Source organism: Cognatiyoonia sediminum (genome assembly GCF_900129845.1).
GTDB lineage: Bacteria > Pseudomonadota > Alphaproteobacteria > Rhodobacterales > Rhodobacteraceae > Cognatiyoonia > Cognatiyoonia sediminum.
Genome location: NZ_FQXB01000006.1, coordinates 57,672 through 112,660, shown reverse-complemented (window position 1 = coordinate 112,660; position 54,989 = coordinate 57,672). Strand labels below are relative to the sequence as shown.

The 54,989-nt window shown below is 56.0% G+C and carries 63 protein-coding genes (2 of these 63 cut by a window edge); 33 read left to right on the top strand and 30 right to left on the bottom strand.

Features of this window, described 5'->3' with window-relative positions; genetic code table 11:
* The 4 genes in view from BUA85_RS14820 to BUA85_RS14805 are tightly spaced (at most 3 nt apart) and all read right to left on the bottom strand, a layout consistent with a single transcriptional unit that may run on beyond the window.
* A protein-coding gene (locus tag BUA85_RS14820; RefSeq protein WP_072902435.1) for an adenosine deaminase crosses the window boundary here: on the bottom strand, nt 1–489 show its beginning. The gene continues 498 nt to the left of window position 1, outside the view; only the first 489 of its 987 coding nucleotides appear in the window; its start codon is at nt 487–489; its stop codon lies off the left edge, out of view.
* On the bottom strand, nt 486–1,697 hold the full coding sequence (locus tag BUA85_RS14815; protein WP_072902433.1) for a phosphopentomutase: 1,212 nt from the start codon (nt 1,695–1,697) through the stop codon (nt 486–488). The genes BUA85_RS14820 and BUA85_RS14815 overlap by 4 nt, the downstream gene beginning before the upstream one ends.
* Nucleotides 1,697–2,998, bottom strand: a complete 1,302-nt coding sequence (locus BUA85_RS14810; protein ID WP_072902431.1) for a thymidine phosphorylase — start codon at nt 2,996–2,998, stop codon at nt 1,697–1,699. Before BUA85_RS14810 ends, BUA85_RS14815 begins: the two co-directional genes overlap by 1 nt.
* A gap of 3 nt (nt 2,999–3,001) precedes the next feature.
* Nucleotides 3,002–3,394 carry a cytidine deaminase gene (locus BUA85_RS14805; protein WP_072902429.1) on the bottom strand — a complete coding sequence of 131 codons (393 nt, stop codon included), beginning with the start codon at nt 3,392–3,394 and terminating at the stop codon, nt 3,002–3,004.
* Between the two features lie 158 nt (nt 3,395–3,552).
* Between BUA85_RS14805 and BUA85_RS14800 the strand changes: the two genes are divergently transcribed.
* The 4 genes from BUA85_RS14800 to BUA85_RS14785 all read left to right on the top strand — a co-directional run bounded on the left by BUA85_RS14800 (nt 3,553) and on the right by BUA85_RS14785 (nt 9,243).
* Complete coding sequence (locus BUA85_RS14800) at nt 3,553–5,832, top strand: NADP-dependent malic enzyme (RefSeq protein ID WP_072902427.1); 2,280 nt, start codon at nt 3,553–3,555, stop codon at nt 5,830–5,832.
* A gap of 168 nt (nt 5,833–6,000) precedes the next feature.
* Nucleotides 6,001–7,890, top strand: a complete 1,890-nt coding sequence (locus BUA85_RS14795; protein WP_072902548.1) for a propionyl-CoA synthetase — start codon at nt 6,001–6,003, stop codon at nt 7,888–7,890.
* A gap of 2 nt (nt 7,891–7,892) precedes the next feature.
* Nucleotides 7,893–8,672 (top strand): HalD/BesD family halogenase, encoded by a 780-nt coding sequence (locus BUA85_RS14790; protein WP_207548164.1) that lies wholly within the window; start codon nt 7,893–7,895, stop codon nt 8,670–8,672.
* Nucleotides 8,673–8,751: 79 nt separating this feature from the next.
* Entirely contained in the window at nt 8,752–9,243 is a 492-nt protein-coding gene (locus tag BUA85_RS14785; RefSeq protein WP_165611626.1) for a CIA30 family protein, read from the top strand.
* Nucleotides 9,244–9,335: 92 nt separating this feature from the next.
* Here BUA85_RS14785 and BUA85_RS14780 read toward each other — a convergent pair whose 3' ends face one another.
* On the bottom strand, nt 9,336–10,100 hold the full coding sequence (locus BUA85_RS14780) for an NAD kinase (RefSeq protein WP_072902424.1): 765 nt from the start codon (nt 10,098–10,100) through the stop codon (nt 9,336–9,338).
* A gap of 176 nt (nt 10,101–10,276) precedes the next feature.
* Between BUA85_RS14780 and glyA the strand changes: the two genes are divergently transcribed.
* Both glyA and BUA85_RS14770 read left to right on the top strand, forming a co-directional pair.
* The gene (gene glyA, locus BUA85_RS14775; protein ID WP_072902422.1) at nt 10,277–11,572 is read left to right on the top strand and encodes a serine hydroxymethyltransferase; all 1,296 of its coding nucleotides are present in this window, start codon (nt 10,277–10,279) and stop codon (nt 11,570–11,572) included.
* A 67-nt stretch (nt 11,573–11,639) separates the two neighbouring features.
* A complete protein-coding gene (locus tag BUA85_RS14770; RefSeq protein ID WP_072902420.1) occupies nt 11,640–12,506 on the top strand; it encodes a DUF817 domain-containing protein in 867 nt (288 codons plus the stop codon).
* On the opposite strand, the gene BUA85_RS14765 is transcribed toward BUA85_RS14770, so the two are convergent.
* Nucleotides 12,463–12,834 carry a hypothetical protein gene (locus tag BUA85_RS14765; protein ID WP_072902418.1) on the bottom strand — a complete coding sequence of 124 codons (372 nt, stop codon included), beginning with the start codon at nt 12,832–12,834 and terminating at the stop codon, nt 12,463–12,465. The two genes, BUA85_RS14770 and BUA85_RS14765, sit on opposite strands and share 44 nt — an antisense overlap.
* 69 nt (nt 12,835–12,903) lie before the next feature.
* Here BUA85_RS14765 and BUA85_RS14760 point away from each other — a divergent pair, with 69 nt between their 5' ends.
* Entirely contained in the window at nt 12,904–13,656 is a 753-nt protein-coding gene (locus BUA85_RS14760; RefSeq protein WP_072902547.1) for an alpha/beta fold hydrolase, read from the top strand.
* Between the two features lie 192 nt (nt 13,657–13,848).
* Here the strand turns inward: BUA85_RS14760 and BUA85_RS14755 are convergent, their stop codons facing one another.
* From BUA85_RS14755 to BUA85_RS14745, 3 genes are all read right to left on the bottom strand, one after another.
* Entirely contained in the window at nt 13,849–14,046 is a 198-nt protein-coding gene (locus tag BUA85_RS14755; protein ID WP_072902417.1) for a hypothetical protein, read from the bottom strand.
* A gap of 100 nt (nt 14,047–14,146) precedes the next feature.
* Nucleotides 14,147–14,344, bottom strand: coding sequence for a hypothetical protein (locus BUA85_RS14750; RefSeq protein ID WP_072902415.1), 198 nt, complete (start codon nt 14,342–14,344; stop codon nt 14,147–14,149).
* A 109-nt stretch (nt 14,345–14,453) separates the two neighbouring features.
* On the bottom strand, nt 14,454–14,648 hold the full coding sequence (locus BUA85_RS14745; RefSeq protein WP_131802822.1) for a hypothetical protein: 195 nt from the start codon (nt 14,646–14,648) through the stop codon (nt 14,454–14,456).
* Nucleotides 14,649–15,221: 573 nt separating this feature from the next.
* On the opposite strand from BUA85_RS14745, the gene BUA85_RS16625 reads away from it, so the two are divergent.
* Nucleotides 15,222–15,332, top strand: coding sequence for an entericidin, EcnA/B family (locus BUA85_RS16625; RefSeq protein WP_207548163.1), 111 nt, complete (start codon nt 15,222–15,224; stop codon nt 15,330–15,332).
* Nucleotides 15,333–15,335: 3 nt separating this feature from the next.
* On the opposite strand, the gene BUA85_RS14740 is transcribed toward BUA85_RS16625, so the two are convergent.
* Nucleotides 15,336–16,580 (bottom strand): NAD(P)/FAD-dependent oxidoreductase, encoded by a 1,245-nt coding sequence (locus BUA85_RS14740; protein ID WP_072902411.1) that lies wholly within the window; start codon nt 16,578–16,580, stop codon nt 15,336–15,338.
* Between the two features lie 800 nt (nt 16,581–17,380).
* On the opposite strand from BUA85_RS14740, the gene BUA85_RS14730 reads away from it, so the two are divergent.
* Nucleotides 17,381–17,725, top strand: coding sequence for a DoxX family protein (locus BUA85_RS14730; protein WP_072902408.1), 345 nt, complete (start codon nt 17,381–17,383; stop codon nt 17,723–17,725).
* Between the two features lie 23 nt (nt 17,726–17,748).
* On the opposite strand, the gene BUA85_RS14725 is transcribed toward BUA85_RS14730, so the two are convergent.
* From BUA85_RS14725 to lepA, 4 genes are all read right to left on the bottom strand, one after another.
* A complete protein-coding gene (locus tag BUA85_RS14725) occupies nt 17,749–19,086 on the bottom strand; it encodes an MBL fold metallo-hydrolase (protein ID WP_165611625.1) in 1,338 nt (445 codons plus the stop codon).
* Between the two features lie 255 nt (nt 19,087–19,341).
* Nucleotides 19,342–19,776, bottom strand: a complete 435-nt coding sequence (locus BUA85_RS16700; protein ID WP_131802821.1) for a hypothetical protein — start codon at nt 19,774–19,776, stop codon at nt 19,342–19,344.
* Nucleotides 19,758–20,624 carry an AAA family ATPase gene (locus tag BUA85_RS14720; RefSeq protein ID WP_072902405.1) on the bottom strand — a complete coding sequence of 289 codons (867 nt, stop codon included), beginning with the start codon at nt 20,622–20,624 and terminating at the stop codon, nt 19,758–19,760. The genes BUA85_RS16700 and BUA85_RS14720 overlap by 19 nt, the downstream gene beginning before the upstream one ends.
* A 292-nt stretch (nt 20,625–20,916) precedes the next feature.
* A complete protein-coding gene (gene lepA, locus BUA85_RS14715) occupies nt 20,917–22,716 on the bottom strand; it encodes a translation elongation factor 4 (RefSeq protein WP_072902403.1) in 1,800 nt (599 codons plus the stop codon).
* Between the two features lie 246 nt (nt 22,717–22,962).
* Between lepA and BUA85_RS14710 the strand changes: the two genes are divergently transcribed.
* Nucleotides 22,963–23,268: an arginine transporter gene (locus tag BUA85_RS14710; protein WP_072902402.1), complete on the top strand. Its 306-nt coding sequence runs from the start codon at nt 22,963–22,965 to the stop codon at nt 23,266–23,268.
* On the opposite strand, the gene BUA85_RS14705 is transcribed toward BUA85_RS14710, so the two are convergent.
* Complete coding sequence (locus BUA85_RS14705; RefSeq protein ID WP_072902400.1) at nt 23,234–23,656, bottom strand: low molecular weight protein-tyrosine-phosphatase; 423 nt, start codon at nt 23,654–23,656, stop codon at nt 23,234–23,236. The genes BUA85_RS14710 and BUA85_RS14705 overlap by 35 nt on opposite strands.
* Nucleotides 23,656–24,081 carry a hypothetical protein gene (locus BUA85_RS14700; protein ID WP_072902398.1) on the bottom strand — a complete coding sequence of 142 codons (426 nt, stop codon included), beginning with the start codon at nt 24,079–24,081 and terminating at the stop codon, nt 23,656–23,658. Before BUA85_RS14700 ends, BUA85_RS14705 begins: the two co-directional genes overlap by 1 nt.
* Nucleotides 24,082–24,152: 71 nt before the next feature.
* Here BUA85_RS14700 and BUA85_RS14695 point away from each other — a divergent pair, with 71 nt between their 5' ends.
* The 5 genes from BUA85_RS14695 (at nt 24,153) to BUA85_RS14675 (ending at nt 29,564) form a co-directional block, all read left to right on the top strand.
* A complete protein-coding gene (locus BUA85_RS14695; protein ID WP_072902397.1) occupies nt 24,153–24,845 on the top strand; it encodes an NAD-dependent deacylase in 693 nt (230 codons plus the stop codon).
* Between the two features lie 206 nt (nt 24,846–25,051).
* Nucleotides 25,052–26,029 (top strand): methylmalonyl Co-A mutase-associated GTPase MeaB, encoded by a 978-nt coding sequence (gene meaB / locus BUA85_RS14690; RefSeq protein ID WP_072902395.1) that lies wholly within the window; start codon nt 25,052–25,054, stop codon nt 26,027–26,029.
* A gap of 184 nt (nt 26,030–26,213) precedes the next feature.
* Entirely contained in the window at nt 26,214–26,498 is a 285-nt protein-coding gene (gene rpmB, locus BUA85_RS14685; RefSeq protein WP_072902546.1) for a 50S ribosomal protein L28, read from the top strand.
* 132 nt (nt 26,499–26,630) lie between these two features.
* A complete protein-coding gene (hrpB, locus tag BUA85_RS14680; RefSeq protein WP_072902393.1) occupies nt 26,631–29,021 on the top strand; it encodes an ATP-dependent helicase HrpB in 2,391 nt (796 codons plus the stop codon).
* A 93-nt stretch (nt 29,022–29,114) separates the two neighbouring features.
* Nucleotides 29,115–29,564, top strand: coding sequence for an NUDIX hydrolase (locus BUA85_RS14675; RefSeq protein ID WP_072902545.1), 450 nt, complete (start codon nt 29,115–29,117; stop codon nt 29,562–29,564).
* A gap of 231 nt (nt 29,565–29,795) precedes the next feature.
* Here the strand turns inward: BUA85_RS14675 and argF are convergent, their stop codons facing one another.
* The 3 genes from argF to BUA85_RS14655 all read right to left on the bottom strand — a co-directional run bounded on the left by argF (nt 29,796) and on the right by BUA85_RS14655 (nt 33,454).
* The gene (gene argF / locus BUA85_RS14670) at nt 29,796–30,701 is read right to left on the bottom strand and encodes an ornithine carbamoyltransferase (protein WP_072902391.1); all 906 of its coding nucleotides are present in this window, start codon (nt 30,699–30,701) and stop codon (nt 29,796–29,798) included.
* Nucleotides 30,702–30,747: 46 nt separating this feature from the next.
* Entirely contained in the window at nt 30,748–31,911 is a 1,164-nt protein-coding gene (locus tag BUA85_RS14665; RefSeq protein WP_072902390.1) for an aspartate aminotransferase family protein, read from the bottom strand.
* 742 nt (nt 31,912–32,653) lie between these two features.
* Entirely contained in the window at nt 32,654–33,454 is an 801-nt protein-coding gene (locus BUA85_RS14655) for an ABC transporter permease (RefSeq protein ID WP_072902386.1), read from the bottom strand.
* Between the two features lie 128 nt (nt 33,455–33,582).
* Here BUA85_RS14655 and BUA85_RS14650 point away from each other — a divergent pair, with 128 nt between their 5' ends.
* From BUA85_RS14650 to BUA85_RS14630, 5 genes are all read left to right on the top strand, one after another.
* On the top strand, nt 33,583–34,176 hold the full coding sequence (locus BUA85_RS14650) for a GcrA family cell cycle regulator (RefSeq protein WP_072902384.1): 594 nt from the start codon (nt 33,583–33,585) through the stop codon (nt 34,174–34,176).
* Between the two features lie 71 nt (nt 34,177–34,247).
* A complete protein-coding gene (gene rimO / locus BUA85_RS14645) occupies nt 34,248–35,648 on the top strand; it encodes a 30S ribosomal protein S12 methylthiotransferase RimO (protein WP_072902382.1) in 1,401 nt (466 codons plus the stop codon).
* Nucleotides 35,649–35,712: 64 nt separating this feature from the next.
* Nucleotides 35,713–35,988, top strand: a complete 276-nt coding sequence (locus BUA85_RS14640) for a hypothetical protein (RefSeq protein ID WP_072902380.1) — start codon at nt 35,713–35,715, stop codon at nt 35,986–35,988.
* Nucleotides 35,989–36,009: 21 nt separating this feature from the next.
* Nucleotides 36,010–36,795 (top strand): hypothetical protein, encoded by a 786-nt coding sequence (locus tag BUA85_RS14635; RefSeq protein WP_072902379.1) that lies wholly within the window; start codon nt 36,010–36,012, stop codon nt 36,793–36,795.
* A 63-nt stretch (nt 36,796–36,858) separates the two neighbouring features.
* Nucleotides 36,859–37,245, top strand: coding sequence for a thiol-disulfide oxidoreductase DCC family protein (locus BUA85_RS14630; protein ID WP_072902377.1), 387 nt, complete (start codon nt 36,859–36,861; stop codon nt 37,243–37,245).
* 31 nt (nt 37,246–37,276) lie between these two features.
* Here the strand turns inward: BUA85_RS14630 and BUA85_RS14625 are convergent, their stop codons facing one another.
* The 3 genes from BUA85_RS14625 to BUA85_RS14615 all read right to left on the bottom strand — a co-directional run bounded on the left by BUA85_RS14625 (nt 37,277) and on the right by BUA85_RS14615 (nt 38,638).
* A complete protein-coding gene (locus BUA85_RS14625; protein ID WP_072902375.1) occupies nt 37,277–37,627 on the bottom strand; it encodes a YigZ family protein in 351 nt (116 codons plus the stop codon).
* Between the two features lie 45 nt (nt 37,628–37,672).
* Complete coding sequence (locus tag BUA85_RS14620; protein ID WP_072902373.1) at nt 37,673–38,203, bottom strand: tetratricopeptide repeat protein; 531 nt, start codon at nt 38,201–38,203, stop codon at nt 37,673–37,675.
* A 63-nt stretch (nt 38,204–38,266) separates the two neighbouring features.
* Nucleotides 38,267–38,638 carry a diacylglycerol kinase gene (locus BUA85_RS14615; RefSeq protein ID WP_072902372.1) on the bottom strand — a complete coding sequence of 124 codons (372 nt, stop codon included), beginning with the start codon at nt 38,636–38,638 and terminating at the stop codon, nt 38,267–38,269.
* Between the two features lie 108 nt (nt 38,639–38,746).
* Between BUA85_RS14615 and trhA the strand changes: the two genes are divergently transcribed.
* A complete protein-coding gene (gene trhA, locus BUA85_RS14610; protein WP_072902370.1) occupies nt 38,747–39,409 on the top strand; it encodes a PAQR family membrane homeostasis protein TrhA in 663 nt (220 codons plus the stop codon).
* A gap of 164 nt (nt 39,410–39,573) precedes the next feature.
* Complete coding sequence (locus tag BUA85_RS14605; RefSeq protein ID WP_072902543.1) at nt 39,574–39,870, top strand: CBU_0592 family membrane protein; 297 nt, start codon at nt 39,574–39,576, stop codon at nt 39,868–39,870.
* Here BUA85_RS14605 and BUA85_RS14600 read toward each other — a convergent pair.
* Nucleotides 39,867–40,610 (bottom strand): M48 family metallopeptidase, encoded by a 744-nt coding sequence (locus BUA85_RS14600; protein ID WP_242649077.1) that lies wholly within the window; start codon nt 40,608–40,610, stop codon nt 39,867–39,869. The two genes, BUA85_RS14605 and BUA85_RS14600, sit on opposite strands and share 4 nt — an antisense overlap.
* Before the next feature lie 102 nt (nt 40,611–40,712).
* On the opposite strand from BUA85_RS14600, the gene BUA85_RS14595 reads away from it, so the two are divergent.
* The 3 genes from BUA85_RS14595 to BUA85_RS14585 are packed head-to-tail and all read left to right on the top strand — an operon-like array spanning nt 40,713 to nt 43,047.
* Nucleotides 40,713–40,958 (top strand): hypothetical protein, encoded by a 246-nt coding sequence (locus BUA85_RS14595; RefSeq protein ID WP_072902368.1) that lies wholly within the window; start codon nt 40,713–40,715, stop codon nt 40,956–40,958.
* On the top strand, nt 40,955–42,067 hold the full coding sequence (locus BUA85_RS14590) for a class II histone deacetylase (RefSeq protein WP_072902366.1): 1,113 nt from the start codon (nt 40,955–40,957) through the stop codon (nt 42,065–42,067). Before BUA85_RS14595 ends, BUA85_RS14590 begins: the two co-directional genes overlap by 4 nt.
* On the top strand, nt 42,067–43,047 hold the full coding sequence (locus BUA85_RS14585; RefSeq protein ID WP_072902364.1) for an arginase family protein: 981 nt from the start codon (nt 42,067–42,069) through the stop codon (nt 43,045–43,047). Before BUA85_RS14590 ends, BUA85_RS14585 begins: the two co-directional genes overlap by 1 nt.
* A 223-nt stretch (nt 43,048–43,270) precedes the next feature.
* Here the strand turns inward: BUA85_RS14585 and arsH are convergent, their stop codons facing one another.
* On the bottom strand, nt 43,271–44,002 hold the full coding sequence (gene arsH, locus BUA85_RS14580; RefSeq protein ID WP_072902362.1) for an arsenical resistance protein ArsH: 732 nt from the start codon (nt 44,000–44,002) through the stop codon (nt 43,271–43,273).
* The gene (locus BUA85_RS14575) at nt 43,986–44,441 is read right to left on the bottom strand and encodes a hypothetical protein (RefSeq protein WP_072902361.1); all 456 of its coding nucleotides are present in this window, start codon (nt 44,439–44,441) and stop codon (nt 43,986–43,988) included. Before BUA85_RS14575 ends, arsH begins: the two co-directional genes overlap by 17 nt.
* A 243-nt stretch (nt 44,442–44,684) precedes the next feature.
* On the opposite strand from BUA85_RS14575, the gene BUA85_RS14570 reads away from it, so the two are divergent.
* Nucleotides 44,685–45,263 (top strand): thymidine kinase, encoded by a 579-nt coding sequence (locus BUA85_RS14570; protein WP_072902359.1) that lies wholly within the window; start codon nt 44,685–44,687, stop codon nt 45,261–45,263.
* Here the strand turns inward: BUA85_RS14570 and BUA85_RS14565 are convergent.
* From BUA85_RS14565 to BUA85_RS14550, 4 genes are all read right to left on the bottom strand, one after another.
* A complete protein-coding gene (locus BUA85_RS14565; RefSeq protein ID WP_242649076.1) occupies nt 45,260–46,207 on the bottom strand; it encodes a 2-hydroxyacid dehydrogenase in 948 nt (315 codons plus the stop codon). The two genes, BUA85_RS14570 and BUA85_RS14565, sit on opposite strands and share 4 nt — an antisense overlap.
* Nucleotides 46,204–46,545, bottom strand: a complete 342-nt coding sequence (locus tag BUA85_RS14560; protein WP_072902355.1) for a tRNA-binding protein — start codon at nt 46,543–46,545, stop codon at nt 46,204–46,206. The genes BUA85_RS14565 and BUA85_RS14560 overlap by 4 nt, the downstream gene beginning before the upstream one ends.
* Entirely contained in the window at nt 46,535–47,347 is an 813-nt protein-coding gene (gene proC / locus BUA85_RS14555; protein ID WP_072902353.1) for a pyrroline-5-carboxylate reductase, read from the bottom strand. The genes BUA85_RS14560 and proC overlap by 11 nt, the downstream gene beginning before the upstream one ends.
* Nucleotides 47,348–47,431: 84 nt before the next feature.
* Nucleotides 47,432–47,935, bottom strand: a complete 504-nt coding sequence (locus BUA85_RS14550; protein ID WP_072902350.1) for a type III secretion system chaperone family protein — start codon at nt 47,933–47,935, stop codon at nt 47,432–47,434.
* A gap of 261 nt (nt 47,936–48,196) precedes the next feature.
* Between BUA85_RS14550 and BUA85_RS14545 the strand changes: the two genes are divergently transcribed.
* Together BUA85_RS14545 and BUA85_RS14540 are read left to right on the top strand one after the other, a co-directional pair.
* Nucleotides 48,197–49,231, top strand: a complete 1,035-nt coding sequence (locus tag BUA85_RS14545) for a M42 family metallopeptidase (protein WP_072902348.1) — start codon at nt 48,197–48,199, stop codon at nt 49,229–49,231.
* Between the two features lie 42 nt (nt 49,232–49,273).
* Nucleotides 49,274–50,428 carry an MFS transporter gene (locus tag BUA85_RS14540; protein ID WP_072902342.1) on the top strand — a complete coding sequence of 385 codons (1,155 nt, stop codon included), beginning with the start codon at nt 49,274–49,276 and terminating at the stop codon, nt 50,426–50,428.
* Here the strand turns inward: BUA85_RS14540 and BUA85_RS14535 are convergent.
* Nucleotides 50,415–50,660: an accessory factor UbiK family protein gene (locus BUA85_RS14535; protein WP_072902539.1), complete on the bottom strand. Its 246-nt coding sequence runs from the start codon at nt 50,658–50,660 to the stop codon at nt 50,415–50,417. The genes BUA85_RS14540 and BUA85_RS14535 overlap by 14 nt on opposite strands.
* A 106-nt stretch (nt 50,661–50,766) precedes the next feature.
* Between BUA85_RS14535 and lgt the strand changes: the two genes are divergently transcribed.
* From lgt to BUA85_RS14510, 5 genes are all read left to right on the top strand, one after another.
* Nucleotides 50,767–51,657: a prolipoprotein diacylglyceryl transferase gene (gene lgt / locus BUA85_RS14530; RefSeq protein WP_072902341.1), complete on the top strand. Its 891-nt coding sequence runs from the start codon at nt 50,767–50,769 to the stop codon at nt 51,655–51,657.
* On the top strand, nt 51,654–52,709 hold the full coding sequence (locus tag BUA85_RS14525) for a class I SAM-dependent methyltransferase (protein WP_072902339.1): 1,056 nt from the start codon (nt 51,654–51,656) through the stop codon (nt 52,707–52,709). Before lgt ends, BUA85_RS14525 begins: the two co-directional genes overlap by 4 nt.
* A complete protein-coding gene (pgeF, locus tag BUA85_RS14520) occupies nt 52,706–53,461 on the top strand; it encodes a peptidoglycan editing factor PgeF (protein WP_072902337.1) in 756 nt (251 codons plus the stop codon). Before BUA85_RS14525 ends, pgeF begins: the two co-directional genes overlap by 4 nt.
* Before the next feature lie 275 nt (nt 53,462–53,736).
* Nucleotides 53,737–53,925 carry a hypothetical protein gene (locus BUA85_RS14515; protein WP_072902335.1) on the top strand — a complete coding sequence of 63 codons (189 nt, stop codon included), beginning with the start codon at nt 53,737–53,739 and terminating at the stop codon, nt 53,923–53,925.
* Nucleotides 53,926–54,229: 304 nt separating this feature from the next.
* Nucleotides 54,230–54,989: the 5' portion of a Hint domain-containing protein gene (locus BUA85_RS14510; protein ID WP_072902334.1), read on the top strand. The gene runs 38 nt beyond the window's last position; the window shows 760 of its 798 coding nt (coding positions 1–760); its start codon is at nt 54,230–54,232; its stop codon lies off the right edge, out of view.

Below are 54,989 nucleotides of genomic sequence, written 5' to 3'. Positions count from 1 at the left end.
CATGCCAAAACCAACAAGATAGTCGCCCGCCGTTTCCACAGCACAAAGCGCGGCAGGTTTAGCCTTCTCCGGCCCCAAATGCCGCAAGCAGGTGACGATGGTGCGATGCGTAATGCTAAAACTGCGCTCCGCCTCTTCAGATGCCTCCTTCATCGCCGCAAAAAACTCTTTCCAAGCAGCAACGTCCGCCCCACCACAAAAATCTGGTGATACAAACGTCTCACAGTAAATCACCCCGTGCTTGGCGGTCTCTTCCAACGCCGCCAACGTCAACCGCCGGAAATCTTCGGGCGTCTGCAACGGCAAACAGGCCGCATCATAGACGGTCAGAAAATGATCGAAATCGTGGAACACATAGTTCCCTTGGTCATCAAAGATCTTACTGATGTCGATCTTCTTCTCCGCCGCTAGTCCACGGATAAAGCTAGGAGGGGCTGCTGCCTCATGATGCAAATGCAGCTCAATCTTCTTCATCTTCTGAAAGCTCACAACCCACTCCTTCCCTCACCGGAATATGCCACGTCCAAATGCGCCGCCACCGTTGCCGCCACATCGGCGAAACCCATCTGGCCCAACTCTCGCGCACCGATCCCAGCCGCAATTACCGGCACCCGTTCTCTCGTATGATCCGTGCCAACCCACGTCGGGTCGTTCCCATGATCCGCCGTGATGATCAAGAGGTCGCCCTCACGCAAACGCTCCAGAACGCGACCGATCTCGCCATCAAACCATTCAAGGTGCCGCGCATAGCCGCTCACATCACGACGATGACCATAAAGGCTGTCAAACTCCACAAAATTGGCGAACACCAAGCCGCCCTCCGGCGCTGTCTCCACCGCGTCATGAAGATCGACCATCAATTGCGTATCCGAACCTTTCGAAACGGCATCAATCCCGCGCATGGAGAATATATCCCCAATCTTTCCAATAGCTTGCACGTGTCGACCTGCCGTTTGCACCTGCTCTAAAAGCGTCGGAGCCGGAGGCGCGATTGCATAGTCCTTTCGATTCTGCGTTCGTGTGAACCCCGCTTCCGCGTCACCCATAAACGGCCGCGCAATCACGCGCCCCACTTTCATGTCATGCAACAAGGGTGCCACGTCTGCGCAAAGCTTGAGCAATCGGTCTAATCCAAAATGCTCTTCATGCGCCGCAATCTGCAAAACAGAGTCCGCCGACGTATAACAAATCGGCCAGCCCGAGCGCAGATGCTCTGCTCCTTCGCGCTCAATAATCTCGGTTCCCGACGCATGGCAATCCGCCAAAATCCCGTCAGTCCCAGCCGCCTCACACAAAGCCCGCGTCACCTCTTCGGGAAAGGCTGGCTTTTGATCGGGAAACGTGTGCCACTCCCAAGGTACTGGTACCCCCGCCAATTCCCAATGCCCCGTTGGCGTGTCCTTCCCGCGAGAGGTCTCCGTCGCCGCTCCCCAAGCTCCTCTCACCTTGGCCGAAAAACTCAAATCCCGTCGGTCTGAGGCGAGCGCCAAGGCTTCAGCAAGGCCCAAACCGCACATATGCGGCAAATGAAGCGGTCCCGTCCGGCCCTCCTCCGCACGCCCCGCCTCACAAGCCTCGGCAATATGGCCAAGCGTACTCGCGCCCGTGTCCGGCACACCGTCATTAAAAAACGCGTCTGCGTCAGGTGCGCCGCCAATGCCGACGCTGTCCATCACAACCAGAAACGCGCGCGGCACTATCCGACCTCCGCAACGATCAGCGGACCAACAAAAGGCGCATCGCCAATGGAAACCGCTGCCAATACTTCCTGCGCCGCCCGCTCTGCTGCATCCTCATCTGCCGCATGGATCGTCGCCAGCGGCTGGCCCGCTTCGACTTTGGCACCCAGCGCAACCAAATCCGACAGCCCAACCGCCGGATCAATGCGGTCCGTTTCCACCTTGCGCCCGCCGCCCAAACCAACAACCGATAGGCCCAACGCCTCGCCATCAATCGCCGCCACATGTCCAGCCATTGGCGAAAGCACATCGCCCACAACCGGCGCTTTCGGCAAATGAGTCCGCCAATCTTCAACCATGTCAGGTGGGCCGCCGAGCGCTGACACCATGTTGGCAAAGACCTTCAGTGCTGACCCATCCTTCAAGGCGTCTTCTAACTTGATCTTCGCCAAGGCCCGCTCCCAACCGGCCTGCTCCAACAGATTCGCGCCAAGCGCCACAGACAGTTCAACCAACCGCGGCGCAGCTTCGGCATTCCCACTCAACACATCCATACAGACCGAAACCTCCAAAGCATTGCCCAACGAGGGCGCCAAAGGTTGGCTCATATTCGTAACAAGCGCCTTGGTCTTGCACCCAGCACCTTTTGCGGTCTCGACCAGCGCTTCGGCCAACCCGCGTGCGTCTTCCTCGGATTTCATAAACGCGCCAGACCCCGTTTTGACGTCCAAGATCAGCGCATCCAGCCCCGCCGCCAGCTTCTTTGACAGGATCGAGGCCGTGATCAAATCGATACTGTCCACCGTCGAGGTCACATCCCGCACCCCGTAAAGCCGCTTGTCTGCCGGTGCGATCCGCCCTGTCGCCCCTACAATCGCGCAGCCGACCGTTTCAACAATGGTGCGAAGCCGCTCCTCCGACACATCGGTCGACACCCCTGGAATGGCTTCCAACTTGTCCAACGTCCCGCCCGTGTGCCCCAATCCACGGCCCGAAATCATCGGAACATAGACGCCGCAACAGGCCAGCATCGGCGCGAGCAGCAAGGACACGCAGTCGCCCACACCCCCTGTCGAGTGTTTGTCGATGATCGGCGCACCCAAATCCCAGGACAGCACGTCGCCGCTATCGCGCATCCCTTCGGTCAAAGCCACCCGACCGTCCGAGCCGAGCCCGTTCAAACAAACAGCCATCGCAAAGGCACCGGCCTGTGCGTCCGATATGTGACCAGAGGCCAAACCCTCGGCAAACCAGATCAGCTCATCCCGCTCCGGCGCGTCTCCCCGCCTGACCTTCGAAATAACGGCGCGCGCATCCACCGCTCAGACTTTCGACATATAGTCTTTATCGAACGCACCGGGCAGCAAGGCCCCAACGGTGGTTTCCAAAACCGTCCCGTCTAGCGTCCCGAGCGTCACCTTCGCATCCGCGCCCGCAAATTCCGCAAGCTTTTGTCGACACCCTCCGCACGGGCTCACCGGCTGAGGACTATCAGCAATGACCGCCACAGCCACAACATCCCGCTCCCCCGCAGCAACCATCGCGGCGATAGCCCCTGCCTCGGCGCAAGTTCCTTCGGGATAAGCCACATTCTCAACATTGCAGCCCTTATAGACAGCACCAGATGACGTCTGCACCGCCGCACCAACCTTAAAATTCGAATAGGGGGCGTGGGCATTTTCCCGCACCGCGCGTGCGTCATCCATCAACGTCATGAGAAGTCTCCAAATCTATCCTAGAAGACTACGAGACGACCGCTCAGATGCAAGGGGCAACTTACCTGTAAGAATGTGACTTTCCCCGACTTCCCAATTGCCGTAAGGTAAGCAAAATGAAATTAGTTTAACGTTAAACTAAATTTAGAAAGCCGACTGTGACCCGCTCAAAACCAACCGATCTCCGCGCCGCCGCTCTGTCCTATCACCAGACTCCAAAACCTGGGAAACTCGAAATCAGAGCAACCAAACCCATGGCGAATGGGCGCGATCTATCGCTGGCCTATTCCCCCGGCGTCGCAGAAGCCTGCCTCGAAATCAAAGACGATCCTGCCACAGCGCGTGACTTTACTGCCCGCGGCAACCTCGTGGCCGTCGTCTCCAACGGCAGCGCCGTGCTTGGCCTCGGCAACATCGGCGGCCTCGCATCCAAACCCGTCATGGAAGGCAAAGCGGTTCTTTTTAAGAAATTCGCCAATATCGATTGCTTCGACATCGAGCTAAACGAACCCGATCCAGAAAAGCTGGCCGACATCGTCTGCGCCCTCGAACCCACATTCGGCGCCATCAACCTTGAAGACATCAAAGCGCCTGATTGTTTTATTGTCGAAAAGCTCTGCCGCGAACGTATGAACATCCCCGTGTTCCACGACGATCAACACGGAACGGCAATTGTCGTCAGCGCCGCAGCCACCAATGCCTTGCGTCTGGCCAAAAAGCGCTTTGAAGACATAAAGATCGTCAGCACAGGCGGTGGCGCTGCCGGCATCGCCTGCCTCAACATGCTCCTGAAAATGGGCGTCAAACGCGAAAACGTCTGGCTCGTTGATATCGAAGGCCTCGTCTACGAAGGCCGCGAAGCCGACATGACCCCGCAAAAGGCCTGCTATGCCCAAGGCACCACATACGCAACGCTGGATGAGGTCATTGAAGGCGCGGACCTCTTCCTCGGCCTCTCCGGCCCCGGCGTCCTGACACCTGACATGGTGAAAAAGATGGCAGATAGCCCGATTATCTTCGCCCTCGCCAACCCCAATCCCGAAATTGACCCAGCTGCCGCGAAAGAGGCCAATCCAAAGGCCATCATCGCCACCGGCCGCAGCGATGTGCCCAATCAGGTCAACAACGTGCTTTGCTTCCCCTTTATCTTCCGCGGCGCACTCGACGTGGGCGCAACCGACATCAACGACGCCATGAAAATCGCTTGTGTCGAAGGCATCGCCGCCCTCGCCCGCGAAACCACCTCTGCCGAAGCTGCAGCTGCCTATCGGGGCGAACAACTCACCTTCGGTCCCGACTACCTGATCCCAAAACCCTTTGATCCACGCCTGATGGGCGTCGTCGCCACCGCCGTGGCCAAAGCCGCCATGGAAACCGGCATCGCCACCCGCCCGCTAGAGGATATCGCCGCCTACAAGCAGTCACTCGACGGCTCTGTTTTCAAATCTGCCCTCCTGATGCGCCCTGTCTTCGACGCCGCAAAATCCGCCCGACGCCGCATCGTCTTTGCCGAAGGCGAAAGCGAACGCGTGCTGCGCGCCTCTCAAGCCGTGATCGAAGAAACCACCGATCAACCAATCCTTATCGGCCGCCCTGAGGTCATCGAAACCCGCTGCGAACGCGCAGGGCTCAAAATCCGCCCTGGCGTGGATTTCCAAATCGTAAACCCCGAGAATGACCCCCGCTACCGCGATTACTGGGGCACCTATCATGAGATTATGGCCCGCAAGGGCGTCACCCCCGACCTCGCCAAAGCCATCATGCGCACCAACACCACCGCCATCGGCGCGGTCATGGTCCATCGGGATGAAGCCGACAGCCTGATCTGCGGCACCTTCGGCCAGTACCTCTGGCATCTGAACTACGTCGAGCAAATCCTTGGCACGGAAAAACTCCAGCCCATCGCGGCTCTTTCCATGATGATCCTCGAAGACGGCCCGCTCTTTATCGCTGATACGCAAGTCCACGCCGAACCCATGCCAGAGCAAATCGCCGAAACCGCCATCGGCGCCGCCCGCCACGCTCGGCGCTTCGGCATCACCCCCAATATTGCGCTCTGTTCGCACAGCCAGTTCGGCAATTTGAACTCCGATACCGGCTGCCGCATGCGCGCCGCGATGGCCATCCTCGATAGCACGCCCCGCGACTTTGCCTATGAAGGGGAAATGCATATCGACACCGCCCTCGATCCAGAGCTACGCGCCCGCATCTTCCCCGCAGCCCACCTGCAAGGCCCAGCAAATATTCTGATTTTCGCCAATACAGACGCGGCCTCCGGCGTGCGTAACATCCTGAAAATGAAAGGCGACGCGCTTGAAGTTGGCCCAATCTTGATGGGCATGGGCAACCGCGCCCATGTCGTCACCCCCTCCATCACCGCCCGCGGCCTCCTCAACGTCTCCGCCCTCGCCGGAACCCCGGTCGCGCATTACGGCTAGCTCTTCCTCTTGCCCAAAATACCTCGGAGGTCTGAAGGCAGCGCCTCCAGTCAGCCGCAGGCTGAGCAAAGAAATTTACACCGCCTGCAAATGTCATACATATAAATCTTGCCCCCCTTCACCGACCCGCCTACCAATTGGCTAAGACGTGGAAGGAGGACCATGAAGATGCGCTATCAAGACGTTTATGATCGGGCGGCCAACGATCCTGAAGCCTTCTGGCTCGAACAGGCTGAAACGATCGATTGGGTCAAACCACCCAGCAAAGCGCTCGATGACAGCAACGCGCCCCTCTACCGCTGGTTCACCGATGCCGAGGTCAATACCTGCTACAACGCCGTTGACCGCCACGTTGAAAATGGGCGCGGGGATCAGGCGGCGATCCTCTACGACAGCCCAGTCACCGACACCAAACGCACGATCACCTATGCCCAGCTCAAGGATGATGTCGCCAGCTTGGCTGGCGCCCTTTTGGCGAAAGGCGTGGAAACAGGCGACCGCGTGATCATCTATATGCCGATGGTGCCAGAGGCGGTGACCGCCATGCTCGCCTGCGCGCGCATCGGCGCAATCCACTCCGTTGTCTTCGGCGGCTTTGCGGCCAATGAACTCGCCGTCCGGATCGATGATGCCACCCCAAAGGCCATCATCGCCGGCTCCTGCGGGATCGAGCCGGGCCGCATCGTCGAATACAAACCCCTCCTCGACGGCGCCATCGATCTTGCTAGCCACAAACCCGATTTTTGCGTTATTTTCCAACGGGATGAATGCCGCGCCGACCTCACTGCGCGCGATGTCGATTGGCATGAGGTGCAGAAGGGGGTCGAGCCTGCCCCCTGTATCCCCGTCAAGGGCGACCACCCCGCCTATATCCTCTACACCTCAGGCACCACCGGCCAACCCAAAGGCGTCGTCCGCCCGACAGCCGGCCACCTTGTTGCCCTGAATTGGACGATGAAAAACATCTACCAATGCGATCCCGGCGATGTCTTTTGGGCAGCGTCTGACGTGGGCTGGGTCGTCGGCCACAGCTATATCTGCTACGCGCCTCTGATCCACGGCAACACGACGGTGGTCTTCGAGGGCAAGCCCATCGGCACCCCGGACGCAGGCACCTTCTGGCGCGTCATCGCCGAACACAATGTGCGCAGCTTCTTCACCGCGCCCACCGCCTTCCGCGCCATCAAACGCGAAGACCCGACCGGCGAAGAGATTAAGAAATACGACATCTCCGGCCTCCGCGCGCTCTACCTTGCCGGAGAACGTGCCGACCCCGACACCATTGAATGGGCGCAAAGCACGATGGGCGTTCCAGTCTATGACCACTGGTGGCAAACAGAATCCGGCTTTGCGATGATCGGCAATCCGGCAGGCATCGAACCGCTCCCCGTAAAAATCGGCTCGCCCACCGTCGCCCTCCCCGGCTTTCAAATCGACATCCTCGATGAAGGCGGCAACCCAATGCCTGCGGGCGAGCTTGGCGCGATTGCGATCAAACTGCCCCTCGCCCCCGGCACCTTGCCCACGCTCTGGAACGCAGAAGAGCGCTTCAAGAAAAGCTACCTCACCACCTTCCCCGGTTATTATGAAACCGGCGACGCGGGCTACAAGGATGAAGACGGCTATATCTACATCATGGCCCGCACCGATGACGTCATCAACGTCGCGGGCCACCGCCTCTCGACAGGTGCGATGGAAGAAGTCCTCGCCGGCCATCCCGATGTCGCCGAATGTGCGGTCATCGGCGTGACGGATGAGCTCAAAGGCCAACTGCCAATGGGCTTCCTCTGCACCAACAAGGGTACCGAAACCTCCGACGAGCAGATCAAACAAGACTGCATCAAACTGATGCGCGATAAGATCGGACCAGTCGCAGCCTTCAAACTCGTTACCATCGTCGACCGCCTGCCAAAGACCCGCTCCGGCAAAATCCTCCGCGCCACGATGGTCAAAATCGCCGATAGCGAAGATTATAAGATGCCCGCCACCATCGACGATCCCGCCATCCTTGATGAGATCAAAGACGCATTGATACCAATGGGTTACGCAAAAGGTTAGCAATGCAGCTGAGCGATATTGTCAATCTGAAGGCCCACCCGCTCACCGATCAGAGCTTTATCGCCACTTGCGCCGAGCAGTTGGATCGCGAGGGCGTCCTCGTTCTCCCCAATCTGATCCGAACGGAGGCCTTGATCGCCATGCAGGCAGAGGCCGAAGCGGGTCAGGACAAGGCCTATTTCTGCGCCCAAAACCACTCGATCTACCTCACTCCGCACAATCCAGACTTTCCGGACAGTCATGCCGCCAATCGGCAGGTCGTCTCCTCCAAGGGCTGCATCTGCGATGACATCATCGCGACAGACAGCCCCCTGCGTGCGCTTTATGACGATGCCGATTTTCGCAGTTTCATCAAAGGCACCGTCGGTCAGCCGGAGCTGCATCCGTACGCCGACACGCTCTCCTCCATCAACATCCACTACGCCAAACGGGGGCAAGAGCTGGGCTGGCATTTCGACAATTCCTCTTTCGCGATCACCCTGCTGATCCAGAAACCCGACGCAGGAAGCGCGTTCGAATACATCAAAAACCTGCGCGACGCAGATGCGGGAGAGATGAACTACGAGGGCGTTACCGCCCTGCTCGACGGCCGAACGACGCCCGACGTCCTCTCCATGAACGCAGGCGATCTCGTCTTGTTTCGTGGGCGCAACTCCATCCATCGCGTCTCGCCCAATGAAAGCGATCGCACGCGGATGCTCGCCGTGCTCGCTTACAACTCCGAACCGGGGATCGAGCTGTCTGAAAGCGCCCGCATGACCTTCTACGGCCGCTTGTCGTAACACGCGCTCGCGCTACCTCTCGGGTATGAGATGGATAGCAGCACTCTGGCTCAGCGCCAGCGCAACATGGGCGAACTCTATGATATTAGAGGATTTTACCGACGGTGACGCGGCAGGTTGGTCTTATGTCAGCGACCGTGTGATGGGCGGCGTCTCCGACGGTGGTGCGGCGTTCATGCAAGAGGGTGACACAACCTTTGCCCGTTTGGCGGGCGAGGTCAGCACCGCCAATAACGGCGGTTTTATCCAAATCAGACGGCAGTTAACTGTACCGCTGCCGGACACATCCTCCGGCCTGTCCCTAACCGCACGCGGCAATGGCGAACGCTACTACGTCCACCTCCGCCCCGCCAATTCCCGCAGGCCATGGCAATATTACGCCACAAGTTTTGAAGCCGCACCGGAGTGGGAGACAGTTTCCCTCAACTGGTCCGACTTCAAACCTCAAGGCGGCCTCCCCGCCACCTTCGACCCATCCCAAATCGTCAGCCTCGGCATCGTCGCCTATGGCGCGGATTACACGGCGGAATTGGACGTGAAGCGGGTTGAAGTGATTAGTCCATCTTCCTAACAAGTGTAGCATTCGGACCTCAGGGGTGGGCGTGAAGCGCCCTCCCCTCGGGGGGAGATCCGGGCGCTGCCCGGCAAAGCCGGGCAAAACAGTCAAACAAACTGCTCCCGAATAAGCCGCTCCTCCAACCCATGCCCCGGGTCAAACAAGATCTTATGCGCCACATCCGGCTCTGAGCGGATCTCAACACTCGCCACGTCTCTCACAGATTTCCCATCTGCGTCGGCCATCACAGGACGTTTTTCGGGGTTTCTGACATCAAATCGAACAACAGCCCGTTTTGGCAGCAACGCCCCCCGCCACCGGCGCGGCCGGAACGCCGACATCGCGGTTAGCGCCAAAACATCCGACCCAATCGGCAAAATTGGCCCGTGTGCAGAGTAGTTATAGGCCGTCGATCCAGCAGGCGTCGCCACCAAAGCGCCATCGCACACAAGCTCATCCATCCGCAGTTTGCCATCCACCGTGATCCGCAACTTCGCAGCCTGCGGACCGGCGCGCAAAAGGCTAACCTCATTGATCGCCAAGGCCTCGTGCATGGACCCGTCGACACACAGTGCTGTCATCCGGAGTGGATTGATGATCTCTTCTTCTGCCTCCGCCAGACGTTCTAACAGATCATCTTCGGAATATTCGTTCATCAAGAACCCGACCGTTCCGCGGTTCATCCCATAGACCGCCGCCGGATTATCCTGCGTCGCATGAAGGGTTTGCAGCATAAAACCATCGCCGCCCAAGGCCACGATCACATCAGCATCACGCGGCGCAACATCCCCATAGCGTCCCGCCAGCGCCTTCTGCGCCTTCTGCGCAATAGGCACCTCGCTAGCCACGAATGCAATTTTAGGCGCCGACATATTCCAAAACCCTTCCGCCGTTCTATTTCGTTGTCCAATGAACCAAAAGGAAACACAAGTCGCCAATGTTAGCGATCTCATGTCGGACTCATGATCATCATGGACGTTTTGTCACTTTTTCCTATCGGAAACGTCCTGTATGAGGCGCTAAATTCATGCCTCCGGAAGGATTCCCAATGAACGCCACCGTCAAAGATTCAGGTTTTTTCACCGAAGCCCTCGCCACCCGTGATCCAGAAATCCATGCTGCAATGCAGTCCGAGCTCGGCCGCCAGCGTAAAGAGATCGAGTTGATCGCGTCAGAGAACATCGTCTCCGCTGCTGTTATGGAAGCCCAAGGCGGCGTGATGACGAACAAATACGCCGAAGGTTACCCCGGCCGTCGCTACTATGGCGGATGCCAATACGTCGACATCGCGGAAAACCTCGCCATCGACCGCGCCAAGCAGCTCTTCGGCTGCGAATACGCCAACGTTCAGCCGAACTCCGGCTCCCAAGCAAACCAAGGCGTGTTTCAAGCTCTGCTTCAGCCCGGCGATACGATCCTTGGCATGTCCCTCGACGCAGGCGGACACCTGACACACGGCGCGAAACCAAACCAATCTGGCAAGTGGTTCAAGGCGGTTCAGTACGGTGTGCGTCAACAAGACAGTTTGTTGGATTATGAGCAGGTGCAAGAACTGGCAACTGAGCATCAACCAAAGATGATCATCGCTGGCGGCTCTGCCATCCCGCGCATCATCGACTTTGCCCGCATGCGTGAAATCGCTGACAGCGTCGGCGCTTATCTCCTTGTAGACATGGCACATTTCGCCGGTCTGGTGGCTGCTGGCCTCTACCCTTCCCCGTTCCCGCATGCACATGTGGCAACGACCACAACGCATAAGACATTGCGCGGTCCACGCGGCGGCATGATCGTCACCAACGATGAAGCAATCGCAAAAAAGTGCAACTCTGCGATCTTCCCCGGCATCCAAGGTGGCCCTCTGATGCACGTCATCGCCGGTAAAGCAGTGGCCTTTGGCGAGGCCCTGCGTCCCGAGTTCAGAGTCTATCAAGAGCAGGTCGTGAAGAACGCGCAAGCGCTGGCGGATCAGCTGATGAAAGGCGGCCTCGACATCGTCTCCGGCGGCACCGACAGCCACCTGATGCTCGTCGATCTGCGCCCGAAAGGCGTAAAAGGCAACGCGACCGAGGTTGCTCTGGGCCGCGCCCACATCACCTGCAACAAAAACGGCATCCCGTTTGACCCAGAAAAGCCGATGGTCACTTCCGGCGTTCGCCTTGGCACACCGGCTGGCACCACTCGCGGCTTCACGGAAGTGGAATTCCGCCAAGTGGCTGACTGGATCGTTGAAGTTGTCGACGGCCTCGCCGCCAACGGCGAAGACGGCAACGCCGAGGTCGAGGCAAAGGTCCGCGCTGAAGTAGAAGCGCTTTGCGATAAATTCCCAATCTATCCAAATCTTTAAGCCTCACCACCAAATTCTGCACAATCCCGCCGCGCGCTCTGCACGGCGGGTTTTTTAATGTCGTCTTATGACGGCAGACACCCGCACAATCGAGCAGCACCTGGGTGATAAAGCGCGCTCTGTCCTGCCAGCCCCGGTGGCTGAGCTTACGCTCTTTATCCTCAAACAGGGCTGGGCCTGTCTGTTTGGCATCTGCTTGCTGGCCGCGATCATCGGGACCAAGATGATCTGGGAGCCCCACTGGATCATCGCGCGCTATGATGCGCTGCTTGTGATCGCGGTCAGCCTGCAAGTCGCCATGCTCACCGTCAAGTTGGAGACCTGGAAAGAGGCCCGCGTCATCCTTCTGTTCCATCTGACCGGCACCGCGATGGAGGTGTTCAAAGTGCAAGCCGGATCTTGGTCCTACCCCGAACCCGCGTTCTTCAAAGTCTACGGCGTCCCTTTGTTTTCCGGCTTCATGTACGCCGCCGTTGGAAGCTTCATGGCTCGCGTGATCCGTCTCTTTGATATGCGCTTCACACCCTTCCCGCCGGCTTGGGCTCATTTCGCACTTGCCACTGTGATCTACATCAATTTCTTCGCGCACCACTTCGTACCGGACATGCGATACGTCCTCTTCGCTCTGACAATATTTCTTTATCTCCGCACCCGCATCTGGTTTCGCATCGGTACAAATTGGTATTGGATGACCCTGCCAGTCGCTGCATTTTTCTCAAGTATTTTCTTATGGTTAGCTGAGAACATCGGCACCCGGACCGGCACGTGGCTTTACGCCGGACAATCCGTTCTTGAACCCGTCAACATTGCCAAAATGGGGTCGTGGTATTTGTTGCTCTTTGTCAGCTTTGCAACGGTTACCTTGGTGTTTCGCGATGTGTTGGGCGGCCCTAAACCATCCCTTGCGCCCACATATACCAAACCACCGCAATGAACGTCGCTATCAAAACAAAAGACACTTTGCCCAAAAACACCAACAATCGACCAAAGGCTTCATCCCTTGGATCAATCTTCTCAAGGTGCTCGATTACAATCGCGGCTGATTTGTCGAACTCGCGCTGATCAATCATGCGCGCCAGTTTCGGATGCCCAACCAAATTGCTCGCGTCCAAGACCTTCTTTCCGGCTTTCCGAACCCGACGCGGCAACTTCGGGCCCGCTTTGTAAAGCTGGCGATCTAACGTCCCATCCTTGAAGCGCAGTCGCTCTTCAATCAGTAGGCTAATATACGCCACTTTGTCTTGAATAGAAGGTTCCGCCATGAACCCTCCCCTAACGCTAGCAACCTTTTGGCTCAAGAGGTAAGAGGGGCAAAAGACCAAGAGGCTGCGATGCTCAATAAAATCGTCCATGGGGACCCGACCAATAAGCCGCCGCTCTTGATTGCGCATGGGCTATTTGGCTCTGCGCGCAATTGGGGCGTGATCGCAAAACGGCTGTCAAAAGATCGACAGGTCGTCGCGGTCGATATGCGTAACCACGGTCACAGCCCGTGGTACGACACCCATAGCTACGACGATTTGGCAGAAGATCTTGCGCAAGTCATGGACGCGCCTTTTCACCTCCTCGGTCATTCGATGGGTGGGAAAGCCGCGATGGTCATGGCAAGCCGGTATCCCGAAAAGCTCGTCAGCTTGATCGTCGCGGACATCGCGCCCGTCGCCTATTCCCACACGCAAATGGGCCCGATCGAGGCTATGCGTGCCGTTGATATGTCGAAGGTGAACACCAGAGGCGATGCGAAATCGCAGCTGACAGGCCTCGAACCAGGCGTTCCAGATTTTCTGGTGCAAAGCTTTGATCTTGAAACGAAATCTTGGCGTTTCAACCTGGATGTTCTGGCAGCAGAGATGGACAAAATTATAGGTTTCCCGGATGACGTCGCGCCTTGCGGGGCCCCCACCCTTTTCCTATCCGGCGCAAGTTCCGATTATGTCAGGTCAGAATACCGCGACCTCATCCGGGAAAATTTTACCGCCGCTAAATTCGCGAAGATTCCCCAAGCAGGTCACTGGCTTCATGCGGAGAAGCCTCGTGAATTTGAGGCGGCGGTAGCTGCATTCTTGTCCATGAATACCCCTTAGGGGCTTGCAGTCTTATTATCTTTTGGCAGGCCACCTCTAAAATCACTGAGGAGGGAACTTAAGTGGTGGCCTGCTCTGCGGCCGAAGCCGCGTTAGGGTCGTGAGTGTGAAATCGGTGCCCTAAACTCTTTGCGTTTTTTCAGGAATGCCGGAACCGGAAGGGTCCGAAAACCAACGCGAGATTTCTCTGAACTAGGCGGCGAGCTGCGCTGCTTCAAAAACTGGCTGTGGTTTGCGTTTCGTGCGAAAGACAGCATCGACATGCGTCGGCGTCAAATCTGGCAATGTGTGGATCTTAGTGATCGATGCGCCGTCTTCTTGACGTGTTCTCATTTCGGTCAGAGCGACAAGGCGGCGGTTGCGAGCGATTGCGATGAAGTCTTTAGTCATTGTGGTGTTCTCCGTTCTATTTGATCCCCACCAAGGGACGGATAACGATCCAATAATTACGCGTGTACTTTGATTGTGTGTTGAGTGGTTATTGCGTGTCTTAGGCGACTAGCGCGACAGCAGCAGCTGCTGGCTTAACTGTGCGACGTGTGCGGAACGTTGCATCAACGTGGCGTGTCGTCAGATCTGGCAATGTGTGGATTTTCGCGATTGTTGCGCCGTTACGCTTGCGATTTTCGATCTCGTTCAGTGCGATCAGGCGGCGGTTGCGTGCGATTGCGATAAAGTCTTTAGTCATGTCTTTGTTCTCCGTTCTACATGGCCCCCACCAGTATTTCGGAAACGAACAAATCTTTAATCAGGTACAGCAGTTTGGTTTCAGTTTCGTGGTTCAGTCTTGGCTGGGTTTAGGCTGCCAAGAAGCCTGTAGCTGTGTTCGAGGCGCGCTTTGACGTCTGGAACAGTGCATCGATGTGGCTTTGTGTCAGAGGTGGCAGTCTGCGCAGTTTACGAACATCTTGGCCGTTTGCTTCGCGATGATCCATCTCTTCCAGGGCATCCAGGCGACGTGTCTGGGCAGTCTTGATGAAGTCCTTTGTCATGTCTTTTCTTCCGTTTCCCTTTGGCCCCCGCCACTTTCTGACCTCAGTTTGTCCCATTTTTCTCCGCCGCAAAGCCATGAAGACGGGAACAGTCCATTGCCAATTTCGAACCAATCGAACACATTTTCGCCACAATGGTTATCAGCGTCTTAATTTTAAGGGGTTTCGTTAACCGTGTTTTCGCCACATTCACCAAAAGGTTGTAAAATAAGGCGTCAAAAAGCCTGCAAAAAAATGCCCTATTCGAAAGGACATGTCTATTTAGACAGGTTGCCGAGCGATTTTCCGCCGCCGAATCGGGGGCAATTTGAGAGAATCGGACACCAATTGTGGCAATTGTGGCGGTGGATTTTCGCCGATTGAGGCGTCAAACCACCTGAGATGTCAGAAATGCGGCAAGGCAAAGCCCGCCAGCCACAAATAAGAAGGCATGAGGTAGAAATCGCATTTTGTCCTCCGAAGGTGTTTCAAAGGTTAAACGGCTGGGCCTCAACTTTCCGTCACGTAAATTGCCGCCGAGTTGCCGATTTCTTGAGAACTGGCTAGAACGCCCAAAAAATGATGAGGCACAGCATGCGCATTTTCTTGATCGCAGCATTGGTAACAACGCTAACAGCCTGTGAGACCGTTAAAGGCATCGGTCGCGACATCACGCGCGCAGCAGAAACGGTCGACCGTCTCTAAGGACTAACTGAGGTATCGGGCTGGCAAATAGGCATCCATCTGAATATTGGGCGGCTGCTTATCAATCATCTGCGCCAACAAGCGCCCCGTTTTAGGGCCAGCTGTCAGGCCCACGTGCTGATGGCCAAACCCTGTATAGATCCCACTATTCTCAATCTCGCCGATCAACGGCAGACTATCCGGCGTAGACGGACGGAACCCCATCCATTCTTTAACATTACTATATGTAAGAGTGGGAAACGCCTTCTTGGCGTTTTCTCTGAGAAGGTTCAAAGGCGCGTCACTCGGCCCAGAGGTATGACTGCCCAGTTCCACCATCCCAGCACAACGCAATCCAACATTCATCGGATTGACCCCAAACTTACCTTTCACATGCATCATTGGGTTCTTTGGCATCTCAGACGGGTTCTCGAATACGAGGTGATACCCCCGCTCCGTCTCGAGCTGAACCTTGAGGCCCAACGCCTGCATCAACTCCTTTGACCAGATGCCAGCAGTAACGACCAACCGATTGCAGTCAAAACGACCCTGGTCGGTATCAACATGCGTGACCGCACCGCCCTGGCGCCCAATCCCCTGCACCGTTGCCCGCACAAACGCTCCACCATCTTTCTCAAAGTGCTTGGCCAAAGCTTTCACGTACCTGCCCGGATCCATGACGTGCCCTTGCCCTTCTAAAACAGCCAGACAGCCGATGTCCGGACCAAGGATCGGTTCAGCGTCTCTTACATCTGCCCCTAAAACCATTTGTGGCTCAAACCCGCACCGCCTTTTCAACGCCCACGCATAGGCGTCTTTCTCAAACTCAGCTTGCGATCTGTAGGCATAGCTCAACTTACTATCCCGCACGAAAGACTCCGCCGCCGTTCCCGCAATCAAAGATCTGTGCTGATCCACGGCGTCCAAGAGCAGCGGGGCAACCTGATCGGCGTAAGTCTGCGTCTTGCCATCCGTCGCCTGTGCCAAAAACCGCCCCAGCCACGGAAGCATTTTCGGCAGATACCCCCATTCGACGAACAACGGGCTTTGGGGATTGATCAGATAATTCGGCATATCGCGCCAAAGCCCTGGGGTCGTCACCGGCGTCACCGCCCACTGCGCAATCAGCCCGGCATTCCCAAAAGAGGCCCCTTCGCCCGGAGCATCGCGATCCATGAGGACCACCCGATGCCCAAAACGTTGCAGCCAGATCGCGGTACTCACGCCCACAATCCCTGCGCCAACAACTATGATAGGATGCTTCGCCATGCTGCCACTTCACGTCTTGAACTCAAAGGAGGCAAGCCCGAAAGCGACATGCTCTTACCTTCAGCAAATAGAAATTCGACACATCGAGGCATCAACTTATCCACAATAACCTGTTGATAAGTGATTCGACGTCGGTTAGACGGGGGTTACTGGTGCATTATAGACGCGGTAATTGCATTCCTGACGGCGGGGTTTGGTACATGGAACCGAACCCCGTTTTCATATTCAGGCCTCACAAAAGAGAAAGGTGCCAGGTGCATAGACGCGGTCTGTGCATGGCCGAAGCCCCCTGACACCCTCATTGAATATCGTGCTGTTGCCAGTCCGATCTCCAATAATGCTCAGTTCCCCGAAGGTCCCCTCGCTGCCGCTTTGTCTCTTGCGATCCTCCACGACGATCATCTGGTTTTCCGAAGATCCCCCTATGACCCGCATCGTCCCTAATGAAACCGCCCTAATCTGATGCCTTCAAAGAATGCGTCGTCTTTAGCTTGCTTCCCTGTGGTTTCTGATCCTCGGTTCAGTTGCCCGTCCCGTTTCTCTTCCGCCGCAGAGGGTCTTCTGCGTCCCGCTTGTTTGCTTGCGCTCCCTTGCGATGACTTGAGGTTGGACCAAGACACCCCGACCTGCCAAGAGGGGGGCTGACATTTCTTGTGGGGGAAAATCTGGAGATGCCGGTGGATAAGCTGTGGATTGGTCAAAATTTGCCCAAAAAATCAGCGCTATGAAAAAAAATCACGATTTCTGGATTTAATGGCAGTTTTTCGTCTAACATCGGCAAAAATGGGAAGGGGACAGCTATGAGAATCCTAGATTACTTCGCAATGGCCTTGGTCAGCTTTATTATGTTGGCCGGTGCTTCGCTGAAATTGACGGGCAATGAAGTCGCGCTGCAGAGCTTTATCGACCTCGGTCTGCCCAGCTGGTTCGGGACGTTCATAGGTGTCTGTGAGGCATTGGGCGCCATCGGCCTTTGGCTCCGCCCCACATCGCGCCTCGCCGCCCTCGGCATCGCGATCATCATGTGCGGCGCGATCTATTACCACGTGGTGTTCCCGCCAATCGCAGCAGGTCTGCCCGCGGCGGGGGTTTTGATCGCTTGCTTCTATATCATCGGGCGTAAGGGCACGGGGGTTGTTGGCTAAGGCCCCCAACCGAAACCAAATTATTATTCCTCAAGCTTACGCGCCACGCGGTAAAGGCGTGTAAGGATCATTTTGATCAGATGCACGTTGAACATCGTCGAAAACGCGACCTTGAGCCCAATGTTATTGAGGTTATCCACGCCAAACGTCTTTGTCGCGCGGACAAAGCCGCCGGTTGACCTTTCTTCAAAGCAGCCGTTCACCATCAAAGTGTCGAACCCAAATCCGTTCTTGAACAAAAACTGTAAAGAGGCGGATTGCATCTCCAGATCAGCGGGTTTGTCGGTTTCAACCAACGTTGCGTTCTCAAAATCCACCAAAACCGTCTTGTCGTAATCCAACAACTTCACCGCAATCGGGGCGAAGGCGCGGAAGGGTTTGAAGCGCCGAAAGAACCCCATGATCCACGTGTTGTTCGTCGTTCGAACCCGCCCGACATAGGACACGTAATCTTGCGCCAATTCATCCCATGGAACGCTATCATAGGTCGCGGGTTCGCGGGTCGCCGCATCCTCAAACTGGGCTTGCCAGAAGTTTACCGCATTCTCTTGATCCGCCGCGCTCCAAGCACCGGAAAACCGATCAAACGGCGCCATCACGACGGTTTCGAAAGGCGCATCCTTAAACCGCTCCAAAACCTCTTTGGGATGATTGGCGCCATCGTTCAAACAGCCGTTCATCGCATTGGAGAAATACACATAAGAGGCAAAAGGAATGACTACCCTCGGCGCAAAGGTCTTGGTCTGAAGCGCCACCGCATCCAGTTTCTCTTCCGCCGCTTCTAGCCGCCAGCTGCGGTTTGCCGCCCCGCCCTTCCACGCCGCGTAGGAGAATTGCGTCAACAGAACTTCCACGTCTCCGGTCAACCGCTTGATCTCATCGGCGCGTTGCTGCGTGTTCACTTCGCAATCGTTGAGGTTCAGGATTTTCTCGCCCGCGGTTTCGATAAACAAACCACTGTCGATAAACCCGTCTTTGATGCAGGTCACCGCATAATCGTCCGAGAGCTGCACCGGCGTGTTGAACGGCAATTCGGTCAGATCAAAGCCCTGCGCCTCAAAGAACTTCGCCACCCGCCGATCGCGGGTGTTTTGAAACAGAATTTTGATCCCTTGGATGCGGATCTGCTCTCCAAAGCGTTTGAAAAACAGGACGGAGAAATGGTCAGGATGTTCATGGCTGACCCAGATATGCGTGACCCGTTTGAGGAGCGCTGCGACGACATCATCCTCATGCTCCACTAACAGCCGCCAACCGTCATGAAACGCGGCCCCAGCATACCAAGGATCAGAGAGCAGGTGGACGTCTCCTTGAGAAATAAGAACGGAGGCGTGATTGATAAATTCAATTTCAGATTTCATGCCGTACTCGTGGACCAAACTGCGGCGTTGGGCAAGGGTTGGGTTGGGGGTGTCTTGGCGCATGGAGAAAGTTGCGCAAAAGGGTTTCGCAGCGAAACTTTATTGCTGAATGGTTAAAGGCGGTTGGTTAGAGGGTTGCTGACTAGCCAAAGCACATAAGTCTAAATTTTCCAATTCTAACTCTTTGCCTTCCTACCGGCTTTCGGCTCCAGTTATGCAAGACGACCCAAAACTTTAAGCATACGAGAGGATATCTCAATGTCCCATACTGTCCAGTCTGTTAGCCTCTGGTATGTTATCTTCTCGGATTAGGGCAGACTCGTCAGCTGGATCTTGATAAACTACATGTCGCAAAACCGAACGTAGTTTCGGAGTTGCAATCCGGTATCTCCCAGTCTCCTCGTCAAATTTCAGCAAGCGCGCGTCTCCCGACGCCAGTTTGTTTAACGCTCTAGTAACCTGCACTCTTCGATTTTTTAACGAAACCGGGAAAAGCTCTTTCAGCTTTTCGTTGATATCTGTCGCATAGAAAGTTGTTTTTTCCCATTTAGCTAAAGCGAGAATGATCCTTGACCGTTGATCATTTCTGCGCCGTCCGGGACCCAATAGTTTTTCGATGAATTCGCGGCTTTGCCGACCATTTGTTTCAATCCAATCATGGGCTCCAGCAACTACAATCTTGGGGGACACAACTCCCCCCGTTCTTCGGCAACAAAAGCAATTCTCAAGCACAAATCATGAATATATTGCGGAATTCTATCCGTCAGATAGACAATCTGGCTTAAACAATAGTCAAATGCTTCAATCTCCATTTGAAGGCGTTGCTCAAACCCCTGCCTAAATAAGATTTTTGCCTGGTCGCGGGTAAGGCGTGAAACCTCAGAGATTTCTGTGACGCGGTTTGAAATAGTTTGGTACCTGTTTTCTTCTGTAAGGATGCCTTTTATGTCATGCGGCACACCAACAAAACAAATCTGAACATTTTCTTTACACAATGAAACATCGTCCAGAGAAAGAACCAGTGAGCGCAGGTACGTAACGATGTCATCGTTCATAATTGCATGTTCAAGGTTCTCAAATACAACTATAGCACGGCGTCTTTTCGCTGCCGAACGGAGTTTTTTGCAAAGCTTCTCAAAGGCCGATAGCTGAGCCTTTCGCAGCGTTCTACTGCCACTTTTCTTTCGACCAACATCGTATGGCATTACGCCTTTTTCTGTGAGCTCGGATCTTTCATGTTCAACCCACTCTTGATCTTGTTCAATTACTTCAAGGATCAATAACTCGACGTCATCCGGAGTCTTACAATTATTAAGGTCTAAGGTAGCATAGTCGACTCCTTCGTTGTCGAAGGTCTTTTTGTAAAGCCACGACTTGCCGCAACCACTATCTCCGTAAACAATTAAATGGTAGCCGCTGCGCAAAGCGTATTTGAGTTCACGTTCATATTCAGGCCGGTCAACATACATCGACTTATTGACGGTCGCAGATCTCGGCGTGAACACGTCTTCAGGCCGAACATCTCTAAAAAACTCCATATTGTTGATTTACTCCTAACTAAATGCCTTAAAACTACACAAGAAACGAAGCAGAGCAAGATTTTCCCCAACAAATTGGGATATATAAGCTGACTGTCAGCAGCAGTTACCTGTTTCGAATAATTGAGATATCCTACTAAGTTATCGTTCGGATTTTCATCAAATAAGGGCCACAATAGACTGTACCGGAACTTATAATCTATTCGGCATCAACCGAGTGCCGCTCTCGGCACATTTGCTGCGCAAAAATGCCTGACGCGCACTGCTTTCAATCAGCCCGATATGGTCAGCTTTAGCTGTCCATTTTCAAGGCGCTGATAAAGGCCTCCTGCGGGATATCCACCTTCCCAAACTGACGCATCTTCTTCTTACCCGCCTTCTGCTTATCCAGCAGCTTGCGTTTCCGCGTCGCGTCCCCGCCGTAACACTTCGCCGTCACGTCTTTGCGAAGCGCGCTCAACGTCTCCCGTGCGATCACCTTGCCGCCAATCGCCGCTTGGATCGGGATTTTGAACATGTGGCGGGGGATGAGGTCTTTGAGCTTTTCGACCATCGCCCTGCCCCGCATCTCTGCCCGGTCGCGGTGGACCATCATGGAGAGCGCGTCGACGGGTTCTTCGTTCACCAGCACGCTCATTTTGACGAGGTTATCGGTTTGGTAACCCGTGAGTTGATAGTCAAAGGAGGCATAGCCCTTCGTCACCGATTTCAGGCGGTCGTAGAAATCAAACACGACCTCATTGAGCGGCAGGTCATAGACCGTCATCGCGCGGGAGCCGGCATAGGTCAGGTCCAGCTGCACGCCGCGGCGTTCTTGGCAGAGCTTCAGCACGTCGCCGAGGTAGTCGTCGGGCACAAGGATCGTGGCTTTGATCCGTGGTTCCTCGATATGATCGACATGGGTTACGTCGGGCATATCGGCGGGGTTGTGTAGGTCGATCTTGGTGCCGTCGCGCATGTAGACGTGATAGATCACGGAAGGCGCGGTGGTGATAAGCTCGATGTCATATTCGCGCTCAATCCGGTCGCGGATCACTTCGAGGTGCAGGAGGCCAAGGAAGCCGCAGCGGAAGCCGAAGCCCAGCGCGGCGGAGGTTTCCATTTCAAAGCTGAAGCTGGCGTCGTTGAGGGCCAATTTGTCGATGGCATCGCGCAGGTCTTCGAACTGGGCGGAATCCACGGGGAAGAGGCCACAGAAGACCACGGGTTGGGACGGTTTGAAGCCGTCGAGCGCTTCTTCCGCACCCTTCTTTTCGGACGTGATCGTGTCGCCGACGCGGGTGTCGCGGACCTGTTTGATCGATGCGGTGATAAAGCCGATCTCTCCTGGTCCGAGGACGTCGATGTTTTCCATGTCGGGGCGGAAAACGCCCAAACGATCGATCTGGTGGATTGTGCCGTTGGACATGAATTTCACGCGGTCTTTGACGCGCATTTCGCCGTCGATCACGCGGACGAGGACGACAACGCCGAGGTACGGGTCATACCAGCTGTCCACCAGCATGGCTTTGAGCGGCGCATCGCGGTTGCCTTCAGGCGCGGGAAGTTTGGTGACGATGGCTTCAAGCGTTTCGTGGATGCCGACGCCGGTTTTGGCTGAGACTTGGATCGCGTCAGTGGCGTCGATGCCAATGACGTCTTCGATCTGTTCCGCCACACGGTCACATTCGGACGCAGGCAGGTCGATCTTGTTCAAGACGGGGACGATCTCATGATCCGCATCGATGGCTTGGTAGACGTTGGCAAGGGTCTGCGCCTCGACCCCTTGGGTGGAGTCCACCACCAGCAGAGACCCTTCAACCGCGCGCATCGAGCGAGAGACCTCATAGGCGAAATCAACGTGGCCGGGGGTGTCGATCAGGTTGAGGACGTAATCCTCTCCATCATCGGCCTTATATTCGATCCGTACGGTGTTGGCTTTGATGGTGATGCCGCGTTCGCGCTCGATATCCATAGAGTCCAACAGCTGCGCCTTCATGTCCCTGTCGGCCACCGTGTTCGTGTCTTGGATCAGGCGATCAGCGAGCGTGGATTTCCCGTGGTCGATATGGGCGACGATGGAGAAATTACGGATATGCGAAAGATCTGTCATGACAGGGGATATGTAAGGGATTTCCCAGCCCGTCAATGGGGCAGAATGGAGCGGTTGGCGAAACGTGCGGGCGAATTGGTTGGTGAACGGCGCCACATGATTGGAGGCAGGCGGAGATCGATCTGATAAGTCACGGTTCCTTCACGCAAAAGTTCGCCTGACGGTCGGGCAACGGCTTGAACTTTGATCTGTCAGCGGTTCAAACTAACTGCGAGAGATTGCCTTCGAAACTTGCTGGATAAGATCATGCGCCTTTTGCTTATTTCTTGTGTCGCTCTTGCTTTGGCCGCATGTGGGCCTCGGGTGACGGGCGAAGTTGGCAAGGCTTGCCTTGCGGCAGATCGGCAAGCGGCATCGCGGACGTTGTGCGCTTGTGTGCAGAACGCTGCGAATGCAACGCTCAATGGGTCGGATCAAGCACGGGTGGCGACGTTCTTTGAAAATCCTGAACTGGCGAATGACACGCGGATTTCCAACCGGCGGAGTGACGAACGGTTTTGGGATCGCTATCGCTCGTTCACTCAGCGGGCTGAACAATCCTGTCGGCGATAAGCGCGTCGGCTGCCTTTTCGATCATCGCCCAAGCGCCTTCGAAATCGCGGGTATAGTACGGGTCGGGCACGGCTCGATCTGCGAACAATCGAACAGGCGTGGTTGAGCCCGCGGGGCGGAGGCGTTCAATATCTGCGGCGTTGTCCTCATCCATGGCGAGGATTAGATCGAAGTTCTGGAAATCCGAAGCGTTGAACTGTCTGGCGCGCAAGCTGGTTAAGTCACGGCCAAGAGCCTGTCCTGCATCTTGCATTGGCTGATAAGGCGGTTTTCCCACATGCCAATCGCCGGTTCCGGCGCTAACTACTTCGACGCCCCGGTCGCGCAACGCCGCTTCGGCCGCCGGAGACCTGCAGATATTCCCCAAACACACGCAGAGGACGCGCATCAGTGCAAGACACCTCGACGGGTCATGGCACGGGCGTAGATCCACAGCAGGATCAAAACTATGGGAATTGCGATAGAGAAGATAAGAGCAGCTGTTCCGCCTGCCTCAAATGTCCGTTGTTCGGCCAACCCGTAAGTATAGACCGACGAAACGATCAAACCGACCAGCGAGAGCGCAAATGCGGAACCTGCCAATCGTGACCGGAAAAGTAGGAGCAAGGAGCCAAGGACCGAGAACCACACCCCAATGGCCCAAGCCGCGTCAAACCAAAGTGGGGTATTGTTCAAGAATTCAATCGCTTCGGCGGGAAGATTTGCTAGGTAATCGGCGTTTTGAGTCTTTGACATGACATAGTCGAAGGCGCCGCCGCTGTTCCAAACCAGCGACACCACTCCGACAATCCACAAGTGGATTGGCGTTTTCATTTGGGTTCCCTCCCCAGTAGGCTTTGAGAAACTGTAGCAAAAATTTTCTGATCTGCAAAATCGGGGACCAAATGAAGATTGTTATTCTCACCGGCGCAGGCGTTTCGGCAGAAAGCGGCATGGGAACGTTTCAAGATGAAAATGGGTTATGGACGCAAGTGAATATCGAGGACGTGGCCACGCCGGAGGCTTTTGCGCGCAATCCAGCAAAGGTGCATGCGCTTTATAACGCTCGGCGCTCCAATTGCTTGAAGGCTGAGCCAAACGCGGCCCACTTTGCTTTGGCCGAGCTTCAGAACTCCCGCCATGATGTGACGCTGGTGACGCAGAACATCGACAATTTACATGAACGTGGTGGCGGAACAGATGTGATCCACATGCATGGGGAGTTGATGAAAGCGCTTTGTGCAAGTTGTGGCGCCGTTTGGCCCGCACCTGAAGCGATGGACAAAGACGACCCCTGCCCGTCTTGCGGAAAGCCTCAAACTCGACCGGACATCGTATGGTTCGGGGAAATACCCTACCACATGGACCGGATTGAACGTGCCTTGAGTGAGTGCGATCTGTTTGTGGCTATCGGGACAAGTGGCGCGGTTTATCCGGCGGCGGGGTTTGTTCAGATGGCGGATGCCTTTGGGGCTGATACATTGGAACTGAACCTTGCGCCTTCTGACGTCCAATCGGCCTTTGCGGCGCATCGGTATGGCCCTGCCACAGAAGTTGTGCCGCAGTGGGTCGCGGATATGCTGGGCGATCCGGACTAGAGGTCTGGGGTCTGGTACAACAGCAGGTTCGCGCCCGATACCGAGGGCGGCTCGGAGTTTGTGCAGAGTGCTCGGCAAAGTGCAGAGGGTTCAATTAGAAACTGACCATGCTCATTCGCGCCCGCCCTGGGGGGCGGGGGCGGGCGCGAACGGACCGCAAGCGATCCGGACTAGACTTGTCAGATGAGACTCGGCAGAACGCCTGCATGGCATCGGACAAGATCAAAGAACTGGCAGAACAGATTAGAACCGGCAATCGCCGTGCGCTGGCGCGGGCGATCACGCTTGTGGAAAGCGGGCGCGAGGATCATCGCGCGCAAGCCTTGGACCTGTTGCAGGCCTCGGGTTCAGACCGGCAAGCATTGCGGATTGGCCTTTCTGGCACGCCCGGCGTTGGAAAATCGACCTTTATTGAGAGCTTTGGCCTCATGCTGACGGGCATGGGCAAAACTGTTGCCGTTCTGGCGGTGGACCCCTCGTCTGCCCGTTCTGGCGGGTCGATCCTCGGGGATAAAACCCGCATGGATTTGCTCTCACGCGATCCGAAGGCGTTCATCCGCCCTTCCCCCAGCCAATCGCAACTGGGCGGTGTCGCACGCCGTACCCGAGAAGCCGTGGCACTCTGCGAGGCCGCGGGATACGACATTGTGCTGATCGAGACAGTCGGCGTCGGGCAATCGGAAACGGTTGTGGCGCAGATGTCTGATCTGTTCTTGTTGCTGTTGGCCCCCGCGGGCGGGGATGAGTTGCAGGGCGTCAAGCGCGGGATCATGGAGATTGCCGATCTGATTTTGGTCAACAAAGCTGATGGCGATTTGAAACCGCAAGCTTTGCGAACCTATGCCGATTACGCCGGTGCGTTGCGATTGCTGCGCAAACGCCCGCAAGACCCCGATGGCTTCCCCAAGGCGCTGACCGTTTCCGCGCTCGAAGCGGATCGCCTGCAAGAGGCTTGGGAGGCCATGTCAGAGTTGATGGCATGGCGGCGAACCCAAGGGGTATGGGACAGAACCCGCACGGATCAGGCGCGCTATTGGTTCAGTGAAGAGGTCCATATTCAGCTGCTCGAACGGCTGCACCGCGATCCTGAAATACGCGCGCATATCGCGATGATGGAGGATGAAGTGGCGCGTGGCGCTATCTCTGCCACGGCGGCGGCGGCGGATGTGATAAGGAAACTCTGACTCAATTGCATGGAACTTACGTTCCATACGTCATTTTGGGTCAAAGTCCCTTGACCGGCGTGAGGAATCCTCCTATCTGGCGCGAACCGAATTCATGGCCTCGGACGATGGGGCCGCTCACCCGTTGATGGATGTCCCCCCGTATGGGTCGGTGGACGCCTCATATAGACGAAGGAAGATGATCATGTCGCGCCGTTGCGAGCTTACAGGTAAGGGCCCAATGTCTGGCAACAATGTCAGCCACGCCAACAACAAAACAAAGCGCCGTTTCTTGCCAAACCTGCAGGATGTGTCTTTGCAGTCTGAAGCACTGGGTCGAACGTTCAAGTTCCGTATTTCCAACGCGGCTTTGCGCTCTGTCGACCACCGTGGTGGTTTGGACGCGTATTTGGCGAAAGCGAAAGATGCTGAGCTGTCTCCAAACGCTTTGAAAGTGAAGAAAGAGATCGCCAAGGCGACGGCTGCCTAAGCAGCGCTTCCTTGAGAGATTTGGCCCCGGCCGCCTTCGGCGCCCGGGGCTTTTTTGTGCCTCCGGCGGAGGTATTTTTGCTCAAAGGAGAATGAGGTTGCCTGTTGGGGGCAGTCGGGGCGATATGTGCCTATGTCTGGTTTGCCAATAGAAGATGTTCTGCCGCAGGTGGTTGCGGCGTTGCGGGATGCGGGGCGCGCTGTGTTGCAGGCGCCGCCGGGTGCGGGGAAGACCACGCGCGTACCTTTGGCCCTCTTGGATGCCGGGCTGACGGATAAAAAGATTATCATGTTGGAGCCGCGGCGACTGGCGGCGCGTGCTGCGGCGGAACGGTTGGCCGAACAGCTGGATGAGCGTGTTGGTGAAACCGTTGGCTACCGGATGCGCGGCGACAGTGTGGCCGGTCGGCGCATTGAGGTTGTGACCGAGGGTATACTAACCCGCATGGTTCAGAGCGATCCGTCTTTGGACGGTGTCGGCGTTGTAATCTTTGACGAATTTCACGAGCGGTCTTTGAATGCCGATCTTGGCCTCGCTTTGGTTTGGGAGGTCCGGCAAGCGCTGCGGGAGGATTTAGCGGTGCTAGTGATGTCGGCGACGCTGGATGCGGGGCCTGTGGCAGAATTGTTGGAAGGCGCGCCGGCGGTGACCTCGGAGGGCCGTGCGTTTGACGTTGATGTGAGGTGGCTTGATCGTCCTGTGGGCAAGCTTGGCGGGTGGCGGGATTTTGTGTGGCGCTCCGTGGATTTGGTTGAGCGAGCCTTGGAAGAGTCCGCAGGCGGCGTTTTGGTGTTTTTGCCCGGAGCGGGTGAAATTCGTGCGGTTCAGGATCAGTTGCGTGCGTCTAAAGATTGCGAGGTTTTGCCGCTTTATGGCGCCATGCCATTTGCCGAGCAGCGCCGTGCGATCCGGCCGTTGAAAGGCGAGAAGCGAAAGGTGGTTTTGGCGACGTCGATTGCGGAAACCTCTTTGACCATCGAGGACATTCGCGTGGTTGTCGACACTGGCCGCGCGCGGCGGGCACGGTTTGATCCGCGTTCTGGCATGTCTCGACTGGTGACGGAAGCTGTCAGCCGAGCGGAGGCCACCCAGCGCGCGGGGCGCGCGGGGCGCGTGGCGGAAGGCATATGCTACCGGCTTTGGGCGCGAGCGGAGGACGGGGCTTTGCCCGCTTTCCCGCCTGCAGAGATTGAGACGGCGGATTTGACAGGTCTTGCGTTGGAGCTGGCGCAATGGGGGGCGGAGCCAAGCGCTTTGGCGTTTCTAACGCAACCGCCGGCACAGGGGTTGGAAGAGGGCCGCGCACTTTTGGCCCGGTTGGACGCATTGAGCAACGGGCGGATCACCGATCATGGGCGCAAGGTGGCGCAGATGCCGCTGCACCCACGATTGGCGCATATGTTGGTGAAGGGCGGCCCAAGTGCTGCCGAATTGGCTGCATTGCTCAGTCATCGCGATCCGATGCAGGGCGGTGATGCAGATATCACCACGCGGCTGAAGGCTATGGCGAGCAATGATGCGCGGTTTCGGGCGATTGCGGAGGATGCGAAGCGGTTTCGCAAGCTCGCGGGGGCGGAAACGGATTTGACCGTTGGCCAACAGCTTGCCCTCGCCTTTCCGGATCGGATCGGGTTGCGGCGCAAGGGCGATGATCCGCGCTATGTGTTGTCGGGTGGCAAGGGCGCGGTTCTGGACGCGGCCGATGGCTTGGCCGGTCAACGGTTGATCGTTGCTTGCGCGTTAGACGGGGATGCGCGCGAGGCAAAGGTTCGGCTGGCGGCGCATTTGACGGAGAATGAGCTGCGCGAAGTCTATGGCGATGCGATCACGTGGCGCGGCGTGTGCAGGTGGTCACGGCGTGACGGGCGCATCTTGGCGCGTCAGCAAGAGGTGTTTGACGCCTTGGTGCTGCAGGATCGGGTCTGGAAGGATGTCGCTGAAGACGAAGTGGCCCGCGCCATGTTGGACGGTGTGCGGCAGATGGGGTTGCGCCCCTCTCCTGCGGCGGAACGGTTTCGGGCACGGGTAGCCTTGGTTGAAGGTTTGCCCGACATGTCAGATCAGGCCTTATTGGAGAGGCTGGAGGAGTGGCTTTTGCCCCATTTGGGCCGCGTACGCACAGCAGAGGAGTGGAAGGGTTTTGATATCCTCCCTGCCCTGCGCGCGATGCTGGATTGGACGCAGATGCAGCGTTTGGACGCAGACGCACCTGCGCATTTTACCACGCCCTTGGGGCGCGACATTCCGATCGACTATAGCGGACCGGCGCCGGAAATCACCTTGCGATTGCAAGAGATGTTTGGACAGACAACGCACCCGACCGTTGGCAAAACCCCTTTGCGCGTGACATTGCTGTCGCCCGGTCAAAAACCTGTTCAAACGACACAAGACATTCCGGGCTTTTGGGCCACGTCCTACGCCGATGTCAGGCGGGATATGCGCGGACGCTACCCGAAACATCCGTGGCCTGAGGATCCGACGCAGGCCGATCCAACGCTGCGGGCGAAGCGGCGGAAATCATAGCTGACAAAGACGTCACGTCGCGTGAATTGAATTTATCCACAGATTTTGTTAAGTTATCCACAATACAACAAAAAAGAACCGGCAGGTATCTTTATGATTGCTCAACTTAAATCCGCGTTTGCGGAGGCAAAATCCTATTTCCGACCGCCTGTTTCTCAGGTGGCGGCCCTGTGTCATCGCGAAACGAAGACGGGCCGCAAGGTGCTACTCATCACCAGTTCCAATGGCCGTTGGATATTCCCCAAGGGCTGGCCGATGGACGGAAAGACCGACGCACAGGCGGCTATGCAAGAGGCTTGGGAAGAAGCTGGAGTGAAGTCAGGCGAGGTCGCGAATGATCCCCTCGCCAGCTATCGCGGCGAAAAGAAGTATGATGACGGACGCACTATTGCCTGTCAGACAAACGTTTATGCGGTTGAAGTGACCGACACCAAGAAACGCTTTCCAGAGGCGAATAAACGCGACCGTAAATGGGTCGACATTGAAGAGGCGAAAGACCTTATCGATGACGACGGGATGAGAGACGCGCTCGACCAGCTTTGATCGAGCGGCTTTATGTCTTTAGCCCCTTTCGCAACGATAGGGTCGCGCCCGATCCCGAGGGTGGCTCTGAACTTACGCCGACGTCACCGCAACGTGCAAAGGTGTTTATCTATAACAAACCTTGAAACTTCGCGACCGCCCTGGGGGGCGGGGTCGGGCGCGAACCGGATCGCAGGGCGATCCGAGTGCAAAGCTTAAGCGCGGTGCTTCAATCCAATAAGGCGAAAGAACTCAAAGCCCTAGACAATGCCGCATAATCGCCTTTTGCGCGTGAAGTCGGTTTTCAGCCTCATCAAAGATCACGGAATGCGGGCCGTCCATCACAGATGAGGTCGCCTCATCGTCGCGGTGGGCGGGCAAGCAATGCATGAACAACGCGTCATCGTTGGCGTGGCTCATCAACTCATCATTGACCTGATATCCCCGCAGCTGGTTATGTCGACGCTCGCGCGCCGATTGCGGATCGTGCATACTGACCCAAGTGTCGGTCACAACCAAATCCGCGCCTTCAACGGCCTCTTGCGGGTTGCGTACCGTCGAATAAAGTCCGTCAAGCGCAGGTTCGGGATCAAGTGGTTCTGGCCCCGTGAACACAAGGTCAAAGTCGAACTGTTTCGCGGCATGGGCGAAGCTGGCGAACACGTTATTGCCGTCGCCGGACCAGACCACTTTTTTACCTTTGATCGGGCCGCGATGTTCTTCGAATGTCATCACATCAGCCATGATTTGACAGGGATGTGTACGGTTCGTCAGACCGTTGATCACTGGGATCGACGCGTATTCCGCCATTTCCAGCAGCGTGTCTTCTTCAAACGTGCGCATCATGATCAGATCGACATATCGCGACAAAACGCGGGCCGTGTCGGCGATGGTTTCACCGTGACCCAGCTGCATGTCGGCCCCGGACAGGACCATGGTTTCACCGCCCAATTGGCGCACGCCCACATCGAAGGAGATGCGCGTCCGTGTTGACGGCTTCTCAAAGATCAGCGCGACCATATGGCCGGCAAGCGGTTGGTCATCGTCCTTGGCCCCTTTTGGGCGGCCATTGCGCGCGGTTTTCATTGAATGCGCGCTGTCGATGATTGTCCGCAAATCGGATTGGGACGTTGTGTGAATATCCAAAAAATGTGGCATGGGAGTCCTCAAAGGCGGCGCGAACCGCCGGTTATTCATCTTAAATTCAGAGTGACTTTGCAGCTGCGTCGAGGCGTGAGACAGCCTCGCCCAACTCTTCATCCGAAAGGTTCAGCGGCGGTAGCAAACGAACAGTGTTGTCAGCGGCTGGCACGGTCAAAAGCTCTTGGGCGTACCCCGCCGCGACGACATCGGTATTTGCTGCTTTGCAAACTAGTCCTAACATCAGGCCAGAGCCTCGAACGCTATCAAAAACGTCTGGATTATCGGCAACAAGCCCTTCCAGCTTTTGACGCAAAAGTCCGGCCTTGCGGTTCACCTCCTCAAGGAAATTTGGCTCAGTAACGATGTCGATCACCGCATTGCCAACAGCGCATCCCAATGGGTTGCCGCCATAGGTCGACCCATGTGTGCCTGCCGTCATACCGGAGGCCGCGTCTTCAGTGGCCAGCACCGCGCCAAGAGGGAAGCCCCCGCCGATGCCTTTGGCAACCATCATGATGTCAGGCGAAATCCCCGCCCATTCATGCGCAAAGAGTTTGCCTGTCCGTCCGACACCGCATTGTACTTCGTCAAGGATCAACAGAACGCCGTGTGCGTCGCACAGATCCCGCAATCCCTTAAGGCACGCATCCGGTAGTGGACGAATACCGCCCTCGCCCTGCACAGGCTCGACCAAGACGGCAGCTGTTTTGTCCGAAATGGCTGCGTTTAGGACATCGTGGTCACCAAACGGCAGATGGGTGAATCCCGGCAACAAAGGGCCAAACCCTTTGGTCATCTTCTCTGATCCAGCAGCGGCGATCCCCGCGGAAGATCGACCGTGGAAGGACCCTTCAAAGGCAATGATTTCGCTGCGATCTTCGCCTTTATCGAACCAGTATTTCCGCGCCATCTTCACCGCCAATTCACAGCTTTCCGTGCCGGAATTGGTGAAGAACACAGTGTCCGCAAAGGTCAGATCGACCAGTTTGTCGGCCAACTGCTTTTGCGCCGGAATTTCATAGAGATTGGACAGATGCCAAACCTGCCCCGCTTGATCCGTCAGCGCCTTGGTCAAAACAGGATGCGCATGACCCAGCGCATTCACCGCAATGCCGGCGCCGAAATCCAAAAAACGTCGACCGTCTTTCTCCACCAGCCAAGAGCCTTCGCCGGACACAAACGTCAGCGGCGCGCGATTGTAGGTCGGTAGAACGGAAGAGATCATCGGATCATCCTTAATTTGAAGCCCGAGACGTGCCGGAGCAGCGGGGCTAAGTCAACAATTTTGGTGGGTTAGAGAAACGAATAGACGGACGTGCGGCGCAATTAGCGTCGGCGTCGGTTCAATTTTGTCATCGTTTTGCTCATGCGCGCTATTTAGAGGCAGGGTTTAGCTTTGTGAACCCCTTTCTTTCCCTCACGGAAGTTCGAAAGTTTTTCGAAATCCGGCCCAATTGATGACGCATTGCAGAGCTAGTTGGGAAACAATGGAAGAGGTCTACGAATACCGTCTTGGCGTCCGCCGCCACATCTCATGGTTTGCCGCATTGGGCATTGCCATTTTGATCGGCTATGCCACGCAAGGCCAAACGCCGATGGTCTTGGGTGCGGTTTGGGGGCTGACGGCGGTGATGATCATCTGGTTTTTGTCCCGCCTTCCTGTTGCCGGGGTGCGTGTCGATGACCGTTTTGTTACGCTGTCCGCTTGGCGGGATCCCAAGATGGTTCCGATCAGCGATATTGCGCATTTCCGAATGACGCATTGGACCGACGACAGTGACTTGATCCTTGTCTACAAAAACGGCGCTGAAGAGTTTGTGTCCGCTGCCGATCTGCCGTCTGTTCAGCTCTTTAGCGAGGTTATGGCAGACAGAGGTGTCGCTATCAAAGATCCACTGCCCGAAGGGGTCGTCTCAAAGGCACCGCCGCCGGAGCCTACACCTGAACCCACACCCGAACCAGAGCTTCTAGGCCTTGAGGCGATACCCACTTCTGAGCCAGCGCAGGTTGAGCCACAAGACCGCCGCCGTCGCCGCCAACACGACCACAAGACCGACCCAGGGAGAGCTGTCGCTGACGCCGATCATGCCGAACCGGACCCCGTCGATTATGTAGAAGAATGGGTTGAAGTGGCAGAGCGTGTTAAGCGCAGGCGGCAAGGCCTCGATTGAATAAAACGTGCCGGATAGGAAGGCGAGCGGTGTGACCAGAAAGTTCTGGATCGCAGAGAGCTGATCGAATTTCTGCGCATAGACACCTGCTATCAACCCCAAGCCACCCATCATTATTGTTCCGAGCAAAACAAATGCTGCGACCCACAACGGGTTCTCAATCGTCACTCCAAGGAAAATCCAGCCTCCCAAAGCGATTACGATTGCACACATCACCCCTCTTATGACCGCACCTGTCACATAGCCGACTAACAGTTCAGCCGCATTCAAGGGCGGCATAAGCGTATCCACGATATTACCGCCGATCTTAGCCGAGGTGATTGAAGACGAAGTATTGGCAAAGGCATTTTGGATCACTGTCATGGTCAGAATGCCGGGCACAAGGAACGTCATGAACGGAACGCCCATCACCTCGCCTCGGGTCGGCCCGATGGCAATCGTGAAGATCATCAACAACAGCCCCGCATTGATCAAAGGCGCCATGATGGTTTGCGACCAGACGTTCATAAAGCGTTTCACTTCCCGCTCTATAAGCGTGGCGACACCGATCCAATTGACGCGCCCAAATCTGCGGACGCCCATTGATTGTTGTGACATTGCGATACCTATCCAGAATGCGCTGCGGGTGGTTGTATCCGGCCCTGCAATGCTTAGAATAGGGGATCGTTGGATTAAGCAAGGCCCGATGTAGGAAACATCCCGCCTTTCGAGTTGAAGGAACTTATATGTCCTGGACAGATGAACGCGTTGAAACGCTCAAGCGGATGTGGGGCGAAGGCCAATCCGCAAGCCAGATCGCAAAAGAACTGGGCGGCGTCACTCGCAACGCAGTAATTGGTAAAGTGCACCGTTTAGGCCTGTCGAACCGCGCGGGCTCTGGTGGCAACGCGGGCAAAGCCGCGGCCAAGGAAAAGGCGCCGTCGAAACCGGCAACGCCAAAAGCTCCGCCCAAGGCGAAGACGAAGGCCGCGCCTGCGTCAAAGCCGGCCAAGGAAGAGCCGGAGTTGGATGAAAACGGCATCCCAATCTCTGCCGCGCGCCGTGCGATCATTCCAGCGGGGCAGCCTTTGCCTCCGCAGCCTTCAGCGAATGAGATCAGCCCGGAAGCCTTGGCCAAGGTGAATGAGGTTGAGAAGACCGCGAAGAAGCTGTCGTTGATGGAGCTGACCGAAAAAACCTGCAAATGGCCCGTTGGCGATCCCGCAACCGATGATTTCTGGTTCTGCGGTCTGCCCGTGCAAGCTGGCAAACCTTACTGCGAGGCCCATGTCGGCGTGGCCTTCCAACCGATGAGCGCACGGCGGGACCGTCGGCGGTAAGTGGCGCCGCTCTTAGTTGCGAATTAATATACGGGGTGTCTTCGGCACCCCGTTTTTTCATAGGCTTTTAGATGACCCAAAACCCACCCAACCTTCGCCCGGACCTTGCCCCCAAAGCCAAACTCTCAGAAGCCCCGCGGGACGGGCAGCCGACGATTGGGATGGTTTCGCTGGGGTGTCCGAAAGCGCTTGTGGACAGTGAGCGCATCCTGACGCGGCTAAGGGCCGAAGGCTATGCGATCAGCCCCGATTATCAGGGGGCCGAGGCGGTGATCGTGAACACTTGCGGGTTTCTTGACAGCGCCAAAGCGGAAAGTCTGGATGCGATTGGCGAGGCGTTGCAGGAGAACGGCAGGGTCATTGTAACCGGCTGTTTGGGGGCGGAGCCTGAGTATATCCGTGCACATCATCCGCAGATTTTGGCCGTGACGGGGCCACATCAGTATGAACAGGTGTTGGATGCGGTGCATGACACGGTGCCCCCTGCCCCTGATCCGTTTATTGATCTGTTGCCTGCGCAGAATGTTTCTCTCACGCCGCGGCACTATAGCTATCTGAAGATTTCCGAGGGCTGCAATCACAAGTGCAAGTTCTGCATCATCCCTGACATGCGCGGACGGTTGGCGTCTCGTCCCGCTCATGCGGTTCTGCGCGAGGCGGAGAAGCTGGTGGACGCGGGCGTGAAGGAATTGTTGGTGATTTCTCAGGACACCAGCGCCTATGGGCTCGACCGGAAATATGATGTGAACCCGTGGAAAGACGGCGAGGTGCGCAGCCATATCACGGACCTAACGCGAGAGTTGGGGCAATTGGGCGCTTGGGTCCGGCTGCACTATGTCTACCCCTATCCGCATGTGCGCGATCTGATCCCGATTATGGCGGATCCGTCGAATGGGGTGCTGCCGTATCTTGATATCCCGTTCCAACACGCCCACCCCGATGTGCTGCGCCGCATGGCCCGCCCCGCGGCGGCGGCTCGAACGTTGGATGAGATTAAGGCGTGGCGGTCGGAGTGCCCGGAGATCACGCTGCGCTCCACGTTCATTGTGGGCTATCCGGGGGAGACGGAAGCCGAATTTCAGCATCTTCTGGATTGGCTGGACGAGGCGCAGTTGGATCGGGTCGGGTGTTTTCAGTATGAGAATGTCGCTGGCGCGCGGTCGAATGACCTGCCGGATCATGTGCCGGATGACGTGAAGCAAGACCGCTGGGATCGGTTTATGGCGAAGTCTCAGGCGATTTCAGAGGCGAAGCTGGCCGCGAAGGTTGGGAAAGTACTGGAGGTCATTGTCGACGACATCGACGAGGATGGGGTGGCTACCTGCCGGACATGGGCCGACGCGCCGGAGATCGACGGAAATTTGTTTATCGATGAGGGGACCGACGGCTTGTCGGTTGGGGATGTTATTCGCGTTGAGGTTGATGAGGCGGGGGAGTATGATTTGTGGGGGTGCGTGGCGTCTCGGAATTGATCCGGGCGGATCAATTCAGCCGCGCACGGGCGGAGCCCTAAATGCCATTTCATTAGAGTAATTTATGAAAAATCTTACTGTACCAAAACTTTTTGATCTCTTGGATGACGGTCCTCTGGCAATTGTCTTAGGCGCAGGATCTTCAAAGGACTACGGATTACCCACTTGGCAAGAGTTGAAACTCGATGTTCTGGAGAATTTGAGCATTCGACCGGATCGACTTGGTATTTCGCAAATGGCAGCAAAAAGGTCGATCCAAGCGATTAGAGATCAGCCGGAACTAACCTTAGATAGAATTGCTTCTGGCCTTGACGGCATTGCAGATCGTGCAGCACTTTAAAAAGCTGTTGCAAGCTCTCTGGTGAACGGTGAAGCAACCAACAAAGACTCACTTCTCGAAAGTTGGATAGAAAAATTCGTCTTTGAGCTCGGTAAATACCTGAAGCAATCGAATACTGAAAGTTTGGTAGACAAGTATCAAAAACGTCTCGACCAAATTGCCCAGATAAAAGTCGTATCCTTGAACTATGACCGTGTTTTTGAGGCCAGAAGTAGGTTAGCCGCATCTCGGCTTTTCGATGTCGATTTTTTAACGTGGCAGCAAAAAAATATTCTCAAGTGGCCGGCCCCGACACTAAGCTTCGAAATACATCAACCACACGGCACATTAGGCTTGCTTTCTGGACACTCTCAAAAAGGTTCGGCAAGCAATGTTCCGATGTATTTGTTCGAAAAAGTAGGTTTCCGAATTCGACTCTTTGCACAATCTCCTATCTCAAACCCAAGAAACCAATTAGAATTTGGCGACATAAAGGCTTTCACAGAAGCCTGCGAAAATCGCCCTACCGACTTTGAACCTGAACTGAACATAGTCAGTGTCGATGATTTTATTCCGGGTGCCAGTCTTAGTGGATATGAGTTGGCGAACCAAAGGATTAATAATACCAATGTCATCTGTATCGGCATCAGCGACTTGGGATTCAATCAATCAAGACTCGATTTCTCAAATGCAAAGAGTGTCACACTTACAAATCGAGAAAGTGAATTGCGGCAATTTGATAAATCTAAGCTCCCAACCGACCAGAACATCTTTTTTGAACCTGGCGGTCTGTTTGCGGACAACCTTTTGGCAAAAATGTGCGTATAAGATTTCAACAACCTGCGACGTCCTGCCTCTGGACGCCCACCAAAACGCACATATCTATCAAGTATGACCCAAACCAACGAGACCGCTGTTCTTTACAACGCGGAGTGCCCCGTTTGTAACTTTGAGATCTCGCATTATGCCAAATATGCGGAGACACAGGGCTTGCCGATCCGGTTTGATGATCTGAACACCTCTGCCAGAGAAGCTTGGGATTTGACCGAGGATCAGGCGGCGCGGCGGCTTTATGTGGTGCATGAGGGGGCGCTGACGTCGGGCATTCCTGCGTTTTTGGTGCTTTGGGCACAGATGCCAAAGTATCGATGGTTGGGCCGGATTGTGGGCTTGCCGGGGATCAAGCAGGTGGCAGGGTTGGCCTATGACTGGGTGCTGGCGTCGGGGATTTACCGGTGGCATTTGGCGCGGAAGCGGCGGGCGGAGAAAGCAGCGTAACCCGTGGGTTACGCGCGTGCGCAGCCTTTACTCAATCGTCATCCAAATAGACACGCACGGCATCTTTGACCCGTCTAAACCTGTCGCCGCCGAGTTTTGTGCCGCCAAACCAACGGGTTACGACGATGATGTGGCCTGTCAGATCTTCGCGTTCCAACATTCTTAAGATCACCATGCCTGCGCCCGACTCACCGTCGTCATTCTTGATCGGCGTGCCGTCGGGCAGGATCACCGCCCATGTGTTATGGCTGGCTTTGGCGAATTTTTTGGCACGGCAGAGCTGTTTGATGAAGGCCGTCGCCTCTTCCGCTGTGGTCACAGGGCCGCCTGAGACCGCGTATTTGGAGCCTCGGTCACTGAGCGCGTTGTCGATGATCTTCATGCCGCCCAAATGACCTTTGGGCGGCACAATTGTCCAGTCGGTCTGTTAGTAGCTGTAGGTCACGCCTGAGCCGATGGCTTGGCGGAGCGAGAATTCGGCCCAAGTGCCGCGACCGCCGCGTTTACGAATTTCGCTGAGTTGGGCGGAGGCGAGTTGGAGCTGCCCTGCCTCAACATGAGCTTGGCCCATATAGGAGCGGGCGAGGATATTGTCGGAGTTTTGATCCAAGGCGGCGCCGTAGTAGGCCATGCCGAGGGCGGTGTTGCCGGATTTGCGGTGGGCGAAGCCGTAGTAGGTGAGCGCGAGGTCGGTTGTGGCGTCGTCAAGCCCGTCTAGCACACGCAAAGCGTCGGCATAGCGGCCATCGTGGGCAAGCTCGCGCACGGCGTCCATCATGGCGCTGTCTTCATTGGTGCTTTGCTCTGGCGGGAGGCAGGTTTCAGTGGCGAGATCCCAGACGAGGCCTTCTTCGCAGACTTCCGTGGTTTCGGTGGGTTTTGGGGCGTCAGAACTGCTGGAGCTGGCGGCGAGGGCTGTTGTGGGCAGTAGAGCGAGGGTTGCGAGGATGAGGCGCATGGGAGGTCTCCTGTTGGGGTCAGAAGGGAAGATAGCGCGCGTGGTGCGGATGGCGAGGCACGATTAGGTGAGGAGGCCGACAATCACGCAGACCCAGCCGATGCCGACACCGATGGCTGTGACAGCGACGGCGGCGGATCCGCAGTCTTTGGCTTGTTTGGCGAGGTCGCGGCGTTCTGTGCCGATGTCATCGACGACGCGTTCGATGGCCGTGTTCACGCATTCCATCGCCAGCACCATGATGCCGCCCATTAGGAGGAACCCGCGTTCTCCTGCGGTGAGTGGTAGGGCAAAGGCGAGCACCGCGAAAACGGCGTTGGCGACGAGCCATTGTGCGAGGGAGCCTTCGGTTTTGAAGACGTGGATAAAGCCGTCCCATGACCAGATGGCACGCTGGACGACGCGTCTGCCTTGTTTGCTTAGAAACCCGATCATGTGACGCCCTCCCTTTGGTCGCGTTAATGATCACGTTACATCACGGAGCGTCAAGTTGACCCAAGGTTAAGGTTTGACCGGCAGGCTTGCGCACCTAGGCTTGATGTTATGAGAAAACCGCAAACTCCATATCCCAATTATGCCGTCTCTGAACGGATTGCTGATGGATCGATGCATCTGGTCGGTGTTATGGGCGCTATTGTTGGTGCGTGCTACCTGATCATTTGGTCCTTTGGGCATCTTGGGACGGGGCAAGCCATCGCTTTGACCGTTTATGCGAGCGCGTTGATCGCGACGTTCTTCGCATCGGCCTTCTACCACATGACCCCTTGGGAGAGCTTGCGGCCGCGGTTGCGGCAGATTGATCATGCAGCGATCTATGTGAAGATTGCCGGCACCTATACGCCTCTTGTCGCGATGATTGGATCGGCGTTTGCCTACGTGATCCTTGGTGTGGTTTGGGCTTTGGCCATTTTCGGCGTTGTGACCAAGCTTTTCTTTTGGCAGCGCCCCGGGTGGTTCAGCACAGGGCTTTATCTGGCGATGGGGTGGCTGAGCGTTGCCTTGATTTGGGAGCTGGCCCCCGTGGTTCCGACCCCGACGATGGTGCTGATTGCGGTTGGCGGCGCGCTTTACACTGTTGGTGTCATTTTCTTTATGTGGGACCGATTGAAATTCTCCAACGCGATTTGGCACGGCTTTGTCGTGGCCGCATCGGCCTGCTTTTTTGCCGCCATCACATTAGGCGCGATGGCTGTTTCCATGGTCTGAGGTCGGGAATTCCTGACCCATTTTCGTTTCGGGTAAGGGAAACCCCACCCTCGATTTGACCCTAAGTCGGGTTTCCCTGACCTGCTTTGTCTCTCCTTCCCTCTATGGTTCTGGTCATTGATTTTGACTTTATTTTTAGAACCAAATTTTTAGGGAGACGGGACATGACATTGCCAGCAGATGTAAGTCTTTTCGAAGTGATTGGAGTGACGGGATTTGTTCTTTACGTGATCAACTACGGTCTTTTGACGATTGGCAAACTCACATCGCAACAGGCCGGCTATTTCAACCTGAATTGGCTTGCGGCGACTTTTGTTTTGATCGGGTTGATGAGCTCATTCAACCTCGCCTCGGCGCTGATCCAAGTGTTTTGGATCGTGATTTCAAGCTGGGGGATTTATGTGCGGTTTGGAAAGAAAGCTGGCAACAGCACGGACACGCTGGTTCAAAGCGTCGCTTAAAGACCAGCTGCAACCCTTTGGACAGTCGCCAATCGTTCTCTGTTAGGCGGGTGTGTCCCTAAGAAGCGATTGCCCGGGTCAGGGATGCGATTAAAGAACTGAGCGCCGTTAATCGGGTCGAATCCGGCACGTGCAGCGATGATTGTACCGAGGGCGTCTGCCTCTAGTTCGAAGTCTTGGGAATAGGTACGAAAGCCGATCGCCGCCCCGATCTGCTGTGCAGCCTCGGCGGCGGCCCCTTCCCCACCAAACAGAGCCCCAGCTATCGTTGCACCGAGTTGCGCGTTTTGGCGGGACTGTTGAAGATGTCCCCGAATGTGGTGTGCCGCCTCATGGGCCATGATGAAGGCAAGTTCGTCGCGGTTTCGGGTCACAGCAATGAGCGAAACGGTAAATCCGATAATGGGGCGTCCATCGTCATCTTCTGTTTGGAACGCGTTCGGCGACGCGTTTACTGTGTCATCGACTACAATTCGAAAATCGCAATTCACATCGTTTGTTCGTTCTCGGCAAACACGTTCCGCGACAGGTTCAACGGCATTGACCACCGCTACGAAATTTCGCCGTGCTTCGCGAGGCGGGACACGTTCTTCTATTGGTCGAAAGAGCGACGCCGGCGCTTTTGACAGCGTGCCGTCTGGCGGCCGCTGTTGTGGCGCGGGCGCGCAGGACGCCAAGACGGCAAGAAGGAGTGCTATAGTTGGGAGGCGCATCCGGTCGATCATTGTTGCTGTGACCATAAAATAGCATCTGAAACCGCGGTTGCCAGAGCCCTGACCCCACGTTTTCGTTAAGCGCGGGTCTTTGCTTGCAACCGGAATTGAGCACGATAGGCTGCGGTTATGTTTACGATTGAGCACGAATTTGACGCCACCATCGTGACCCTGATGGATGAGGCCGACGCCCCGCTAAAAGAAGATGTGATCATTCACGCGTTCGAGGATTGCGTGACGGTGACGCAATATGACCCTCGGCTGAAGGAAGACCGCGTTGTGACACTGTCCCTGACGCAGCTGCGCGATTTGGGAGCCGCCTTGGATTTGCCCGAAGGCGTGTATCAATTGAGAGAAGAAGCGGAGAAGACATGAGCACGGGGTTTTATTGCGACGAACGCAGCTTTTGGCATGGCGGTGGCAATTACGCGGGGCTGCTGCCGGTAGGTGGTTTGGTTCAACCGTCTGAGACGGCTGGATTGCCGGAAAGCCCTGAGACAAAGCGGCGTTTGAAGAACCTGATGGAAGTGACCGGTTTGATCCATGATCTGGCTGTCTCAAGCGCGCCTTTGGCCAGTCGGGAAGATTTAGAGCGGGTGCATCCCGCACATTATCTGGATGAGTTTAAGGCGTTGTCGGATGATAAAGGCGGCGAATTGGGTCGCAGGACACCATTTGGGCCGGGTGGCTATGAGTTGGCCGCGCTTTCAGCAGGTTTAAGCAAGGCGGCATTGGCGGCTGTGTTGCGGGGCGAACAAAAGAACGCTTACGCCTTATCACGTCCGCCCGGGCATCATTGTTTGCCGGATTATCCAAATGGTTTCTGTCTGTTCAACAACCTTGCCGTCGCAATTGAAGCGGCAAAGGCGGAAGGGTTGGCAGAGCGCTTTGTCGTGTTGGATTGGGATGTACACCACGGCAATGGAACAGAGGCGATTTACTATGATCGCGACGATGTTCTGACGATCTCTATCCACCAAGATCGCAACTATCCGATGGATACCGGCGCGTTTAAGGATCGAGGCGAAGGGGCTGGCCTTGGCTACAACCTCAATATCCCGTTGCCGCCGGGTGTTGGTCATACCGGGTATTTGCAAGCAATGGAGATGCTCGCCCTGCCCGCGATCCGCGATTTCAAGCCGGATGTGATCATCATTGCCTGTGGGTTTGATGCGGGGGCCAATGATCCGCTGGGGCGGATGTTGGCCACGCATGACACCTTTGCCATGATGACGGATCAGGTGATGGCGCTGGCCGACGAGCTATGTGGCGGCAAGCTGATGATGTCGCATGAGGGCGGCTATTCAGAGAACTACGTGCCGTTTTGCGGCCACGCGGTGCTGCAGCGTATGTCCGGCAGTAGCATCGAAGCGGCTGATCCCTTTGATGGCGTGTTTGATTTGCGGCAACCGGATGCGGCGTTTGATGCCTATTTGACAAGCGTTTTAGAAGGGTTTGCCCAACGTCTGGCGAGTGAGGGGTAATGGCCGATAAGCATGATGCCGCGATGATGGAGAACCTCTATTGGTGGGGCATTCCAACACTGTATCGTTGTCCGAATGAGGGGCCGGAAGGTGCCGATATTGCGCTCGTCGGGGTGCCGCATTCTGTCGGTAACGGCACGACCGAAAGGGACCAGCATCTAGGGCCGCGCGCCTTGCGGAACGTCTCGAGCGTGTCGCGGCGGGTGCATGGGGGCTTTGGTATTGACCCTTGGGCATCAGCTAAGATTGTGGACGTGGGCGATGTGCCCTTCCCTCGCGCGAATGACAATGAAGCGTGCAATGAGGATATCACGCAATTCTATAAGGGAATCGATGCTGCTGGTGCGCGGCCCGTCTCTATCGGTGGGGATCATTCGATTACTGGCGGGATTGTGCAGGCTTTGGGCTGTGGGCAGATCACGAATGGAGAACCAGTTTGTTTTCTGCATTTGGATGCGCATACGGATGTGTTCACCAAGGTGGATCATTTCCTAGGTGCGAAGAAATCGGCAGCGCATTGGGGAGCCTATTTGGCAGATCAGGGTCAGGTTGATCCGACCCATTCGATGCAGATCGGATTGCGGGGCCATGCGCGGACGCTCGATTGGCTGCAACCGTCTTATGACTATGGCTACAACGTTGTGACGATGAAGGAGTTCCGCAAGCGCGGGCTTGAGGATGTTGTGGCACAGGCGCGTGAGGTACTGGCGGGCAAGCCGGTTTACATCACCTTTGATCTCGATTGTCTTGATCCGACGATTGCGCCGGGTGTCTCGAATATTGAGCCCGGTGAGAAAGGGTTTGATATTGATGAGGCCGTCGGGCTTTTGCACGCCGTGCGCGGGTTGAACATCGTTGGTGGGGATGTGGTTTGCATGATGCCCACAAAGGACAGCCCCAATCAAATCACGGCGTTGACGGCGAGTGCTGTGATGTTTGAGATGATTTCGATGATGGCGGAGAACGTGGCTCGGGCTTAGTTCTCGAGAGCCGAATTTCGTACTGTAGGCTTTTCTGCGCGACGACAGGTTCGCGCCCGAACCCGAGGGCGGTTTTGAATTTGCACAGAAGGCTCGTCAAATCGCGAAGAGTACAACCTATTGCAAATCTCACCATTTCGCGCCCGCCCTGGGCGGCGGGGTCGGGCGCGAACCGGATCGCAAGCGATCCGGCGGCAATATTCATAGACTCGATTCTAAAGGCTCAGTTCTGCCCAACGCGTTTTCGCACATCTTCCGCGCTTTCGACGCGCTCTGAATAGCGATCCACCAGCTCATCTTTGCGGGCGCGGGTCAGCCATGTGAAACGGGCCAGTTCCTCCATCACATCGACGATGCGATTGTAGAGGGGGCCGGCTTTCATGCGGCCGTTTTCGAACTCGAGCCAAGCTTTTGGCACAGAAGATTGGTTCGGAATGGTTAAGAGCCGCATCCAACGACCCAAAATGCGCAATTCGTTAACGGTGTTAAAGGATTGAGAGCCGCCGCAAACTTGCATGATGGCGAGTGTCTTGCCTTGCGTCGGGCGGATGCCGCCAATGGGGGCCAAAGGAATCCAGTCGATTTGTGCTTTCATCACAGCGGTCATGGTCCCATGCCGTTCGGGGCTGCACCAGACCATACCTTCGCTCCACATGACCAGATCGCGGAGTTCTTGCACCTTTGGTTGCGTTTCGTCGGCATCACCCGGAAGCGGGAGGCCGCTGGGATTGAAGAATTTTGTCTCGCATCCCAAGGCACGGAGCACCCGCGCTCCTTCTTCGGCTGCGATGCGTGAATAGCTTTGTTCTCGCAAAGACCCATAAAGCAAAAGGATACGCGGCGGATGCCCGGGGTCATTATCAGGCGCAAGTATAGTTCCGTTGATGGGTTTCAGTTGCCCCTCAACGATGTTGGGCAGGTCGGACGTATCTATCAAGCTATTCGGTTGTTTCATGTTCAAGGTGCAGCTTCATATCAATCAGCACCTTTTGTAACTCGGTCGTTTCTTTCAGCAACCGCTTTGCTTCATTGACCGAGATAATTCCGTCTTCGATGGATTGGTTATATTCCCCCATAAGCATGGCAAAACGCTGACTTAGGGCGACAACGTCGGAGTTTATTCCACCCTCTTTGTTCGGCTTTTTGTCATCGTAGGACAGCATGATCCCGTTCAATTCCGCAAGTGCCGAGGTCACATGCGGATAACTCGATTTCGCTTCTAGGGCAGCGACAGCGTCCACCGGCATGAACCGGTCGGCGTGTTCATCGTTGTCCGAGTAGTATCGGCCGAGTGTTGCCTTGGACTTGCCCGTAAGTTCGCAGGCATTTTCGATTCCGACATCCTTGACCAAGGCTTCGGTATGTTTTTTCAGATACCGTCCGTGAAGAGACATAGCCGCCCCCTTCTGTCCCGAAACTAAGTTGATCTAGTTTGCACAGGGATTGCTAAGATTTCCAGCATTGTTTCTGTGAAAACCGTCAATTTCTTATAATTTCCGAGGTTTTATCGACAGAAAAACTTGAACCAGAAACCAAAACCTTGAGGCGATGGCAATAACGGCAACGCAAAAAGAAGTTGCATCCCACCTGCCCTGAATCCGTTTGAAACCCTCCGCTGCTATGCCTATCAGATAGATATGGCAAAGCTCTATTTTCACTACTCAACCATGAATGCAGGGAAGTCGACCGTGCTTTTGCAAGCATCCCACAACTATGTGGAACGCGGGATGCAGACCTATTTGCTGACGGCCAAATTGGACAATCGCGCTGGCGACGCACGGATCGCGAGTCGGATTGGGATCGGAGCGGATGCGGATACCTTTGAATGGGGTGAAGACCTATTCTCGAAGATCGAAAAGCGGCTCACTGAGGGGCCATTTGCTTGCGTGTTTGTCGATGAGGCTCAGTTTTTGGAGCCAGATCAAGTGTGGCAATTAGCACGCGCGGTGGATGATCTGGGTGTGCCGATCATGTGCTACGGGCTGCGGGTAGATTTTCAGGGCAAATTGTTTCCAGGGTCCGCGACCTTGCTGGCTCTGGCAGATGAGATGCGCGAAGTGCGGACGATCTGCCATTGCGGTAAGAAGGCCACGATGGTTGTGCGTCTGGACGAGAACGGTGATGTGCTGAAAGAAGGCGATCAGGTGCAAGTAGGCGGCAATGAAACCTATGTTTCCCTTTGCCGCCGTCATTGGCGCGAGGCCGTTGGCGATTAGACCAGCTGCGGCGGGGTTTCTCCCTTGCTCCATGCAAGGATATTGTCGAGCGCCATTTGCCCCATTTGCTCTCGCACTTCCAAGGCCGACGTCCCAAGATGCGGCAAGAGCACAGCATTTTCCAAAGCACGCAGTCTTTCAGGAACGAAAGGTTCTTTAACGAAGACATCAAGACCCGCGCCCGCAATGTGCCCAGCTTCAAGAACGTCGATCAGCGCGTCTTCATCCACCACATCACCACGGGCCACGTTAACGAAAATGCCGGTTGGTTTCATCGCTGCAAGTGCTTCGCGGTTGATGAGTTGCGTATTGGCTCCGCCGCCCGGCACGGTCACAACGATGATGTCGCATTCGGACATGAGTTGGTTCAGGGTCTCAACTTGGGTCGCGGGAAAATCGACAGATTTTTGCGAGCGGTTGAAGTATTTGATCGGCATTTCAAAGCCAAAATGCGCACGCCGGGCGACGGCTTGGCCGATGCGGCCCATACCGACGATGCCGAGCGTCTTACCCGTAACATGCATGCCAAGCATAAACGTGGGCGTCCAGCCATCCCATTTGCCAGCACGCACGAGCCTTTCGCCTTCACCAGCGCGGCGACAGGTCGCCAAGATCAGCGTCATGGCGATGTCGGCTGTGGCGTCGGTGACGACTTCGGGTGTGTTGGCCACAAAGACACCCGCGGCTCGCGCGGCCTCTACGTCGATGTGGTTGTAGCCGACCCCGAAGTTCCCGATCATTTTGCATCGTGTTGGTTCGGTGAATGCAGCGGCCGAGAATTGGTCCCCTAATGTCGCGAGGATTGCATCATAACTCGCTAAAGCGTCTTTTGCCTCGTCCGGCGTTAGGCCCTCTTCGCGATCCATAACGGTCACTTCGAAATGCGCCTCTGCTGCCGCGATATTGGCGTCAGGGAATTTGCGGGTGAGCAATAGGCGTTTCAATGTAGGCATCCTCCGATCGGTATCTCTTTGTCGGGGGTGGCGAGCACGACACCACCGTCAGCATCGGTGAAACCTAGGACGAGAATCTCAGACATAAAGCGCCCGATTTGGCGTGGCGGGAAATTCACCACGGCCATAACGTAACGACCGACAAGACTCTCGGGCGTATAATGGGCGGTCAGCTGGGCGGAGCTTTTCTTTTCCCCGATCCCCTCGCCAAAATCGACCCAGAGCTTGATCGCCGGTTTGCGGGCCTCTGGATAGGGTTCGGCTTTGACAACCTTGCCGACGCGGATGTCGACTTTGAGGAAATCATCATAGGTAATCTCAGGCGTCACGGGCGAGCTCCTTTGATCTGTCGGTTGCAGCTGCAACGGCGCGGTTGAGCAAAGCTGGGAACCCAGCAGTTTCGCTCATCAAGACCTCGAGTGCTGCTTGCGTGGTGCCATTTGGAGAGGTGACATTGACGCGCAATTGACTGGGGTCTTCATCCGCCGTCATGGCAAGTGCGCCCGCACCTGCGACCGTTGCTTTGGCGAGTTGCATGGAAAGGTCTGCAGGCAAGCCTTGTGCTTCGCCCGCGGCGGCGAGCGTTTCGATCAGGTGAAAGACGTAGGCGGGGCCTGACCCAGAGACACCGGTAACCGCGTCGATTTGGCCTTCAGTATCCAGCCGGACAGTTTGGCCGACGGCGTTCAAGAGCTGTTCGGCCAAGCCCAATGCCGCGTCATCGACGTGGGTGTTGCCGACAAGGGCCGTGATCCCCTGCCCGATGGCTGCGGGTGTGTTGGGCATGGCGCGGACGATGGGAGTTTGATCGCCCAAGACGTCTTCAAACGTGTCGATTGGGGTGCCAGCGGCGACGGAGATAAATAGCGTGTCGCCATTGCCCAGCGCCTGCATAGAAGGAAGGGCCGCGCCCATCATTTGCGGTTTGACGGCGATAAGGGCGACTTTCGGCGTCTCGGGGAGATCGGTGTTCACGTTGACGCCCGTTCCGCGCACCCAATCGGATGGCATCGGATCGATCACATAGACAGAAGACGCGGGCAAACCGCCGTCAAGCCATCCGGCCAACATTGCAGACCCCATCTTGCCGCATCCCAGCAAGACCATTCCATTTTGAGCAATTTCTTCCATCGACCCCTCGCCAAATTTTTGCGGACGGTAGGGGAAGCTTTTGTGATCCGCAAGCGATCTGGGACTGAAGGTTGCGGCTAAGTTTTAAGCCCGCCCGTAGGCCTCGCCAATCGCGACGTTTAGGGCTTCGGCTGGTGACCGGTCGGCCCATGTGACCAGTTGCAGCGCGGGATAGTAGCGCTCGCAGCTGGCGACGGCTGCATTGATCATCGTGTCGACTTGGTCAGGCCCTGCCGATTGATCGCCCGCCAGTACAAGCCCGTAGCGATAGACCATCATTTGCTGTTCGGCCCACCATGTGAAAGCCCCTGCCCAGCATTGATCGTTGATCAGGTTCAACGTCTCGAAAATTGCGGGCATCTTGTCTTCGGGCGGTTCCATTTCATAGGTGCAGATCAGTCGGAGCGTTTCGTCGTAGTTCGACCATGCGAGTGTGATCGAATAGGTTCGCCACTGGCCCTGGACGGCCATTGCAATCTGATCATCATGGATACGGTCAAACTCCCATGCGTGGTGTTCGGCCACATGTTCAACCATATCAATTGGGTGAATTTCATCTGCGTCAAGATACTGCTCGGAAAGTGCCATTGCGTCGCCTCGCCTGTTTTGCGGTGGGGGCGTGGCAGCGCCCCAGCGCTATGTGCCTGCTCAAGGGAAAGTATTTTTATTATCCATCCCCTACGACATATGGTGGGCGCAAGGAGGGGCATCTGTAAAGCTATTTCTTGGGGATAAGTGAAATTTCATGAAAGTTTCATGGGAATAACCTTTTAATAGTGATCGATTGTGCGGTTGCACTCTGCTGCGTGTCCTCACAAGATTATGGCATTCATTTTCAGGAGCCTTCCCATGAACATCGACCTGCTCAAACGCCTTTGCGAAACCCCCGGCGTGCCCGGCCATGAGGAGCGGGTGCGCGAAGTGATAATGTGTGAAATTGCTGATCTGTTTGATGAAGTCACCACCGATCCGATGGGCTCTCTCCATTGTGTGCGCAAGGCCGATAGAGACGGTGCGCCGAAGGTTATGTTGCTGTGCCACATGGATGAGATTGGCTTTCTGGTCAGCCATGTGGACGCGAAAGGTTTTGTCTATGTGCAGCCGGTAGGTGGATTTGATGCGCGCAACCTGTTTTCGCGCCGCGTTTTGGTGTGCACCGATGATGGCGATTTCAAGGGTGTCATGAACCCCGGCGGCAAGCCGGTGCATATTTCCACGCCGGAAGAGCGCAAGAAAATTCCGGCCGTGACCGAGTTCATCATTGATCTTGGCATGGGAGAGCGCGCCAAGGACGTGGTGCATGTTGGTGATTATGTGGTCATGGATGAACCGTTTCTCGATCTGGATGAAAAAGTTGTCTCCAAAGCGCTCGATAACCGGATCGCCTGTTGGTTGGGCGTCGAGACGATAAAGGCGCTTGGCTCCGCGGGACGTGGGGCGGAGGTCCATGTTGTGTTCACCACGCAGGAAGAGGTCGGATTGCGCGGTGCGCGGACCTCAGCCTTTAAGGTGAAACCGGATATCGGGATCGGGATTGATGTGACGCTGTCGTGTGACACGCCGGGTGTGCCGGAAAAGGATTCAACGACAGTTCAGGGGCAAGGGTTTGGCCTTCATATTCGGGATAGTTCTTTCATTGCGGATAAGGGGCTGGTGCGCGACATCGCGAAGCTGGCGGACACCAAAGGCATTCCATACCAACGCACAATCCTTGCCGCGGGTGGTCAGGATGGTGCGGCGGCACAGCAAGCGGCATCCGGTGCACGGGCGGTCGGGATCGTTGTGGGCACGCGCTATGTGCATACTGTGACCGAGATGATTGATAAGACCGATCTTCAGGCCGCGCTTAATATCCTCGTCGCCTATTTGGAAGACTTTGCGTAATCGCTTAGACGCCAGTTCGATCCGTCAAAAGGTCGAGCTTCCATGACCCCAGCCTTGAGGGTTCAACTGTACTTTTTTGTGCAGTTCATGAGTGTTGGCATGGTCAACGCATTTGCGGGGATTTGGTTTGACACCCAAGGGCTATCCTCGGTTCAGATTGGTGCCTTGAGCGCTATTCCAAACATCATCGTCTTGCTGATCGTTGTCTTCGTCGGGCGCATTGCGGATCGGGCGAGCGATTGGCGACAGGTCATCATCTTTTGCGCCATCATCTCGGCCCTTGCGCCAGTGGGTTTGATCTATGTCACAGGCTTCCTCGGCATCCTCTTTTTCTGGAGCGTTGGGAGCATTGCCCAGCGTACGGCATTGCCGGTCACTGATGCCGCTGGTTTGAGGATGGCGCGTCGGGAAGGCCTGAACTTTGGCGCGTTTCGCGGGCTTTCTACGCTTGGCTATCTTTTGGTGATCATCTTTGCCGGTTTTGCATTGCGAGATCGGGGTGTGGAGGTGTTTCTGCCTTTGTTCATCGGGCTGGGTTTGTTGCGGGGACTGGCGTCCCTCTTTTTGCCAAAGATGCGCGCCCCCGAAGCAGTACATGCATCTAGGTCGGCGGGGAATTTAAGGTCGCTCATGAAGGCGTGGTTTCTGCTTCCGATTATCGGCTATGCGCTCTTAGATACGCCTCACTTGATCCTCAACTCCTTCCAAGGGCTGTTGTGGGCGCGTCAGGGCGTATCGACCGAAACTATTGGCTTGCTCATCGCGCTTGGTGCGGCGGCTGAGACCGCGATGTTCTTTGCCTTTGCACATGTCGCCAAACGGTTCCCGCCAATCACCTTGCTTCTGATCGGTGTGGCCGCTTCGATCTTTCGCTGGTTGGCAATGGCAACATCCCCGGAGGTTCCCGCGTTGATCGGGCTGCAAACGCTACACGCAGTCACCTACGCTTCTGCCTTTCTCGCCATCACAAACTATGTCGCCGACAACGTGAGCGAAGACAACGCAGCACAAGCGCAAAGCTTGATCGTCAACTTTGAGCTTGTCTTGTCATCGTTGGGTATGATGCTGTTTGGCTGGCTTGTTGGCCATTATGGCGCGTATTCCTACGTCGCCTCGGCCGCGATGGCGGCCATCGCAGGCATCCTGATCTTGCTCGGGCGGCAGATGCGCCCAGCGGATGAGGCTACTTCTTCTTAGCTTCCAGCGCTTCAATCCGCGCCAAGAGGGCTGCGTTTTCTTCGCGCGCTTTTTGGGCCATGGCACGGACGGCATCAAATTCTTCGCGGGTGACAAAATCACGGTCAGCCATCCAACGATCCATCATGGATTTCATCGCTGTATTCGCTTCGTCCTTAGCCCCTTGGGCCACGCCCATAGCGTTGGTCATCAACTGGCTTAGGTCATCAAAAATTTTGCTGCGCTGGTTCATTGTGAACCTCCAGAATTTGCTGTTCTGACCTCTATATGGGGCCAAGCCTAGAAAGCTGCAACAGGGCCTGTTGACTTCGCCGCCCTTGCGCCACAGGAATAGCGCCATGTTAGGCGCAATTTCCTTTCCGAATATCAGCCCCGAAATCTTCTCGATTGAGCTGTTTGGCTTCAATTTGGCCCTGAGATGGTACGCATTGTCTTATATTGTAGGCATCGCGCTAGGGTGGTTTTTGATTGCCGCGACGTTGAAACGACCGCAGCTGTGGCCAAATGACACGCCGCCGATGGACAAATCCTATCTAGAGGATTTGCTGACATATATCGTGATTGGCGTGATTGCTGGCGGGCGGTTGGGCTACGTTCTGATTTACGATCCGGCGCATTTTATTCAGAACCCTTTGGAAATTCTCATGATATGGACGGGCGGCCTGTCGTTTCACGGTGGCTTTCTGGGTGTGATCATCGCCGTGACGCTGTTTAGTCGCCGTAAATCGGTTCCTTTGCCGCAATTGTCGGATGTCATCGCGCTTGCCGCGACACCGGCGATCCTGCTGGTACGCTGTGCGAATTTCATCAATGGCGAGTTGTGGGGACGGCCGACAGACGTGCCTTGGGGCGTGATTTTCCCCAGCGCGGCAGCGCAGGACTGTCCAGAGGTCGTGGACATCCTATGTGCACGGCACCCGTCACAGCTTTATGAAGCGGCTTTGGAAGGGTTATTGTTGGGCGCCCTGCTCTTCTACCTCGCGTTCCGGCGGAGGGCGTTCAAAATGCCGTGGCTGATGACCGGCGTCTTCTTCTTTGTCTACGGCACGGCGCGGTTCCTTGTGGAATTCGTGCGCCAGCCTGACGCACAGTTTCGCGGGCCGGATAACCCGCTTGGCTGGGCGCTGGACTTTGGCGAATGGGGCCTGACCATGGGGCAGATCCTGTCGACGCCGATGATCCTGATCGGGTTGGCATTGATCATCACGGCACGGCGCCGCGCGCAATGACCGCGCTTGCGGATGAATTAAAGGCCCGCATTGCGCGGTTTGGACCGGTTACCGTGGCTGAGTATATGGCTGAGTGTCTAATGCACCCGACCCATGGCTATTACACCACCCGCGATCCGCTGGGGAGGGCGGGTGATTTCACGACTGCGCCAGAGATCAGCCAGATGTTTGGGGAGATGGTGGGCTTGTGCCTTGCGCAAGTTTGGATGGATCAGGGGCAACCCTCGCCTTTTACGCTGGCCGAGCTGGGGCCGGGGCGCGGGACGTTGATGGCGGATATACTGCGCGCGGCGCGCGGCGTTCCGGGATTTACGGAGGCGGCGGAGGTTCATTTGGTTGAGGTGTCGCCTACCCTGCGCGCAGCTCAATCAGTCACGGTCGGCGGTGCGATGTTCCATGACAGCGTTGAAAGCCTTCCAGATCAGCCGTTATTTTTGGTGGCGAATGAGTTCTTTGATGCTTTGCCCATTCGCCAGTTTATCCGTGCGGAGGGTGGCTGGTCAGAGCGGATGATTGGGTTGGAAGACGAAGAGTTGGTGTTTGGCCTTTCCGCTGCAGCTCCAATTGCGATGCTTGATGAGAAGTTGGAAAGCACGGCCGTCGGCGACATGATAGAGACCTGTGGAGCTTTGCCGGGCATTGCACATGTTGTGGGCGATTTGATCGCGCGAAACGGCGGTGCGGCGTTGATCATCGACTATGGGGGATGGGATGCACGGGGGGATACATTCCAAGCGGTGAAATATCATCAGAAGGTTGACCCTCTGGCCGAGCCGGGTCAGGCGGACCTGACGGCGCATGTGGATTTCGCCGCCATCGCCGCGGCCGTGCCCTCTGCTGTGACTGAGATGACAGACCAAGGCGTGTTTTTGGAGCGGCTGGGGATCACGCAGCGAGCGCAGAGGCTCGCGCAGAGTTTATCGGGGGATGCGCTGAAAGAGCATATCGCCGCCCATCGCCGCTTGACCCATCCCGACGAAATGGGCCACCTTTTTAAGGTAATCGGACTTTATCCTAACGGGGCGCCGCCCCCGGCTGGTTTGACCCCATGACGCTAGAGATCATCACCGACGACAGTTTGAGCGGAGTCCGCCACGGGTTCTTTACACGTGCGGGCGGGGCGTCTTCGGGGATTTATGAGGGGCTGAACTGCGGTACGGGCAGTCAGGATCAAGACGGGATCGTTGCGATCAACCGACAGCGCGTGGCCGAGGCGATGGGTGTTGAGAGCGATGGGTTGCGGGGTGTGCATCAAGTCCATTCAGCTGACGTGATTGTGGTGGATGGACCAAGCGCCGAAAAACCTAAAGCCGACGCTATTGTGACGGCGACAAAAGGGGTCGCGCTTTCGATTTTGACGGCGGATTGCCAGCCAGTTCTATTCGCTGACCAAGAGGCCGGTGTGATTGGTGCGGCCCATGCAGGGTGGAAAGGCGCAAAAGATGGCGTCTTAGAAAACACAGTTGACGCCATGGTTGAATTGGGTGCGCGCGTTAAAAACATAGTCGCTGTAATTGGCCCAAGCATCAGCCAACGCGCCTATGAGGTGGGACCAGAGTTTTTTGACGCGTTCGTTGATGAGGACGAAAGCGCTGCCCGTTTCTTTGCGCAAGGGGCTGGCGACCGGATGCAGTTTGATTTGCCCGCCTTTGGTTTAGCGAAGCTGCGGGAGGCAGGCGTCACACAAACAAGCTGGACGCGGCACTGTACGTATAGCGACCCTGAGCGGTTCTATAGCTACCGCAGATCGGTGCATCAGAAGGAAGCGGATTACGGACGGTTGATTTCGGTCATCACCCTTTGATCTGGGCAGGATTGGGGCGAAAGGCCGCCGTAGGATTGCCTCAATTTCCGAAACAATGAACTTTGAATCTGCTTTTTTGTTTCCGTTCCGGCCCGTAGGCCCTTGTTTATAAGGGCTTCGCGCAATGCCGACACGGAAAAACGGGTGCTTTGGCAATTCGCGAAAAAAAGTTTCGAAAAAAAATCGTCGCTGCCCAACTGATGCCAAAACTGGAGATCAGATTGTTCTCAACGCCGAAACAAATACGGCACCAACATTGAGGATGGAGCAGCCTGATGAAAACGAAGAAGCGCTGGATCGAAAACACAATCAAAGCCGCCGCTGAGTGCGATGTGCAAATGCCATGGGAACGTGGCGCGCGGCGCAAAGCGTTTATCTCTCGCCGGACGGACGCTGAAGGTCGCGAAATTTGTGTGTCATTGGCCCCGATACCATCCTGGATGATGGAAGCTGTCAGCGCTTAATCTCCCAGATTCCCCGAATTCCCTCGTTTGCCTGCCTCAGGGCAACGCACTTTGCCCGGTCCATCGCGACCGGGCTTTTTTGATTCTGGTCGCAAGCGATGCCGATTCTCAGCAAATGTGGCAGCCTTGATCTCGTGACGTAAACAATGACCGCGCCGAGGGGTCGATTGGTCTCTACTCCACGCTGAAGTCGGGCAAATTTTGACTCTGTTAACCCGTTTTTGCCATTTTCGTATCAACAGCAACGCTCCTCAGAAGTTGCCGGTGGGGGCCGGCTTTTGTGACAAACCGAAAGGTGCGCCACATGGACACGACCCTCTCCACCGTCGCAGGCCTCGCGACGGAAAATTATTCCTCATCGGTCCAAACGGATCGGTATGCTAGTCAAGATGGGCGATCTGTGCGCTCACGGCCTCTGATGCGCCGCTATGAGATCGCCCATCTGAACTCCTCCAACGAAATTGAATACGTCACGCGTTTGGCACCGGCGGTAAAAGCATTTGAAGATTGCTTTGGTGTACTTGGACGCGGGGCGATCCTTCAAACAGCGCTTGGCCCCACGGCTGTGGAAGACCTTTTGCCGGGTGATCAAGTCATGACGTCCTCAAGCGGGTTGCAGACCCTTCTTTGGAAGGGGTCGATGACGCTTGTTCCAAATTACGAAAACATGCGGCCAGAGAGTTGCAGTATGACGCGGATTCCGGCTGACTCTTTTGGCTTGGGTCGCCCGACGCCTGATTTGGTGCTGGGGCCCGCTGCGCGTATTCTGCATAAGACAACAGGTATTCGGACCCTGACAGGATCAGATGCAGCCTTCATTCCTGCTGCGGATTTTGTCGATCAGTCACAATTCATCTCACTCACGCCAGCATCGCCGGTCAATGTGTATCAGATCGGTTTTGAGCAGCACGAGCGTGTGTCGGTGAATGGGATTGAAGTCGAGAGCCTGCATCCCGGCGCGTTGCACACGTTGAACCTGTTGCCGGAGTATCAGCAGCTGCTTATGTCGCTGTTCCCACACAAGATCGCGTTCGGTGATTTTGGCTCCATGATCCATCCGCGCT

Coding starts and splice junctions, on each gene's coding strand:
- BUA85_RS14710 (WP_072902402.1), top strand. CDS start 22,963: ATGCGCCTTTTGCTTATTTCTTGTGTCGCTCTTGCTTTGGCCGCATGT.
- BUA85_RS14550 (WP_072902350.1), bottom strand. CDS start 47,935: ATGGCACTTTCCGAGCAGTATCTTGACGCAGATGAAATTCACCCAATT.
- rimO (WP_072902382.1), top strand. CDS start 34,248: ATGACCCAAAACCCACCCAACCTTCGCCCGGACCTTGCCCCCAAAGCC.
- BUA85_RS14575 (WP_072902361.1), bottom strand. CDS start 44,441: ATGTCTCTTCACGGACGGTATCTGAAAAAACATACCGAAGCCTTGGTC.
- glyA (WP_072902422.1), top strand. CDS start 10,277: ATGAACGCCACCGTCAAAGATTCAGGTTTTTTCACCGAAGCCCTCGCC.
- BUA85_RS14585 (WP_072902364.1), top strand. CDS start 42,067: ATGGCCGATAAGCATGATGCCGCGATGATGGAGAACCTCTATTGGTGG.
- BUA85_RS14755 (WP_072902417.1), bottom strand. CDS start 14,046: ATGACTAAAGACTTCATCGCAATCGCTCGCAACCGCCGCCTTGTCGCT.
- BUA85_RS14705 (WP_072902400.1), bottom strand. CDS start 23,656: ATGCGCGTCCTCTGCGTGTGTTTGGGGAATATCTGCAGGTCTCCGGCG.
- BUA85_RS14730 (WP_072902408.1), top strand. CDS start 17,381: ATGAGAATCCTAGATTACTTCGCAATGGCCTTGGTCAGCTTTATTATG.
- BUA85_RS14570 (WP_072902359.1), top strand. CDS start 44,685: ATGGCAAAGCTCTATTTTCACTACTCAACCATGAATGCAGGGAAGTCG.
- lgt (WP_072902341.1), top strand. CDS start 50,767: ATGTTAGGCGCAATTTCCTTTCCGAATATCAGCCCCGAAATCTTCTCG.
- BUA85_RS14725 (WP_165611625.1), bottom strand. CDS start 19,086: ATGAAATCTGAAATTGAATTTATCAATCACGCCTCCGTTCTTATTTCT.
- BUA85_RS14675 (WP_072902545.1), top strand. CDS start 29,115: ATGATTGCTCAACTTAAATCCGCGTTTGCGGAGGCAAAATCCTATTTC.
- BUA85_RS14805 (WP_072902429.1), bottom strand. CDS start 3,394: ATGACGTTGATGGATGACGCACGCGCGGTGCGGGAAAATGCCCACGCC.
- BUA85_RS14605 (WP_072902543.1), top strand. CDS start 39,574: ATGACATTGCCAGCAGATGTAAGTCTTTTCGAAGTGATTGGAGTGACG.
- meaB (WP_072902395.1), top strand. CDS start 25,052: ATGGCATCGGACAAGATCAAAGAACTGGCAGAACAGATTAGAACCGGC.
- BUA85_RS14745 (WP_131802822.1), bottom strand. CDS start 14,648: ATGACAAAGGACTTCATCAAGACTGCCCAGACACGTCGCCTGGATGCC.
- BUA85_RS14740 (WP_072902411.1), bottom strand. CDS start 16,580: ATGGCGAAGCATCCTATCATAGTTGTTGGCGCAGGGATTGTGGGCGTG.
- BUA85_RS14535 (WP_072902539.1), bottom strand. CDS start 50,660: ATGAACCAGCGCAGCAAAATTTTTGATGACCTAAGCCAGTTGATGACC.
- argF (WP_072902391.1), bottom strand. CDS start 30,701: ATGCCACATTTTTTGGATATTCACACAACGTCCCAATCCGATTTGCGG.
- trhA (WP_072902370.1), top strand. CDS start 38,747: ATGAGAAAACCGCAAACTCCATATCCCAATTATGCCGTCTCTGAACGG.
- BUA85_RS16625 (WP_207548163.1), top strand. CDS start 15,222: ATGCGCATTTTCTTGATCGCAGCATTGGTAACAACGCTAACAGCCTGT.
- BUA85_RS14780 (WP_072902424.1), bottom strand. CDS start 10,100: ATGTCGGCGCCTAAAATTGCATTCGTGGCTAGCGAGGTGCCTATTGCG.
- BUA85_RS14615 (WP_072902372.1), bottom strand. CDS start 38,638: ATGATCGGGTTTCTAAGCAAACAAGGCAGACGCGTCGTCCAGCGTGCC.
- BUA85_RS14640 (WP_072902380.1), top strand. CDS start 35,713: ATGAAAAATCTTACTGTACCAAAACTTTTTGATCTCTTGGATGACGGT.
- BUA85_RS14750 (WP_072902415.1), bottom strand. CDS start 14,344: ATGACTAAAGACTTTATCGCAATCGCACGCAACCGCCGCCTGATCGCA.
- arsH (WP_072902362.1), bottom strand. CDS start 44,002: ATGAAACAACCGAATAGCTTGATAGATACGTCCGACCTGCCCAACATC.
- BUA85_RS14590 (WP_072902366.1), top strand. CDS start 40,955: ATGAGCACGGGGTTTTATTGCGACGAACGCAGCTTTTGGCATGGCGGT.
- hrpB (WP_072902393.1), top strand. CDS start 26,631: ATGTCTGGTTTGCCAATAGAAGATGTTCTGCCGCAGGTGGTTGCGGCG.
- BUA85_RS14650 (WP_072902384.1), top strand. CDS start 33,583: ATGTCCTGGACAGATGAACGCGTTGAAACGCTCAAGCGGATGTGGGGC.
- rpmB (WP_072902546.1), top strand. CDS start 26,214: ATGTCGCGCCGTTGCGAGCTTACAGGTAAGGGCCCAATGTCTGGCAAC.
- BUA85_RS14545 (WP_072902348.1), top strand. CDS start 48,197: ATGAACATCGACCTGCTCAAACGCCTTTGCGAAACCCCCGGCGTGCCC.
- BUA85_RS14695 (WP_072902397.1), top strand. CDS start 24,153: ATGAAGATTGTTATTCTCACCGGCGCAGGCGTTTCGGCAGAAAGCGGC.
- BUA85_RS14595 (WP_072902368.1), top strand. CDS start 40,713: ATGTTTACGATTGAGCACGAATTTGACGCCACCATCGTGACCCTGATG.
- BUA85_RS14600 (WP_242649077.1), bottom strand. CDS start 40,610: ATGGTCACAGCAACAATGATCGACCGGATGCGCCTCCCAACTATAGCA.
- BUA85_RS14665 (WP_072902390.1), bottom strand. CDS start 31,911: ATGATCTCTTCCGTTCTACCGACCTACAATCGCGCGCCGCTGACGTTT.
- BUA85_RS14720 (WP_072902405.1), bottom strand. CDS start 20,624: ATGGAGTTTTTTAGAGATGTTCGGCCTGAAGACGTGTTCACGCCGAGA.
- BUA85_RS14700 (WP_072902398.1), bottom strand. CDS start 24,081: ATGAAAACGCCAATCCACTTGTGGATTGTCGGAGTGGTGTCGCTGGTT.
- BUA85_RS14795 (WP_072902548.1), top strand. CDS start 6,001: ATGCGCTATCAAGACGTTTATGATCGGGCGGCCAACGATCCTGAAGCC.
- BUA85_RS14540 (WP_072902342.1), top strand. CDS start 49,274: ATGACCCCAGCCTTGAGGGTTCAACTGTACTTTTTTGTGCAGTTCATG.
- lepA (WP_072902403.1), bottom strand. CDS start 22,716: ATGACAGATCTTTCGCATATCCGTAATTTCTCCATCGTCGCCCATATC.
- BUA85_RS14625 (WP_072902375.1), bottom strand. CDS start 37,627: ATGAAGATCATCGACAACGCGCTCAGTGACCGAGGCTCCAAATACGCG.
- BUA85_RS14630 (WP_072902377.1), top strand. CDS start 36,859: ATGACCCAAACCAACGAGACCGCTGTTCTTTACAACGCGGAGTGCCCC.
- BUA85_RS14620 (WP_072902373.1), bottom strand. CDS start 38,203: ATGCGCCTCATCCTCGCAACCCTCGCTCTACTGCCCACAACAGCCCTC.
- BUA85_RS14655 (WP_072902386.1), bottom strand. CDS start 33,454: ATGTCACAACAATCAATGGGCGTCCGCAGATTTGGGCGCGTCAATTGG.
- proC (WP_072902353.1), bottom strand. CDS start 47,347: ATGGAAGAAATTGCTCAAAATGGAATGGTCTTGCTGGGATGCGGCAAG.
- BUA85_RS14525 (WP_072902339.1), top strand. CDS start 51,654: ATGACCGCGCTTGCGGATGAATTAAAGGCCCGCATTGCGCGGTTTGGA.
- BUA85_RS14765 (WP_072902418.1), bottom strand. CDS start 12,834: ATGGCGGAACCTTCTATTCAAGACAAAGTGGCGTATATTAGCCTACTG.
- BUA85_RS14770 (WP_072902420.1), top strand. CDS start 11,640: ATGACGGCAGACACCCGCACAATCGAGCAGCACCTGGGTGATAAAGCG.
- BUA85_RS14785 (WP_165611626.1), top strand. CDS start 8,752: ATGATATTAGAGGATTTTACCGACGGTGACGCGGCAGGTTGGTCTTAT.
- BUA85_RS14515 (WP_072902335.1), top strand. CDS start 53,737: ATGAAAACGAAGAAGCGCTGGATCGAAAACACAATCAAAGCCGCCGCT.
- pgeF (WP_072902337.1), top strand. CDS start 52,706: ATGACGCTAGAGATCATCACCGACGACAGTTTGAGCGGAGTCCGCCAC.
- BUA85_RS14790 (WP_207548164.1), top strand. CDS start 7,893: ATGCAGCTGAGCGATATTGTCAATCTGAAGGCCCACCCGCTCACCGAT.
- BUA85_RS14760 (WP_072902547.1), top strand. CDS start 12,904: ATGCTCAATAAAATCGTCCATGGGGACCCGACCAATAAGCCGCCGCTC.